Origin of the sequence: Actinomadura scrupuli, assembly GCF_050971785.1 — a bacterium.
Lineage (GTDB): Bacteria > Actinomycetota > Actinomycetes > Streptosporangiales > Streptosporangiaceae > Actinomadura_E > Actinomadura_E scrupuli.
This window is the reverse complement of record NZ_JBPCCU010000004.1, coordinates 509,017-564,295: the sequence shown is the minus strand read 5'-3', so window position 1 is coordinate 564,295 and position 55,279 is coordinate 509,017. Positions and strand designations below refer to the sequence as shown.

At 72.3% G+C, this 55,279-nt stretch carries 53 protein-coding genes (1 of these 53 cut by a window edge); 28 read left to right on the top strand and 25 right to left on the bottom strand.

Annotated elements, in window-relative coordinates:
* On the top strand, positions 1-233 hold the 3' portion of the coding sequence (locus tag ACRYCC_RS21880; protein WP_433814778.1) for a hypothetical protein. 211 nt of this gene lie to the left of the window's left edge; the window shows 233 of its 444 coding nt (coding positions 212-444); its start codon lies beyond the left edge, outside the window; its stop codon occupies positions 231-233.
* 291 nt (positions 234-524) lie between these two features.
* Complete coding sequence (locus ACRYCC_RS21875) at positions 525-1,520, top strand: alpha/beta hydrolase (RefSeq protein ID WP_433814776.1); 996 nt, start codon at positions 525-527, stop codon at positions 1,518-1,520.
* Positions 1,521-1,571: 51 nt separating this feature from the next.
* On the opposite strand, the gene ACRYCC_RS21870 is transcribed toward ACRYCC_RS21875, so the two are convergent.
* Entirely contained in the window at positions 1,572-2,204 is a 633-nt protein-coding gene (locus ACRYCC_RS21870; protein ID WP_433814774.1) for a Dps family protein, read from the bottom strand.
* Positions 2,205-2,440: 236 nt separating this feature from the next.
* On the opposite strand from ACRYCC_RS21870, the gene ACRYCC_RS21865 reads away from it, so the two are divergent.
* A complete protein-coding gene (locus ACRYCC_RS21865) occupies positions 2,441-3,370 on the top strand; it encodes a diacylglycerol/lipid kinase family protein (protein ID WP_433814772.1) in 930 nt (309 codons plus the stop codon).
* 174 nt (positions 3,371-3,544) lie between these two features.
* Positions 3,545-4,462 carry a DMT family protein gene (locus ACRYCC_RS21860; protein WP_433814771.1) on the top strand — a complete coding sequence of 306 codons (918 nt, stop codon included), beginning with the start codon at positions 3,545-3,547 and terminating at the stop codon, positions 4,460-4,462.
* A 112-nt stretch (positions 4,463-4,574) separates the two neighbouring features.
* Here the strand turns inward: ACRYCC_RS21860 and ACRYCC_RS21855 are convergent, their stop codons facing one another.
* The 8 genes from ACRYCC_RS21855 to ACRYCC_RS21820 all read right to left on the bottom strand — a co-directional run bounded on the left by ACRYCC_RS21855 (position 4,575) and on the right by ACRYCC_RS21820 (position 13,766).
* The gene (locus tag ACRYCC_RS21855; RefSeq protein WP_433814770.1) at positions 4,575-5,642 is read right to left on the bottom strand and encodes a LamG-like jellyroll fold domain-containing protein; all 1,068 of its coding nucleotides are present in this window, start codon (positions 5,640-5,642) and stop codon (positions 4,575-4,577) included.
* 81 nt (positions 5,643-5,723) lie between these two features.
* Positions 5,724-7,793: a PQQ-dependent sugar dehydrogenase gene (locus tag ACRYCC_RS21850; RefSeq protein ID WP_433814768.1), complete on the bottom strand. Its 2,070-nt coding sequence runs from the start codon at positions 7,791-7,793 to the stop codon at positions 5,724-5,726.
* Positions 7,794-7,892: 99 nt separating this feature from the next.
* The gene (locus tag ACRYCC_RS21845; RefSeq protein WP_433814766.1) at positions 7,893-8,708 is read right to left on the bottom strand and encodes a sugar phosphate isomerase/epimerase family protein; all 816 of its coding nucleotides are present in this window, start codon (positions 8,706-8,708) and stop codon (positions 7,893-7,895) included.
* Positions 8,705-9,847 (bottom strand): dihydrodipicolinate synthase family protein, encoded by a 1,143-nt coding sequence (locus tag ACRYCC_RS21840; RefSeq protein ID WP_433814764.1) that lies wholly within the window; start codon positions 9,845-9,847, stop codon positions 8,705-8,707. Before ACRYCC_RS21840 ends, ACRYCC_RS21845 begins: the two co-directional genes overlap by 4 nt.
* Positions 9,844-10,995, bottom strand: a complete 1,152-nt coding sequence (locus ACRYCC_RS21835) for a Gfo/Idh/MocA family protein (RefSeq protein WP_433814763.1) — start codon at positions 10,993-10,995, stop codon at positions 9,844-9,846. Before ACRYCC_RS21835 ends, ACRYCC_RS21840 begins: the two co-directional genes overlap by 4 nt.
* 72 nt (positions 10,996-11,067) lie before the next feature.
* The gene (locus tag ACRYCC_RS21830; protein ID WP_433814761.1) at positions 11,068-11,880 is read right to left on the bottom strand and encodes an ABC transporter ATP-binding protein; all 813 of its coding nucleotides are present in this window, start codon (positions 11,878-11,880) and stop codon (positions 11,068-11,070) included.
* Positions 11,881-11,918: 38 nt separating this feature from the next.
* Positions 11,919-12,935 carry an ABC transporter substrate-binding protein gene (locus ACRYCC_RS21825; RefSeq protein WP_433814759.1) on the bottom strand — a complete coding sequence of 339 codons (1,017 nt, stop codon included), beginning with the start codon at positions 12,933-12,935 and terminating at the stop codon, positions 11,919-11,921.
* 12 nt (positions 12,936-12,947) lie between these two features.
* Entirely contained in the window at positions 12,948-13,766 is an 819-nt protein-coding gene (locus ACRYCC_RS21820; protein ID WP_433814757.1) for an ABC transporter permease, read from the bottom strand.
* Positions 13,767-13,965: 199 nt separating this feature from the next.
* Between ACRYCC_RS21820 and ACRYCC_RS21815 the strand changes: the two genes are divergently transcribed.
* Positions 13,966-15,084 (top strand): LacI family DNA-binding transcriptional regulator, encoded by a 1,119-nt coding sequence (locus ACRYCC_RS21815; RefSeq protein ID WP_433814755.1) that lies wholly within the window; start codon positions 13,966-13,968, stop codon positions 15,082-15,084.
* Positions 15,081-16,235: a mandelate racemase/muconate lactonizing enzyme family protein gene (locus ACRYCC_RS21810; RefSeq protein WP_433814753.1), complete on the top strand. Its 1,155-nt coding sequence runs from the start codon at positions 15,081-15,083 to the stop codon at positions 16,233-16,235. Before ACRYCC_RS21815 ends, ACRYCC_RS21810 begins: the two co-directional genes overlap by 4 nt.
* Positions 16,236-16,306: 71 nt before the next feature.
* On the opposite strand, the gene ACRYCC_RS21805 is transcribed toward ACRYCC_RS21810, so the two are convergent.
* Positions 16,307-17,239, bottom strand: coding sequence for an NADP-dependent oxidoreductase (locus tag ACRYCC_RS21805; RefSeq protein ID WP_433814752.1), 933 nt, complete (start codon positions 17,237-17,239; stop codon positions 16,307-16,309).
* Positions 17,240-17,315: 76 nt separating this feature from the next.
* Here ACRYCC_RS21805 and ACRYCC_RS21800 point away from each other — a divergent pair, with 76 nt between their 5' ends.
* Together ACRYCC_RS21800 and ctaD are read left to right on the top strand one after the other, a co-directional pair.
* Positions 17,316-17,714 (top strand): winged helix-turn-helix transcriptional regulator, encoded by a 399-nt coding sequence (locus ACRYCC_RS21800; protein WP_433814751.1) that lies wholly within the window; start codon positions 17,316-17,318, stop codon positions 17,712-17,714.
* Positions 17,715-17,939: 225 nt separating this feature from the next.
* Positions 17,940-19,625 (top strand): aa3-type cytochrome oxidase subunit I, encoded by a 1,686-nt coding sequence (gene ctaD, locus ACRYCC_RS21795; protein ID WP_433814749.1) that lies wholly within the window; start codon positions 17,940-17,942, stop codon positions 19,623-19,625.
* Between the two features lie 26 nt (positions 19,626-19,651).
* Here the strand turns inward: ctaD and ACRYCC_RS21790 are convergent, their stop codons facing one another.
* Positions 19,652-20,716: a hypothetical protein gene (locus ACRYCC_RS21790; RefSeq protein WP_433814747.1), complete on the bottom strand. Its 1,065-nt coding sequence runs from the start codon at positions 20,714-20,716 to the stop codon at positions 19,652-19,654.
* Positions 20,717-20,788: 72 nt separating this feature from the next.
* Here ACRYCC_RS21790 and araD point away from each other — a divergent pair, with 72 nt between their 5' ends.
* Together araD and ACRYCC_RS21780 are read left to right on the top strand one after the other, a co-directional pair.
* Positions 20,789-22,516 carry an L-arabinonate dehydratase gene (gene araD / locus ACRYCC_RS21785; RefSeq protein WP_433814745.1) on the top strand — a complete coding sequence of 576 codons (1,728 nt, stop codon included), beginning with the start codon at positions 20,789-20,791 and terminating at the stop codon, positions 22,514-22,516.
* Between the two features lie 21 nt (positions 22,517-22,537).
* Positions 22,538-23,215 (top strand): GntR family transcriptional regulator, encoded by a 678-nt coding sequence (locus ACRYCC_RS21780; RefSeq protein WP_433814743.1) that lies wholly within the window; start codon positions 22,538-22,540, stop codon positions 23,213-23,215.
* A 70-nt stretch (positions 23,216-23,285) separates the two neighbouring features.
* On the opposite strand, the gene ACRYCC_RS21775 is transcribed toward ACRYCC_RS21780, so the two are convergent.
* Both ACRYCC_RS21775 and ACRYCC_RS21770 read right to left on the bottom strand, forming a co-directional pair.
* Complete coding sequence (locus ACRYCC_RS21775) at positions 23,286-24,044, bottom strand: ribonuclease activity regulator RraA (RefSeq protein WP_433814742.1); 759 nt, start codon at positions 24,042-24,044, stop codon at positions 23,286-23,288.
* On the bottom strand, positions 24,041-24,952 hold the full coding sequence (locus tag ACRYCC_RS21770; RefSeq protein ID WP_433814740.1) for a dihydrodipicolinate synthase family protein: 912 nt from the start codon (positions 24,950-24,952) through the stop codon (positions 24,041-24,043). The genes ACRYCC_RS21775 and ACRYCC_RS21770 overlap by 4 nt, the downstream gene beginning before the upstream one ends.
* 113 nt (positions 24,953-25,065) lie before the next feature.
* Here ACRYCC_RS21770 and ACRYCC_RS21765 point away from each other — a divergent pair, with 113 nt between their 5' ends.
* The 8 genes from ACRYCC_RS21765 to ACRYCC_RS21730 all read left to right on the top strand — a co-directional run bounded on the left by ACRYCC_RS21765 (position 25,066) and on the right by ACRYCC_RS21730 (position 32,708).
* Positions 25,066-26,079, top strand: coding sequence for a LacI family DNA-binding transcriptional regulator (locus ACRYCC_RS21765; protein WP_433814738.1), 1,014 nt, complete (start codon positions 25,066-25,068; stop codon positions 26,077-26,079).
* 30 nt (positions 26,080-26,109) lie between these two features.
* Entirely contained in the window at positions 26,110-27,333 is a 1,224-nt protein-coding gene (locus tag ACRYCC_RS21760) for an extracellular solute-binding protein (protein ID WP_433814736.1), read from the top strand.
* Entirely contained in the window at positions 27,330-28,439 is a 1,110-nt protein-coding gene (locus ACRYCC_RS21755) for an ABC transporter ATP-binding protein (RefSeq protein ID WP_433814734.1), read from the top strand. Before ACRYCC_RS21760 ends, ACRYCC_RS21755 begins: the two co-directional genes overlap by 4 nt.
* On the top strand, positions 28,439-29,353 hold the full coding sequence (locus ACRYCC_RS21750) for an ABC transporter permease (protein WP_433814733.1): 915 nt from the start codon (positions 28,439-28,441) through the stop codon (positions 29,351-29,353). Before ACRYCC_RS21755 ends, ACRYCC_RS21750 begins: the two co-directional genes overlap by 1 nt.
* The gene (locus tag ACRYCC_RS21745) at positions 29,353-30,240 is read left to right on the top strand and encodes an ABC transporter permease (RefSeq protein WP_433814731.1); all 888 of its coding nucleotides are present in this window, start codon (positions 29,353-29,355) and stop codon (positions 30,238-30,240) included. Before ACRYCC_RS21750 ends, ACRYCC_RS21745 begins: the two co-directional genes overlap by 1 nt.
* Complete coding sequence (locus tag ACRYCC_RS21740) at positions 30,240-30,992, top strand: SDR family NAD(P)-dependent oxidoreductase (RefSeq protein ID WP_433814730.1); 753 nt, start codon at positions 30,240-30,242, stop codon at positions 30,990-30,992. The genes ACRYCC_RS21745 and ACRYCC_RS21740 overlap by 1 nt, the downstream gene beginning before the upstream one ends.
* A complete protein-coding gene (locus tag ACRYCC_RS21735; RefSeq protein WP_433814729.1) occupies positions 30,989-32,380 on the top strand; it encodes an aldehyde dehydrogenase family protein in 1,392 nt (463 codons plus the stop codon). The genes ACRYCC_RS21740 and ACRYCC_RS21735 overlap by 4 nt, the downstream gene beginning before the upstream one ends.
* A 121-nt stretch (positions 32,381-32,501) precedes the next feature.
* Positions 32,502-32,708, top strand: a complete 207-nt coding sequence (locus ACRYCC_RS21730; protein WP_433814728.1) for a hypothetical protein — start codon at positions 32,502-32,504, stop codon at positions 32,706-32,708.
* Positions 32,709-32,818: 110 nt separating this feature from the next.
* Here the strand turns inward: ACRYCC_RS21730 and ACRYCC_RS21725 are convergent, their stop codons facing one another.
* Both ACRYCC_RS21725 and ACRYCC_RS21720 read right to left on the bottom strand, forming a co-directional pair.
* A complete protein-coding gene (locus ACRYCC_RS21725; protein ID WP_433814727.1) occupies positions 32,819-33,628 on the bottom strand; it encodes an ABC transporter permease in 810 nt (269 codons plus the stop codon).
* Positions 33,625-34,539: an ABC transporter ATP-binding protein gene (locus ACRYCC_RS21720; RefSeq protein ID WP_433814725.1), complete on the bottom strand. Its 915-nt coding sequence runs from the start codon at positions 34,537-34,539 to the stop codon at positions 33,625-33,627. The genes ACRYCC_RS21725 and ACRYCC_RS21720 overlap by 4 nt, the downstream gene beginning before the upstream one ends.
* Positions 34,540-34,723: 184 nt before the next feature.
* On the opposite strand from ACRYCC_RS21720, the gene ACRYCC_RS21715 reads away from it, so the two are divergent.
* The 3 genes from ACRYCC_RS21715 to ACRYCC_RS21705 all read left to right on the top strand — a co-directional run bounded on the left by ACRYCC_RS21715 (position 34,724) and on the right by ACRYCC_RS21705 (position 37,902).
* Positions 34,724-35,941 carry a sensor histidine kinase gene (locus ACRYCC_RS21715; RefSeq protein ID WP_433814723.1) on the top strand — a complete coding sequence of 406 codons (1,218 nt, stop codon included), beginning with the start codon at positions 34,724-34,726 and terminating at the stop codon, positions 35,939-35,941.
* Positions 35,938-36,609 (top strand): response regulator, encoded by a 672-nt coding sequence (locus tag ACRYCC_RS21710; RefSeq protein WP_433814722.1) that lies wholly within the window; start codon positions 35,938-35,940, stop codon positions 36,607-36,609. The genes ACRYCC_RS21715 and ACRYCC_RS21710 overlap by 4 nt, the downstream gene beginning before the upstream one ends.
* A 150-nt stretch (positions 36,610-36,759) precedes the next feature.
* Positions 36,760-37,902: a N(5)-(carboxyethyl)ornithine synthase gene (locus ACRYCC_RS21705; RefSeq protein WP_433814720.1), complete on the top strand. Its 1,143-nt coding sequence runs from the start codon at positions 36,760-36,762 to the stop codon at positions 37,900-37,902.
* 153 nt (positions 37,903-38,055) lie between these two features.
* On the opposite strand, the gene ACRYCC_RS21700 is transcribed toward ACRYCC_RS21705, so the two are convergent.
* Together ACRYCC_RS21700 and ACRYCC_RS21695 are read right to left on the bottom strand one after the other, a co-directional pair.
* Positions 38,056-38,604: a hemerythrin domain-containing protein gene (locus ACRYCC_RS21700; protein ID WP_433814718.1), complete on the bottom strand. Its 549-nt coding sequence runs from the start codon at positions 38,602-38,604 to the stop codon at positions 38,056-38,058.
* A 280-nt stretch (positions 38,605-38,884) separates the two neighbouring features.
* On the bottom strand, positions 38,885-39,754 hold the full coding sequence (locus ACRYCC_RS21695) for a hypothetical protein (protein WP_433814716.1): 870 nt from the start codon (positions 39,752-39,754) through the stop codon (positions 38,885-38,887).
* A 535-nt stretch (positions 39,755-40,289) separates the two neighbouring features.
* Here ACRYCC_RS21695 and ACRYCC_RS21690 point away from each other — a divergent pair.
* On the top strand, positions 40,290-40,667 hold the full coding sequence (locus tag ACRYCC_RS21690) for an STAS domain-containing protein (protein WP_433814714.1): 378 nt from the start codon (positions 40,290-40,292) through the stop codon (positions 40,665-40,667).
* 63 nt (positions 40,668-40,730) lie between these two features.
* On the opposite strand, the gene ACRYCC_RS21685 is transcribed toward ACRYCC_RS21690, so the two are convergent.
* From ACRYCC_RS21685 to ACRYCC_RS21675, 3 genes are all read right to left on the bottom strand, one after another.
* Positions 40,731-41,504, bottom strand: a complete 774-nt coding sequence (locus tag ACRYCC_RS21685) for an SAM-dependent methyltransferase (protein WP_433814712.1) — start codon at positions 41,502-41,504, stop codon at positions 40,731-40,733.
* A gap of 286 nt (positions 41,505-41,790) precedes the next feature.
* Positions 41,791-42,744 carry an LLM class F420-dependent oxidoreductase gene (locus tag ACRYCC_RS21680; protein WP_433814711.1) on the bottom strand — a complete coding sequence of 318 codons (954 nt, stop codon included), beginning with the start codon at positions 42,742-42,744 and terminating at the stop codon, positions 41,791-41,793.
* Between the two features lie 105 nt (positions 42,745-42,849).
* A complete protein-coding gene (locus ACRYCC_RS21675; RefSeq protein ID WP_433814709.1) occupies positions 42,850-43,017 on the bottom strand; it encodes a hydrophobic protein in 168 nt (55 codons plus the stop codon).
* Positions 43,018-43,225: 208 nt separating this feature from the next.
* Here ACRYCC_RS21675 and ACRYCC_RS21670 point away from each other — a divergent pair, with 208 nt between their 5' ends.
* From ACRYCC_RS21670 to ACRYCC_RS21660, 3 genes are all read left to right on the top strand, one after another.
* Complete coding sequence (locus ACRYCC_RS21670; RefSeq protein ID WP_433814708.1) at positions 43,226-45,022, top strand: thiamine pyrophosphate-requiring protein; 1,797 nt, start codon at positions 43,226-43,228, stop codon at positions 45,020-45,022.
* Positions 45,023-45,121: 99 nt separating this feature from the next.
* Entirely contained in the window at positions 45,122-45,727 is a 606-nt protein-coding gene (locus ACRYCC_RS21665) for a flavodoxin family protein (RefSeq protein ID WP_433814706.1), read from the top strand.
* A gap of 51 nt (positions 45,728-45,778) precedes the next feature.
* The gene (locus ACRYCC_RS21660; protein ID WP_433814704.1) at positions 45,779-46,090 is read left to right on the top strand and encodes a 4a-hydroxytetrahydrobiopterin dehydratase; all 312 of its coding nucleotides are present in this window, start codon (positions 45,779-45,781) and stop codon (positions 46,088-46,090) included.
* Between the two features lie 126 nt (positions 46,091-46,216).
* On the opposite strand, the gene ACRYCC_RS21655 is transcribed toward ACRYCC_RS21660, so the two are convergent.
* Entirely contained in the window at positions 46,217-47,443 is a 1,227-nt protein-coding gene (locus ACRYCC_RS21655; protein WP_433814702.1) for a PucR family transcriptional regulator, read from the bottom strand.
* A 234-nt stretch (positions 47,444-47,677) separates the two neighbouring features.
* Here ACRYCC_RS21655 and ACRYCC_RS21650 point away from each other — a divergent pair, with 234 nt between their 5' ends.
* A complete protein-coding gene (locus tag ACRYCC_RS21650; protein ID WP_433814701.1) occupies positions 47,678-48,913 on the top strand; it encodes a PucR family transcriptional regulator in 1,236 nt (411 codons plus the stop codon).
* Positions 48,914-48,995: 82 nt separating this feature from the next.
* On the opposite strand, the gene ACRYCC_RS21645 is transcribed toward ACRYCC_RS21650, so the two are convergent.
* Entirely contained in the window at positions 48,996-49,658 is a 663-nt protein-coding gene (locus tag ACRYCC_RS21645) for a cutinase family protein (protein ID WP_433814699.1), read from the bottom strand.
* A gap of 502 nt (positions 49,659-50,160) precedes the next feature.
* Between ACRYCC_RS21645 and ACRYCC_RS21640 the strand changes: the two genes are divergently transcribed.
* Positions 50,161-50,790: a hypothetical protein gene (locus ACRYCC_RS21640; RefSeq protein WP_433814697.1), complete on the top strand. Its 630-nt coding sequence runs from the start codon at positions 50,161-50,163 to the stop codon at positions 50,788-50,790.
* A gap of 49 nt (positions 50,791-50,839) precedes the next feature.
* Entirely contained in the window at positions 50,840-51,535 is a 696-nt protein-coding gene (locus ACRYCC_RS21635; RefSeq protein ID WP_433814695.1) for a YoaK family protein, read from the top strand.
* 65 nt (positions 51,536-51,600) lie between these two features.
* Here the strand turns inward: ACRYCC_RS21635 and glpK are convergent, their stop codons facing one another.
* The 3 genes from glpK to ACRYCC_RS21620 form a co-directional block, all read right to left on the bottom strand.
* Positions 51,601-53,118, bottom strand: coding sequence for a glycerol kinase GlpK (glpK, locus tag ACRYCC_RS21630; protein ID WP_433814693.1), 1,518 nt, complete (start codon positions 53,116-53,118; stop codon positions 51,601-51,603).
* A 46-nt stretch (positions 53,119-53,164) separates the two neighbouring features.
* Positions 53,165-54,013: an MIP/aquaporin family protein gene (locus tag ACRYCC_RS21625; protein ID WP_433814691.1), complete on the bottom strand. Its 849-nt coding sequence runs from the start codon at positions 54,011-54,013 to the stop codon at positions 53,165-53,167.
* Positions 54,014-54,259: 246 nt separating this feature from the next.
* Entirely contained in the window at positions 54,260-55,159 is a 900-nt protein-coding gene (locus ACRYCC_RS21620; protein WP_433815042.1) for a Sco1979 family transcriptional regulator, read from the bottom strand.
* Between the last annotated feature and the right edge of the window lie 120 nt (positions 55,160-55,279).

Below are 55,279 nucleotides of genomic sequence, written 5' to 3'. Positions count from 1 at the left end.
ACTTCGCCCTCGAGCACATCGCCCTGGGCAGAGCCGAAGGCAAGGCGGAGGGCAAGGCCGAAGGCAAGGCCGAGGGTGAGGCCCGATCGCTCCTGCTGTTCCTGGCCGCCCGTGACATCACGGTCCCCGCCGATATACGCGAACGGATCACCTCCTGCACCGACCTCGGCCGACTCGACGCCTGGGTACAGCGGGCGGCCACCATCGACACCGCCGAGCAGCTCTTCGACTGACACGTTCCGTCGCCGGCGAGGCCGGCGGAGCAGGGGCTGCCCGCGCGGCCGGAGCACTCGTCCTGTCGCCATCCCGCTGCCGGGTGCCGCCCGGACGCGCAGTCCCCGGCCACCCCGGGGTTCGCCGGGCCGGCCAAACGGGGATGACTCTGAGTGATTGCCCGCCTGGTTCAGGGTGACAGGCGGGCTCGGGCCGAGCCGGTGGCCCGTATCCGCTCCGCCAGGGCATGGGGACGCGCCTGATCAGGCCGCGTGGGGCCGCTGCCGTGGCCGCCGATTCGAGGAGAGATCATGACTGCCGACAGCGCGAAGGACCCGGCCGCCGACGGCCCGGTCATCGAACCGCACACCCAGGCGTGGTTGGACGATCTCGCCGCGGCCTCGGCCGGCAGCCCGCCGCTGTACGAGCTCTCGCCGCAGGACGCCCGCCAGGTCCTGCGGGACCTCCAGGCCGGCGCGCCGGTGGACCTGGTGCCCGCGGACATCGAGGACCGGGTGATCGAAGGCGGTCCGACCGGCGAGGTCCGCCTCCGCATCGTGCGGCCGGGGGACGCCACCGGTGACCTGCCCATCCTCCTGCACTTCCACGGCGGCGGCTGGATCCTCGGGGACAAGGACACCCACGACCGGCTGACGCGCGAGCTCGCCACCGCGGCGCGGGCCGTCGTCGTCTTCGTCGACTACACCCCGGCCCCCGACGCCCAGTTCCCGGTACAGAACGAGCAGGCCTACGCCGCGCTGCAGTGGGTCGCCCGGCACGGGGCCGAGCTGGGCGCCGACCCGACCCGGATCGCGGTGTTCGGAGACAGCGTCGGCGGCAACATGTCCGCGGTCCTCACCATGACGGCCAAGAGTCGCGGCGGCCCCTCCCTCGCCGCCCAGGTGCTGTTCTACCCGGTCACCGACGCCGATTTCGACACCGCCTCCTACCAGCGGTACGCCGACGGGCCGTGGCTCACCCGCGCGGCGATGAAGTGGTTCTGGGACGCCTACCTGCCCGACGAGAGCCGCCGTTCGGAACCGGCGGCGTCACCCCTGCGGGCCTCGGACACCGAGCTGGAGGGTCTTCCCCCGGCCCTGATCGTCAACGGCGAGAACGACGTGCTGCGCGACGAGGGCGAGGCGTACGCGCGCCGGCTCCTGAGAGCGGGCGTCCCCGTGACGCACGCCCGCTACCTGGGCACCATCCACGACTTCGTGCTCCTCAACCCGATCACCGCGACTCCCGCACCCCGGGCGGCGATCGCGCAGGCCGGCGAGTTCCTCCGCCGCCATCTGTACTCCTGACCGGGCCCGCGCTCCTGAGCGGGGAGCCGGCCCGGTGGCGGCGGCCCCGGTTCAGGCGTGGATCAGGGGCGTGTCGACGAGGTGCTCCGCCAGGAACCAGGCCTGCAGCTCTCCGGTGCGGATCACCTGGGAGACCAGCAGGTCGTTGGTCCCGTCGTCGCCCATCTCGTCGGCGCGCCCGGCGGCGTCGTGCGCGGCGACGAGGATCGTCTCGTGCGCCTCCAGCAGCCTCGACAGCATCGCCGGCACCTCCTCCACGCCGTCCGGCGGCCGCGGGATCACGGTGATCTCGGCGACGTGCCGCGGGTCGCCGATCGCGACGCCGCCGAGGGTCTGGACCCGTTCGGCGAGGGCGTCGATCAGCTCGGACTGCTCGCCGGCGTGCTTGTCCATCAGCAGATGCAGCTGGTAGAACGTCACGCCCCGCATGAGCCAGTGATGCTTCTTGTAGAGCCCGTAGAGAATCTGGGTGTCGGCCAGGACCTGGTTGAGCCGCTGACAGGAGTACATGCGCGCGTCCTTGGACAGCGCGACGGGAAGCTGACGCACCGTCCCGAACTTCTGGATCTCCACACCCTTCTGGTGCAGCCAGGGCTGACTCCCGGCGGAGGACCTGGTCGTCTTGCCGTTCGTGGAGGATTTGGTGGCCACGGTTGTGTCTCCCCTCGATCCGGACCGCACCATTCGGCGGCACCGTACGTCGGTCGGCGAGGTCCACCGACATCCACCAGACTGCCCGCCACCAGGGCACCCGATTACCTAACAAAAGCCTCACTACGGCAAGTAATATGTCAAGTCCGGCGAATCACCACGAACTTGGGCGATGGGGTGGTGAACTCGTCCGCGCCCTCCCACGGCGTGCGGAGAGGCGGCCGTCCCGGCAGGGCAGGCGGCCGATCCGCGGGTACCCTCTACCACCTATGCGCAGCAAGGCCGAGCTCGACGCCGCGATCAGCACCGGACGTTCGCCGGTGCTGGTGGTCAACACCCGGGCGCGCCGGGGACGGGCGCTGGCCGACGCGGCCCCCCGCCTGCTGGCCGACCACGGGTTCAGGGCGCGGCGGGTGATCCGGGTGGACGAGCCGGCTCGGCTGGACGCGGCGCTGGCAGAAGCCCTGGCGATGGCTCCGGATCTGCTGGTCGTCGGCGGGGGCGACGGGACGGTCAGCTCGGCGGTGACGCACCTGGCCCACCGCGACGTCGCGCTGGGCGTGCTGCCACTGGGCACGACCAACAATCTCGCCCGCAGCCTCGGCGTCCCCCTCGGGCTGGCCGCGGCCACCGCCGTCCTGACCGGCGGGAAGGTCGCCGACGTCGACCTCGGGCGGGCCGGCGACCGGCTGTTCGCCAACATGGTCAGCATCGGCGTGTCGGTGCAGGTGGCCGGCCGGGTTCCGCACGGGCTCAAGCGCGTCGTCGGCCGGGCCGCGTACCCGCTCACGGCGCTGCGTGCCCTGCCCCGCCACCGGCCGTTCCGGGCGCGGGTCACCGCCCAGGGCGCCGCCCAGGAGTTCTGGACGCATCAGCTCAACATCGCCAACGGCGGTTTCCACGCGGGCCGGCCGCTGGCGCGTGACGCCGGCATCGACGACCGGCTGCTGGTGGCCTACCGGCTGGGCGCCGCCCGCCGGGCCCACCTGGTCGGCTCCATGCTCAGGCACGCCGCGACCGGGCCGCGGCTGCGGCTGGCCGACGACCGATTCCTCGCCGTCGGCGAGCTGACCGTGGAGACCGATCCCGTCCTGGCGCTCGACGTGGACGGCGAGGTGGTGGACACCACCCCCGTCACGATCGCCGTCGTGCCCAACGCGCTGCGCGTCATGGTGCCCCAGGACTTCGTCGACACCTGATCCTCGGGCGCTTCCCGCCGCAGTGGTCCGCGCTCGGCCGGCACGGAACTTCTCCCCCACATCAGGCGTCCGAACTAACGAGGAAGGCCACCCGACCGCTCCTGAGGCGGCACGAAGCACGTCGGCGGCGGTCCAGGTCGATCCCGCGCCGACGGTACGCGAACGGAGCAATGGATGATCATCGGCCTCGTGGCCGCCGTCTCGGCATCGGTCTGCTACGGCACCGGCTCGGTGCTGCAGGCCGTGGGATCCCGCAAATCCGCCCGCCGGGAGACGGCCGCCTCGTCCGCGACCGCCCTCACCCAGCATGGCGGCCCCAGCCTCTCGTCGACCGCCAAGGCCGCCGTGACGTGGGAGTTCCTGGTCGGCACCGTGCTGGACTTCGTCGGTTTCGGGCTCGGCGCGCTGGCCGCCCGGTTGCTGCCGCTGTTCCTGTCGCAGACCGTGATCAGCGCCAACCTGGTGATCACGGCGGTGCTGGGCATCCGGCTGCTGGGCATCCGGCTGAACCGGCCGGAGTGGGTCTCCATCGCCGTGGTCTGCTCGTCGCTGGTGCTGCTGGCCGGCGCGGCGGGTCACGAGGGCGACGTCCACACCCCGATCTCCACCCACTGGTGGCTGCTGGCGGCCTCGGTGCTGCTGATCGGGGGCGGCTTCCTGGCGGTGCGCTGGCTGGGACCGCGCGCCGCGATCCTGGCGGGACTGCTGTCCGGCCTCGGCTTCGGCGCGGTCGGCGTCGGCGTACGGGTACTGAACGGCGCGGACCCGTTCGACCTCACCGCGCTGCTGACCGACCCGGCCCTCTACGCCGTCCTGGTCGCCGGGCTCGGCGGCATGTACCTGCACACGGTCGCCCTGCAGATCGGCTCGGTGAACGGGGCGACGGCGGCCCTGGTCGTGGGCGAGACGGTGGTCCCCGGCGTGCTCGGGGTGCTCTGGCTCGGCGACGCCTCGCGTCCCGGCTACTCCTGGCTGGCCATGGCCGGCTTCGTCCTGGCCGTGGCGGGCGCCGTCGCGGTCGCGAGGTTCGGTGCGGCGGCGGTGGTGGCGCCCGAGGCACGGCGGCCGGAGGAGGCCGTCGCCTCGGGCTGACGGAGCGTACCGGGATCGAGACCGGCGCGGTGCCCCGGGGTGAGGGAGCGCCGGCCGGCGGGCCGCAGGACCTCGGCCCGCCGGCCGGCGACCGGCCCGGCGGAGGCGGAGCTCAGTGCCGTCGCGTCATCGCCCGGCGGTACTGCTGCCCGACCTCCCACGGGGTCACGACCCGGTCGAGGAACATCAGGCCGTCGAACCTGCAGTTACACGGATTCTGCTCCCTGGTGTTCTGCGGGAAGCTGCCGCCGATCTTGATGCCTCTGGGATCGGTCGCGGAGGTGAGGTCCGGCTCCGGCGGGCCCGAGACGGCCCAGGGATCGCCGGGAAGCACGTAGGACCCGTCGAGCGGCCGCCCGTTCTTGTACAGCCGCATGGCGCCGCTGTCGAAGTCGAAGGTCGCCGTCAGGAACACCCAGGTGCCGAGCGGCAGCACGCTCTGCCAGTTCTCGGCCGCCGCGAAGGTCTGTGAACTGCTGCCGTCGACCCGTCTGCCGAGGGCGACGACGCGCAACTCTCCCGCCACGTTGATGACTTCGAGCAGGGCCCGGACGTCATGGCCCTGTGAGGTGCCGGTGAGCACACCCGCCAGCCCGACCGCGTTGTAGTAGTCGGCCGGATCCGGCGTGCCGGAGTTGGGGTTCGGGTTCGGGCCGGTCATCTTGAACCAGCCCATGATGGACGTGCCCTTCACCGCGTTGAAGGCGTGCAGGGTGGGCACGCCGGTCTCCGAGTAGACGCCGGCCTTCCAGTCGTCGTTGCCCGCCACGTCGGGACCGACCTGCCTGGTCTGGATCGCATAGGTGCTCCCCGGGTAGGCGCCGTCGCGTACGCGCATCGCGGCGCCACCGTTGACCAGGTCGATGGTCGTGCCCGAGAGCCCCCGGTCACGTTCCCGGGCCGGGTCTCCCGGCACCGGGTGCTCGAAGTCGTAGTACGCGACCAGGTTCCGCCGCAGGCTGGGAAGCACCGTGGAACCGGGCCGGTGGTGCGACGCGGCCGGCCGGCCCGTGACGGCGCGCGCCTGGGCCTGGCCGGGCGCGGCGGCCAGGCCCAGGCCCAGCAGCGCGGTCACGAGCACCGCCTGCACCCGGCGCGCCCGGCCGGTCCGGGGTGCGGGGACCGGCGGGGCGTAGCCCGTCACCGGACCGTGGCGGACGTCCCATCGGCGAGCTCTCATCGTCTCCTCCAGGTGTGTCGGGGGTCCCGGCGGTCACGGAGGCTCCGTGACCGCCGGGAGGCACTGCTCATCGCGAGGGGATCAGCCGTTCACGCCGGTCCCGGTGACCCTGAGGTCACGGAGCCGGCCGATGTTGTCGAAGGACCCGAAGCCGACCCGGCCGGAGGTGAAGGTCTTGTCGACGGCCGTCATCAGCGGCGTCTTCGAGTGATCGACGTACACCGCGATCTCACCTGTGCCGGTCTGGTGCACGACCTGCACGTGATGCCATTTCGTGTCGGTGATGGCGGGGGTGGCGCCACGCGAACGGACCGGGTCCCACTGGTCCTCGATCCGCACCCGGTCGGCGTCGTTCACCACGAAGACGCCGTTGTGCGGGTAGATCGTGTTGTCCTGCGACAGGTGGGCGTAATAGAACTGCGTGTCGGACCGGTAGCCGAACACGATGATCACGTCCCGGTTGCCGATGTCGGTGGGGGTGTCGATCCGGACGTCGGCGTCGATCCGTACCGAGCCGAACTGCGGGCCCTTGGTGAGCACCGCGTACTCGAACGGCCGGCGGGGCCCCGGACGTGACTCACCGGGCTCGGCGAGGATCACCTGATCTCCCTCGAACCGCCACTTCGCAGGAGTGATCGGCGCCCAGTTCTCCGGGCCCGCCGTGTGGGACACCCGGGTGTGGCCGACGTCGCCGGCGGCGAAGTGGCGCGTGCCGGTGACCTTCCAGATCTTGCCGTTCGCCTTGGCGATCAGGAAGATCTCGCCGCGGCCGTCGGTGCCGAAGCGCAGGTCGACCCGCTTGTCACCGGCCAGGTCCTGCATCGTCACCCGCTTGCCCGTCGTGTCGAAGAGCATGAGCTGGTGGATCGGGGCCCGCGGCCCCCCGCGGCGCATCTCGCGCTCATCGGTGTAGAGGACGCGACCGTCGACGAGGTCACCGAAGACGTACTTGCCGTACAGTTCGGGCAGCTTGTGGCCGCGATAGACGTAGCCGCCGGAGATCGCGCGCCCGATGTCCCCGCTGCACGGCCAGTCCGCCGGCGGGTCGTGGTCGTAGGCGGCCACCGGGTAGTCGTAGCCGTGGGCCGCGTCGTCCGCGGGCAGCGGGTAGAGGTTGCAGCGGTCGCTCTTGTTGAAGACGAACGGTCCCTCCCGGTCCGGCCACCCCAGGTTGTCGCCCGCCCGGATGTCGTAGACCGCCTCGATGGCGTGCTCGCCGATGTGCCCGAGGAACATCCGGTGCCGTCCGCCGGTGTCCCAGCTGAAGCGGTGCGGGTCGCGCATGCCGTAGGCGTAGATCTCTCCGAGGTCGCCCGGCTTCCCGACGAACGGGTTGGTGGCCGGAATCCCGTACTCGCCGTTGGCGCTGTCGCGGCCCCGCGGGTCGATGCGCAGGATCTTCCCGTGCGGGATCGCCAGATCCTGGGGATCGTCGTTGCCCGCCGCCTGACCCTGGCCTCCGTCACCCGCCGCGATGTACAGCAGCCCGTAGTCCTTGTCACCGGGCCTGGCGGTCGGGTTGAAGCCGATCTGCTGGATCCCGTGGATCTGGCCGGCGAACCCGAGCCGGAGGATCTCCCGGCGGGTTCCGTGGAAGGTGGCGGCGGACGGGTCGTCCGCGGTCCACTCGTTGATGATCCCGTGGAACAGCGTGTTGGGCTGGGGCGTCAGGTCGGGGGTCTTGGTGGCGAGCCCGGGCCCCGACTCGGTGTGGACGGTGTAGAACCGGCCGTTGTGCTTGAAGCCGGGATCGAAGGCCACATAGCCGAACCCCTGGCCGAGGCCGCGGCCGGAGAAGAAGTCAGGGGCGAACGTCGCGCCGACGTCGAGGTACACGTGCGGCGTCCCGTTCTCGACCAGGTACATCTTGCCGTTGAGGTCGGGTACGTACATGCGCCGCGAGCCGTCCGGGACCTCGCCGATGGCGTTGATCCGGGCCCAGCGCATCAGCCGCGGGTCGACCGGCGCGGGGGTGGGCTCCGACTTCGGGAACGAGGCGTACTCCTCGACGGTCAGCCCCAGACCCGAGGTGATCGGGCGTTCCGGGATCGGATCGGTGATCGGCTGGTCGGCGGCTCGGGCGGTGGTCTGCGGCAGCAGGGCCAGCAGAACAGCGGTGATCGTCAGGAGGCACCATCTGAGCTTCGTCATCCTGCACCTATGGGTCGTAGGCGAACAGAAAGCGCTTTCTGGAAGCGCTTTCCCGAAGGTAAAAGAGGTTCAGGAAAGCGTCAAGGACCAAAATCCGGATCAGGACACGTGCGCGGTGAACCGCTCCAGGCACAGGGCGAGGGCCTGCGCGCCGGGCATCGCCCAGAGCTCCTCGTTGAAGATCTCCACCTCGATGGGCCCGTCGTAGCCCGCCTCGTCGACCGCCACGGCGAACCGGCGCAGCTCCACGCTGCCGTCGCCGAGCATGCCGCGCCCGGTCAGCACCCCGGCGGGCAGAGGGGTCACCCAGTCGGCCACCTGGAAGAGCGCGATCCGGTGCTCCGCCCCGGCCCGGGCGATGCCCGCGTAGGCCTGCGGGTCCCACCACAGGTGGTAGGTGTCGATCACGACGCCGACCTGCTCGGCGGGGTGCGCCGCGGCGAGGTCGAGCGCCTGTCCCAGCGTCGAGACCACGCACCGGTCGGCGCAGTACATCGGATGCAGCGGCTCGATCGCCAGCCGCACCCCGTACCGCCCGGCGTACGGGGCCAGCGCGGCGAGCGCCTCGGCCACCCGCGCCCGGGCGCCGTCGAGGTCCCGCGAGCCCTCGGGCAGCCCTCCGCTGACCAGCACCAGGGCCGGCGCGCCGAGTTCGGCGGCCTCCTCGATCGCCCGGCGGTTGTCCGCGAAGGCGTCCGGGGCCTGGAAGAACCCGCCCCGGCACAGGGACGTGACCGTCAGCCCGGCCTCGCGGACCAGCTTCGCGGTGCGCGCGAGCCCGTACTCGGCGACCGGCTCCCGCCAGAGCCCGACGCCCGGGATCCCGGCGGCGGCGGAGCCCGCGACCATGTCCGGGATCGGCCAGTGCCGCGTCGTCCACTGATTGAGGCTGAACCGCGCATGCGCACCGGTCATGCCGTCACCCCCTGCACGACGAGCCAGGCACGCATGCGCGCCGCGGCCAGGTCCGGGTCGGGCAGCAGCCCGGCCTCGTCGGCGAGTTCGAACAGCCGGATCAGATGCGGGACCGGGCGGGCGTTCTCCAGCCGGCCGACCATCCGGAAGTGCCGCTGGTGCCCTGCCAGCCAGGCGAGGAACACCACGCCGGTCTTGTAGTAGTACGTGGGGGCGGCGAACAGGTGCCGGGCGAGCGGCACCGTGGGCGCGAGGATCTCCTGGTAGCCGGGGAGGTCGCCGGTGCCGAGGGCGCGCAGGGCCGCCGCGGCGGCGGGCGCGATCGGATCGAAGATGCCCAGGAGGGCGTCGCTGTGCCCGAGGTGGTCGCCGCGGATCAGCCGGGGGTAGTCGAAGTCGTCGCCGGTGTAGAGCCGTACGCCCGGCGGCAGCCGGCGGCGCAGCGCGATCTCGCGGTCCGCGTCGAGCAGCGACATCTTGATCCCGTCGACCGCGGGGGCATGGCGCGCGATGATGGCCAGCACGTTGTCCGCCGCCGCGTCCAGGTCGGGCGAGCCCCAGTAGCCCGTCAGCTCCGGGTCGAACATCGGCCCCAGCCAGTGCAGCACGGCCGGCCGCGTGAGCTGGGCCAGCAGCCGCCCGTACACCTCGGCGTAGTCGTCCGGCCCGGTGGCCGAGGCAGCGAGCTGCCGGCTCGCCATCAGCACCGGTGCCGCACCGGCCGCCTCGATCACGGCCAGCTGCTCCTCGTAGGCGGCGACGATGCGGCCGAGGGGCGCCGGGCCCGGCGGGAGCTGGTCGGTGCCCGCGCCGCAGACCATCCGCCCCCCGCAGGCCCGTGCCTCCGCCCCGCTGCGCGCGATGAGCTCGCGGGTCGCCGCCCAGTCCAGCCCCATCCCGCGCTGCGCGGTGTCCATCGCCTCCGCGACCCCGAGGCCGTACGACCACAGGTGACGGCGGAACGCCAGCGTCGCCTCCCAGTCGAGGGCGTCCGCCGCGCCGAGCGGATCGGCCACCACGTGCGCGGCGGCGTAGGCGACACGGGAGGTGATCGGGGTCGGCGGGGGCGGGTAGGCCCGCGGCTCGCCGAGGGTGTACGCCGTCAGTGACCCGTCCGGGCGGGGAAGGCTGATCTTCATCGGGTCAGCTCCGGTACCTCGAGGCGCCGGCCCTCCCGCCAGGAGCGCAGGCCGAGCTCGGCGAGCTGGACACCGCGGGCGCCCGCGTAGAAGTCCCACGGGAAGTCCGCGTCGTCGGCGACGTGCCGCAGGAACATCTCCCACTGGGTCTTGAAGCCGTTGTCGAACTCGGCGTTGTCGGGGACCTCCTGCCAGTGGGCGCGGAAGTCCTCGGTGGCGGGCAGGTCGGGGTTCCACACCGGCTTGGGCGTCGTCGACCGGTGCTGGACCCTGCAGCGGCGCAGCCCCGCCACCGCGCTGCCCTCGGTGCCGTCCACCTGGAACTCCACCAGCTCGTCGCGGAAGACCCGGGTCGTCCAGGAGGAGTTGATCTGCGCGATGACGCCGCCGTCGAGCTCGAAAAGCCCGTACGCCGCGTCGTCGGCGGTGCAGGCGTACGGCTTGCCGTCCTCGTCCACCCGCTCGGGGATGTGCGTGACGCCGACCGCCTGGACCGACCGCACCGGGGCGATGATGTCGTCGAGCACGTAACGCCAGTGGCAGAACATGTCGGCGATGATCCCGCCGCCGTCCTCGGCCCGGTAGTTCCAGCTCGGCCGCTGCGCCTCCTGCCAGTCCCCTTCGAAGACCCAGTATCCGAACTCGCCGCGGACCGACAGGATGCGCCCGAAGAAGCCGCCCTCGACCAGCCGCCTGAGCTTGCGCAGGCCGGGCAGGAAGAGCTTGTCCTGCACGACGCCGTGCTTGATCTCCGCGCCGTCCGCGAGCCGGGCGAGCTCCACCGCCGCGGCCAGTCCGCCGGCGAGCGGCTTCTCGGTGTACACGTGCTTGCCCGCCGCGATCGCCGCGCGGATGGCGGGCTCGCGGGCACCGGTGATCTGGGCGTCGAAGTAGATCTCGGTGCCGGGCCGGGCCAGGGCCTCGCCGAGATCGGTCGACCACTCGGTGAGCCCGTGCCGGTCCGCGATGGCCCGCAGCCTGGCCTCGCTGCGGCCCACCAGGACGGGCTCCGGCCACAGCACCGTGCCGTCGGCCGCGGGCAGGCCGCCCTGTTCGCGGATCGCCAGAATCGATCGGAGGAGGTGCTGGCGGTACCCCATCCGGCCGGTCACGCCGTTCATGACGATCCCGATGGACCTGCGTGCCATGCCCATGTGTTCCTCTCTGTCGTCGGGCGGCCGCCGGCGGCGGCCGCCCCCCGGGCCTTCAGGTCCGGACCCTCAGTCGGCGGCCGGGACGGCGCCGAGCAGTTCGCGGATACGGGCGGTGGCGCGGGCGAACTCGGGCCGGGCCATGGTCGTCGCGTAGTCCCGGTCGTCGGGCAGCCCGACGTCGATGACCTCGGCCACGGTGCCCGGCCGCTCGGTCATGACCACGATCCGGTTGGCGAGGTACGCCGCCTCGGCGATGGAGTGGGTCACCAGCAGCACGGTCGTACGGGTCTCCCTCCAGATGCGGTTGAGCTCGACGTTCATCTGCTCCCGGGTGAGCGCGTCGAGGGCGCCGAACGGCTCGTCCATCAGCAGGACCGGGGGTTCGTGCAGCAGCGCCCGGCACAGCGCCACCCGCTGCTGCATGCCGCCCGACAGTTCGTGCGGGTAGGCGTCCTCGAACCCGGTGAGGCCGGTCATCTCGATCAGCTGCGCGGTCCGCGCCCGGGCTCGCGCGGCGGGCATCCGGCGCATCTCGCCCTGCAGCAGGATGTTGCGCCGGGCGCTGCGCCACTCCAGCAGCGCGGCCCGCTGGAACACGTACCCGATGTCGCGGCGCGGGCCGGTGACCGCCTCACCGCGCAGCCGCACGCCGCCGGAGGACGGTTTCAGCAGCCCGGCCACCAGCTTCAGCAGCGTCGACTTCCCGCAGCCCGACGGTCCCACGATCGCCACGAACTCGCCGTCCGCCACGTCGAGCGAGACCTGCCGCAGCGCCGTGACGTCCTTCCTCCTGGTCCGGAAGCGCACGGCCACGTCGTCCAGCTCGACGGTGCCGCCGCGGCTCTCCCGCGGCGGGCCGCCTCCTGGTCGATCGGTCACTCGTCCTCCCTCCCGTACGGCCCCGCCGCCCATCGTCGTCAGCCCTGCGGAGCGAGCGCCGGGTCCCAGTAGGTCGTCGGCGGCTCCGCCTTGCCGATCACACCGGTCTGGGTGAACACCTCGATGGTCTGCCGCCAGTCGGCCTCGGTGTTGACGCCGGGCGCCTTGCCCTGGGTGGCGCTGGTGTGCAGCAGCGTCAGCGTCGTCTTGAACTGCTCGGCGAGGACCCCGGCCGGCGGGAGCTGCTGGGAGGCGCCCTGCATGGCCGCGACCGCGCCCGCCGGATCCCGCTCCGCCGCCGTCCAGGCCTCGCTGGTGGCCGCGGCCATCCGCTTGACCAGGTCGGACCGGCTCTTCAGCGTCCGCTCGCCGACGAGCAGGCCGTTGGAGTAGAAGTTCAGGCCGAAGTCGGAGAAGCGCAGGTAGGACACCGCTTTGCCGGACTTGTTGTGCATCGTCGGGCCCTGGTCGCTGGCATAGCCGAGCAGCCCGTCGGTCTGGCCGGACATCACGGCGGCGATCTTGCCCGCCGGGTCGGTGTTCTGGACCCGTACGTCCGAGTCCTTCAGGCCGTTCTTCTTGAGGAACGCCGGGAACGTCCTCGACAGCGCGTCACCGGCCGTACCCGCGATGCGCCTGCCCTTGAGATCGGCCGGCTTCCTGATGCCCTTGTCGGTGAAGGACTGCACGGACGCCGGCGTCGTCTGGAGGAACACGCCGATGCTCTTGACCGGCAGGCCGGTGCTCACCCCGGCCAGCAGCGCCGGGGTGTCCGCCCAGCCGAAGTCGGTCCGGCCCGCACCGGTCGCCTGCACGGTCTTCTGCGAGCCCTGGCCCGCGCTGATCTGGAGGTCGAGGCCGTGCTTCTCGAAGATCCGCTGCTTCTTGCCGTAGTAGAACGGCGCGTGCTCGCCGTAGGGGTACCAGTTGAGCGTCAGCGTGACCTTGTCCAGCTTCTTGCCCGAGGCGCCCGTGGTCGTGCCCTCACCCCCGCCGCACGCGGCGGTGATCGCCAGGATCGGGACGAGAACGAGGACGAGTGCGCGAGGTTTCATGTCCGGTCTCCATCAGTAGGGGGTGGTCACCGCGTCGCCCCGGTGGCTGGCGTGCCAGGGGAGCAACAGCTTCTCGGCGAGTTCGACGAGGACGAAGAGGACGACACCGATCACCGACATGACGAGCAGCCCGGCGAAGAGCATCGGGGTGTCGAGGTTTCCGTTGGCCTGCAGGATCACGTATCCCAGGCCCTGGTTGGCCCCGACGAACTCGCCGACGACCGCCCCGGTGACGGCGAGCGTCACCGCCACCTTCAGCCCCGCGAACAGGTGGGGCAGCGAGGCCGGGAAACGGATCTTGGCGAAGGTCTGCACCGGCCCGGCGCCCATGGTGGCCGAGAGCTGGATCATCTCGGGATCCACCGCCTTCAGCCCGGTGACCATGGAGATGACCACCGGGAAGAACGCGATGAGCACCGCGATCACGATCTTGGGGGCGATGCCGAAGCCCAGCCACACGACGAAGAGCGGGGCGATGGCGATCTTCGGTACGACCTGGGCGAACAGCAGGATCGGGTACAGGGTCCGCTCGACGGCGGTCGAGTAGACCATGATCACAGCGGCGAGCACGCCGACGATCACCGCGATCGCGAAGCCCAGCAGCGTCTCGTACGTGGTCACCCAGCCGTGATGCCAGATGTAGGACCACTTGCCGGTCATCACCCGCAGGGTCGTCCCGGGCGACGGGACCAGGTAGGCCTCGACGAGCCGCGCGGCGGTGATCCCCCACCAGGCGGCGAAACAGGCGACGAGCAGGACCACCGGCCGCCACGACCTGCTCAGCGCGTCACGGGCGCGCTCGCCCGGCCCGGGCCGGTCGCGCTCCGCCACCCCCGCTACTGGCACACTGGATGTGGTGCTCTGACTCACCATGTGTCCTCCGTGCTCAGGCTCGGGGGCCGATTCAGAAAGCGCTTTCTGAATGCGCTTTCTGTTGTACGGTAAGGACGGCGCACCGCGCGGTCAAGAGGGCGGCGATCCCGGCGTGAGCAAGGGCTCACGGCATGACCGGGACCGAGGAGGACACGCATTGGCGGACGAACGGCCCACCCGGCCCGGGAAACCCGCCCGGGCGGGCTCGTCACGGGCGGACCGCGACGACCCGGGCGAGCACACTCACGTGACCCTGCAGGACGTGGCGCGCCAGGCGGAGGTCTCGCTCGCCACCGCCTCCCGCGTGCTGAACGGCACCACACAGGTCCGCGCGGGTCTGCGGGAACGCGTGCTGGCCGCCGCCGCCGAGCTCGCCTACGCGCCGAACGCGCACGCGCAGGCCCTGGCCCGTGCGTCCAGCCAGTCCGTCGGCCTGATCTGCCACGACGTCAGCGACCCGTACTTCGCCACGATCGCCCGGGGCGTCACGCGGGCCGCCGCCGAGCACGGGCTGCTGGTCATGCTGGCCAGCACCTTCCGCGATCCGGCCCGCGAGGTCGAGTACATCGCGATGCTCCGCGGCCAGCGGGCCCGCGCCATCCTGCTGATCGGGTCCGGCTTCGAGGACCGCGACTGGGAACGCGCGATGAGCGCCGAGCTGGAGCCGTACATCCGCGCCGGCGGGCGGGTCGCGGTCGTCAGCAGGCACCGCAGCCTGCGGGTGGACACCGTGCAGCCGGAGAACCGGGAGGGGGCCGCCGCGCTCGCCCGCACGCTGCTCGGCCTCGGGCATCGCGACTTCGCGGTGCTGACCGGGCCGCCCTCCCTCACCACCGTGGCCGACCGGCTCGCGGGCTTCCGCGACGCCCTGGCCGAGGGCGGTGTGCGGCTCGACGCCGACCAGGTGATCGAGGGGGCGTTCACCCGCGACGGAGGCTACGCGGCCGCCGCCGAGCTGCTGCGCCGCGGGCTGCGCGCGTCCTGCGTGTTCGCCGTCACAGACGTCATGGCGATCGGCGCGCTGTCGCTCTTCCGCGATCAGGGCATCGACGTGCCCGGCCGCATCTCCCTGGCCGGCTTCGACGACATACCGATCGTCCGGGACCTGGTGCCGCCGCTGACCACCGTCGCGCTCCCCCTCGACGAGATGGGCGAGCGCGTCATCAACCTCGTCCTGCGCGAGCCGCGCGGCAGCCGGAGCCGCGTCGAGCGGATCACCGGGGAGGTCATCGTGCGCGCCAGCACCACCGCGTACTCGCCCGGCACCCCCGCATGAACCTCGCCGGCCTGACCGTCGAGCGCGTCGAGACGTTCGCCGTCGCGCTGCCCACCCGGCGCTCGTTCGGCGTGGCGGGCGGGGCGGTGACCGTCGCGGGCCGTCCCAGCCTGCGGATTCTGGTCAAGGTGAGCGCGGACGGGGTCAGCGGGTGGGGCGAGGCCACCCCGATCCCCGCCTGGACGTACGAGACCGCCGAGTCGATCGTCACCACGATCGACCGCTATCTGGCGCCCGCGATCGCCGGCCGGCCCGCGTGGGACCTGGACGGTGTCACCTCGGCGTTCGATCGCGCGATCAACCGCGGGTTCAGCATCGGCGCGCCGCTGGCCAAGAGCGCGGTCGACGTCGCGCTGCACGACCTGCTCGGCCGGGCCGCGGGCGTGCCCTTGGGCGTGCTGTGGGGGCAGCGCCGCGCCGACCGGATCGAGCTCGGCTGGATCGTGTCCGGCCGGTCGCCCGCCGAGGCGGCCGACAGCGTCGCCGAGGGCAGGGACCTCGGCCACCGCGCGTTCAAGGTCAAGATCGGGCTGTACGACGTGGAGACCGACCTGGCCGTGGTCGGCGCCGTCCGCGAGCACGCCCCCGGTGCCGCCTTGTGGGTGGACGCCAACCAGGCCTACACCGTGCCGGCCGCGCTGGCCGTGGCGCGGCGGCTCGACGGGCTCGGGGTGACCGCGTTCGAACAGCCGCTGCCGGCCAACGACATCGCCGGGCTCCGCCGGCTACGCGACGCCAGCCCTATCCCGGTGGCACTCGACGAGAGCCTGCGTCACCCGGCCGACCTGGCGACCTTCGTCCGCCTGGAGGCGGTCGACGTCGCCATCGCCAAGGTCCAGCGCAGCGGCGGCCTCACCCTGTCGCGGCGGCTGTGCTCGCTCGCGGAGGACAACGGCGTGCGGCTCATGGGCTCCGGCCTCACCGACTCCGACGTGGGCCTGGCCGCTTCCCTCCACCTGTTCGCCGCCTACGGCATCGACACGCCCGTGGACCTCAACGGCCGGCAGTTCATCGAGTCCCCGTACGCCGGCCCGACCGTGCGGGTCGAGGCCGGCACCGCGCACGTGCCCGACGGCCCCGGTCTCGGCGTCGAGGTGGACGAGGCCGTCGTCCGGGAACTGGCCGTCGACGTCCTGGAGACCCGAACCTGACACCCCCTCCCCGGACGCCCCCATCCCGGACGATCCCGCGGGGGACGCGGCCGGGCTCGGGGCAGCAGGGGTCAGGGCAGCAGGACGACGCGGCCGCGCAGTCCGCCGTGCTCGAGCAGGGTGTGCGCGGCTGCCGCCTCCTCCAGCGGCAGCGTCCGCGCGACGCGCAGGGTGAGCAGCCCGGCGTGGGCCAGCGCCGCGAGCTCGGTGAGCCGGGCGCCGTCGGCGACGACCTCCTGGACGACGACGCGCGTGCCGCGGATCGGTGGCGGGGCGAACGGCGCGACGAGGGCGACGAACGTGCCGCCGCCGCGCAGGGCGTCGTGGGCCCGGATGCCCAGGACGGCGGCGTCGATCACCGCGTCGGCGCCGCCCGGGACCAGGTCGCGGACCTCGGCGCCCAGGTGCTCCGCGGAGGTCACCACCTCGGCGGCGCCCAGCTCCCGGACCAGGTCCTCGTCACCCGGCCGGGCCAGCGCGATCGTCCGCAGGCCGCGGATCGCGGCGAGCTCCAGGACGAAACCGCCGACGCCTCCCGCGGCACCGGTGACCAGCAGGATCTGCCCGCGGCGCAGGCCGGCCAGCGCCAGGGCGCGGTCGGCGGTGAGCCCGTTGAGCGGCAGGGTCGCGGCCTGCGCGAGCGGGACCGACGTGGGCGCGGGCGCCACCGCGGCCTCGTCCAGGACGACCTGTTCGGCGTGCGCGCCGGGCGCGGAGAGCAGGTCGCGCAGGCCCACGACGGCGTCGCCCGCGGCGAACCGGCGGACCCCGGGCCCGACGGCGTCGACCCGGCCGGCGACGTCCCAGCCCAGGCCTAACCGCGGTGCCGGCGCCATCAGCCCGGCCTCGGTCAGCCGTCCCGCGCGGGCGGACAGGTCGATGGGGTTGACCGACGACGCCGCGACGCGGATCCGCAGCTGCCCGCGGGCGGGTTCCGGTACGGGGACGTCGGCGACGTCGATGACCTCTGGACCGCCGAACCGGCGGACAATGATGGAACGCATGCGCCTGACGGTAGGTGCGTGCCGGAGGGCACGGGAAGAAGGCACTTGCGGGTGCGTACGGCACCCAGGAGGACCGATGGCAACGAGGACGGCGGCCGAGCGCCGGGACGCCGCACGCCGCGAGTACAACGCCGGCCTGGCGGAGTGCCCGGGTCACGAGCTGCTCGCCGTGCTGAGCGACAAGTGGGTCACCCTCGTGCTCGGCGCGCTGTGCGACGGGCCGTTGCGCTCCGCCGACCTGGCCCGGAGCGTCGCGGGCGCCAGCCAGAAGATGCTCACCCAGACCCTGCGCAGGCTCGAGCGCGACGGCCTGCTGTCCCGGACGGTCACGGCGTCGGTGCCGGCCCGCGTGGACTACGAGCTCACGCCGCTGGGCGAGAGCCTCCTGCCCGTGCAGCGCGCGATCAAGGCGTGGGCGGAGACGCACATCGAGGAAGTCCAGCAGGCCCGGGCCCGTTACGACGGCGGGCGGTGACCCCGCCGATCCCGCCGCCGGACCGCCGTCCACCAGGCACGACAGCGGTCCAAGACCGCGTCAAGAGGGGTTTTGGGCCCGCCGGTTCTGGAAAACCTCCACAACGTCCGGTGCGGCGACAGCGCGTTGGGCGACGCGCACGCTGATCGGGTACGAGGGGCTCCGCCCGGTCGCCGAGCCGATGTCACCACGCCCAGCGATGCCTCATCGAACCGGGGGTTCCTCGTGGCCGAGACCAGTGATGCGCCGGTCGGCGTGCTGCCGCCGGCGGGCGAGCGGACCAAGAAGGGCCGGCTCATCATCTCGTGGCTGACGTCCACGGACCACAAGGTGATCGGCTACCTGTACCTGACCACGTCGTTCGGCTTCTTCCTGTTCGGCGGCCTGCTCGCGATGATCATGCGTGCGGAGCTGTTACGGCCCGGCCGGGACGTCGTCAGCAACTTCCAGTACAACCAGTTGTTCACCATCCACGGCGCGGTCATGCTGCTGCTGTTCGCCACGCCGCTGTTCGCCGGCTTCACCAACGTGATCATGCCGTTGCAGATCGGCTCGCCCGACGTGGCGTTCCCCCGGATGAACATGCTGGCGTACTGGCTGTACCTGTTCGGCGCCCTGATCACCGTCAGCGCGTTCCTCACTCCCGGTGGCGCGGCCGCCTTCGGCTGGTTCGCCTACACGCCGCTGTCGGACGACACGTTCTCCCCCGAGGTCGGCGGGGACCTGTGGATCATGGGTCTGACCATCTCGGGTCTGGGCACCATCCTCGGTGCCGTCAACTTCATCACCACGATCATGTGCATGCGCGCGCCCGGCATGACGATGTTCCGGATGCCGATCTTCACGTGGAACGTCCTGCTGACGTCGGTTCTCGTCATCATCGCGTTCCCCGTCCTGGCCGCCGCGTTGCTCGCGCTGGAGGCGGACCGGAAGCTGCAGGCGCACGTCTTCGAGACCACCACCGGGGGCGCCCTGCTGTGGCAGCACCTGTTCTGGTTCTTCGGCCATCCCGAGGTCTACATCATCGCGCTGCCGTTCTTCGGCATCGTGACCGAGATCCTGCCGGTCTTCAGCCGCAAGCCGGTCTTCGGCTATGTCGGACTGGTGGCCGCGACCATCTCCATCGCGGGGCTGTCCGCCACGGTCTGGGCGCACCACATGTTCGTGACCGGCAAGGTGCTGCTGCCGTTCTTCTCGTTCATGTCGTTCCTGATCGCGGTGCCGACCGGGGTGAAGTTCTTCAACTGGGTCGGCACCATGTGGCGAGGGCAACTGACGTTCGAGTCGCCGATGCTGTGGTCGGTCGGGTTCCTGGTCACCTTCCTGCTGGGCGGTCTCACCGGGGTCATCCTGGCGTCACCGCCGCTGGACTTCCAGCTCAGCGACACGTACTTCGTGGTGGCGCACTTCCACTACGTGGTGTTCGGCACGGTGGTGTTCGCGATGTTCGCGGGCTTCTACTTCTGGTGGCCGAAGATGACCGGCAAGATGCTCAACGACCGGCTCGGGAAGATCCAGTTCTGGTTGCTCTTCCTCGGCTTCCACGGCACCTTCCTGGTCCAGCACTGGCTGGGCGCCGACGGCATGCCGCGTCGGTACGCCGACTACGCGAGCGAGTTCACCGGTCTCAACGCCTTCTCGTCCATCTCGTCCTTCGTGCTGGGCGCCTCGACGCTGGTGTTCCTCTACAACGTCTACATCACCACGAAGAAGGGCAAGAAGGTCGAGGTGGACGATCCGTGGGGCTATGGCGGCTCGCTGGAATGGGCGACGTCCTGCCCGCCCCCGCGGCACAACTTCACCTTCATCCCGCGGATCCGCTCCGAGCGGCCCGCCTTCGACCTGCACCATCCACATGCCGCCGGCCGGGTCGAGCTACGGGACGGGCAGGCCACCACGGGCGAGGTGTGACCGGGCCCGGCCCGGGCCGGTGCGGTTCAGCGAAGCGCCTCGCGGAGTGCGTCGAGGCGGGACGGCGCGGCGAGCCCCGCATGGTAGTGGCGCAGGCCGTCCGCACCGGCCCGGCGTAGCCGCCGGAACCGGCCCGCGAGCCCGCCCGGGTCATCGCCGCCGGGCTCCAGGACGTTGACATTGGCCAGCACCCGGACGTCCGTGCGGGTCCGGGCCGCCGCGAGGCCCGCGGCCGCCTCGTCCTCGGTGCCCCAGCACTTGAGCAGGTACGCCTCCACCAGCGGCCCGGTCGCGGCCAGGTCCACCCCGACGTCGGGTCCGGTGTGGTCCAGGCCGTCGGTCGCCATCAGCGTGATCGGCAGCCCGCCCGCGACGGAGCGGATGTCCCGCAGCAGTTCCCCGATCACCGCGGCCCGGTGCGCGCGCAGCAACGGGCGGCGGTCCGGGCGCAGCAGCGCCGCGGCGTCCGCGGTCCCCAGGGCCCGGGCGCAGGTCTCGCACACGCAGACCGACAGCAGCTCGCGCTGACCGGGGGTCAGGCCCTGGGTCTTGTCGTGGTGGGCGCCGTGCTCGACCCCGAGCCAGCCGCAGGCCTCCAGCACCAGGCCGGACAGGTCGTACAGCTCCGTCACCTCGGCGACGAGCGTGCGGAGGTACTCGCGTACCTCCGCATGGGCCGGGCAGAGCGCGTACGGATAGCGGTCGCCGAAGGTGTTGCGGACCGACAGGTCCGGGTGTGCCAGGCCCAGCCTGGTGTTGTGCGTGAGCACGATCCAGGCCTCGACGGCGAGCCCGGCCGCGCGCAGGGCCGCGGCCGCCGTCCCGAAGGGGTCGGGGTCGGCCACCCCCCAGGACGGCGCCGTCGGCCGCAACCGCCGGTCGCGCCAGGCGTGCGCCCGGACCGGAAAGTACGCGGCCGCGTGGTGCGCCTGCACCACGCGGTGGGCGGGATGGTACGGCGTGATCGCGCGTACGGAGTGGTAGGCCGCCGCGAGCGTGATGGTGCCGACGCCGAGCCCGGCCATCCGCCCGGCCGCGGCGGGATCTCCGACGACGTCCCAGGGGTAGCAGAACGCTCCGTGGTCGGCCAATCGGATCAGCTCCCTCGCATGGTGCCGAATCTTGGTATATCAATACATCATCTGCAACGTGGGAGACAGCCCGTGAGCGAACGCAGGACGCCCGACCGGCTGCGGAGCCATCGGTGGTACGGCACGGGCGGGCTGCGGTCCTTCGGGCACCGTTCGCGCACGCGCCAGATGGGCATCGGCGCCCAGGAGCACATGGGCAAGCCGGTCATCGGGATCATCAACACGTGGAGCGAGCTCAACCCCTGCCACACCCATCTGCGGGAACGGGCGGCGGAGGTCAAGCGCGGTGTCTGGCAGGTCGGCGGCTATCCGGTGGAGCTGCCGGCGATGACGCTGGCCGAGACCTTCCAGAAGCCGACGACGATGCTCTACCGCAACTTCCTGGCGATGGAGACCGAGGAGCTGCTGCGCTCCTATCCGATCGACGGCGCGGTGCTGATGGGCGGGTGCGACAAGACGACGCCGGCCCTGCTCATGGGCGCGGCCAGCATGGACCTGCCCGCCGTCTTCGTGCCCGCGGGCCCCATGCTCCGCGGCAACTGGCGCGGGCAGGTCCTGGGCAGCGGCAGTGACGTCTGGCGGTTCTGGGACGACAAGCGGGCCGGTCTCATCGGTGACGCCGAGTGGGCCGAGATCGAGGAGGGCATCGCGCGCTCGCCCGGGCACTGCATGACGATGGGGACGGCGTCCACCATGACGTCGGTGGCCGAGGTGCTCGGCATGACGCTGCCGGGCGCCGCCTCGATCCCGGCCGTCGACTCGGGGCACGGCAGGATGGCGGCGGCCAGCGGCCGCCGGATCGTGGACATGGTCTGGGAGGATCTGCGGCCCTCGGCGATCCTCGACGAGCGCGCCTACGCCGATGCGATCACGACCGTGCTCGCGCTCGGCGGCTCCACCAACGCCGTCATCCACCTGATCGCGATGGCCCGGCGCAGTGGCGTGCCGCTCGGCCTCGACGACTTCGACGCCGCCTCGCGCCGCGTCCCGGTCCTGGCCGACCTGCGGCCCACCGGCACCTACCTGATGGAGGACTTCTTCTACGCGGGCGGCCTCCCGGCGCTGCTGACCAGGGTCCGCGACCTGCTGCACCTCGACCGGCCGACCATCAGCGGGCACACCCTGGGCGAGACGCTGTCCGGGGCGCGGGTGCACGACGACACGGTCATCCGCCCCCGGGAGCGGCCGGTGTGGCAGGAGGGCGGCCTGGCCGTGCTGCGCGGCAACCTCGCTCCGGACGGTGCCGTGATCAAGCACTCGGCGGCCGAGCCGAGGTTCCTGCGGCACACCGGGCGTGCGGTCGTCTTCGACGGCTACCGCGACCTGATGGGCCGGATCAACGACGAGTCGCTGGACATCACGGCCGACTCGGTCCTCGTCCTGCGCGGCGCGGGTCCGCTGGGCGGGCCCGGCATGCCCGAGGCGGGGATGCTGCCCATCCCCGACCGGCTGCTCAAGCAGGGCGTCCGCGACATGCTGAGGATCTCCGACGCCCGGATGAGCGGCACCAGCTACGGCGCCTGCGTACTGCACGTCGCGCCGGAGTCGCACGTCGGAGGGCCGCTGGCGCTGGTCCGTGACGGCGATCGGATCACGCTCGACGTGGCCGCGCGGCTGCTGTCCCTGGAGGTGCCGGACGACGAGCTGGCGCGCCGCCGTACCCGGTGGTCGCCGCCGCCCCCGGTCTACCGGCGCGGCTACGGCGCGATCTTCGGGACGCACATCCTGCAGGCCGACCAGGGATGTGACTTCGACTTCCTCACCGGCTCCCTCGGCGCCCCGGAGCCGGAGGCCGGCTGACCGCCTGGTATACCGATATACGTGAACGATGAGGCCGTCCTGCGACCGGTGGCGCGGTCGACGACACGAACCGACCTGGTCGCGGGCTCGCTCCGCGCGGCGATCCTGTCCGGGCAGATCAAGCCGGGTGAGACGCTCGTGGAGCGCCGGCTGGCCGAGCAGCTGGGGGTGTCCAAGACCCCCGTCCGGGAGGCCCTGATCGGGCTCGCCGCCACCGGGCTGGTCGTCATCAGCCCCAATCGCGGCGTGACCGTGCGCGTGCTCGGCCCCGCCGACCTGCGCAAGGCCTACGAGGTCAGGCTGCTGCTCGAGCCGTGGGCCGTGGGCCGCACGGCGCGGCTCGGTGACCCCGAGGTGATCGAGGCCGCGGAGCAGGCGCTGCGGACGGCCAAGTCGCTGCTGTCCGGTGACGACCGCACCGCCCTGAGCCTGGCGAACCGGGCGTTCCACCGTGCGCTCTACGCCGCCTGCGGCAACGAGCTGGTGACCACGCAGCTCGACACCGTGCAGGATCTCGCCGCGCTGGGCGCGATCAGCGTCCTGTGGGAGCGCTGGCCGACCTGGCGCGAGGAGTACGTCGAGCACGAGGAGATCCTCAGGGCGGTGGAGTCCGGCGACACGGCGGCCGCCGAACGCCTGACCCGCAAGCACATCCGGCTCTCGGTGACGCACCTGCGGACCGCGGAAGATCCCGGCTGACCCCCGGTCCGCGGCGGTGGCCGGGTCCCATGACGCCCGCGGCGGCGGTACGGCGGACCGGCGCGCGGGGTCAGGGCGGCCCGGCCGGCGGCGGATGCGTCCGGGCCCAGGCGCGGTAGCGCTCGCGGGTGGCCGGATCGGGCGGGTAGACGCCGCGCAGGGGCCTGCCCGCGTCGATCTCGGTGAGGATGAACGCCTCCAGGTGCTCCTGCTCGAGCGCCGCGCGGGCCACCTCTGCGGCCAGCCGGCGCGGGACGCACACGACCCCCTCGGCGTCCCCGACGATCACGTCTCCGGGGTACACCGCCACCTCGGCGCAGCCGATGGGCACCTGGAGGTCGACGGCATGGTGCTGGATCAGGTTGGTCGACGCCGAGACGCCCGCCGCGAAGGCGGGGAACGGCAGCTCCGCGAACGCCGGCGAGTCGCGTACGGCGCCGTCGGTCACCAGGCCGGCCGCCCCGCGGCGCAGCAGCCGGGTCGCCAGGATCCCGCCCAGCGAGGCCGCCCGTGTCCTGCCCCGGCAGTCCATGACCAGGACCTGGCCGGGACCGACGGACTCGACCGCGCGCCGCTGCGGATGGTCGTAGTCCTGGAAGACCGCCAGGACGTCGAGGTCCTCCCGCGCGGGGATGTACCGCAGGGTGAAGGCCTCACCGGCCATGCGGGCGTGACCGGGGTTGAGCGGCGCGAGCCCGGCGAGGAAGGTGTTGCGCAGCCCGCGGGACAGGAGCTGGGTGGTGAGGGTGGCCGTCGAGACCTGCCGCAGCGCCTCGAACACCCCCTCAGGCAGTTCCGGCGCGTCCGCGGGCCGGGCGGTGCCGCTCACGAGGTCCCGGCCGGGACTCGCAGCGACCGCAGGATCTCGGCGACCTCGGCCCGCTCGTTCGCGGGCAGCTCGGAGATCGGCGGCCGGACCGACCGGCCGCAGAGCCCGAGCTGGGCGAGCGCCTCCTTGACCGCCGAGACGTTGTTGGCGTTGTCGCGGCGGGCGCGCAGGTCCTCGATCGGCTTGAGCCGCCGCCACAGGTCCATAGCACCGGCGATATCCCCCCGGCGCAGCCGGGCGAGCAGCTCGAGTGACAGCTCGGGGGCGATGGCCACCAGCCCGGAGGTGAATCCCTCCGCCCCGCCGAGCCAGAAGAACGGCGCCCAGGTCTCGGCCAGACCGCACACCCAGGTGAGCCGGCCGGCCGCCGCGGCGAGGTCGGCGAACCCGACGGGATCGGGCACGGCGTACTTGACCCCGATCACGTTGGGGCAGGCGTCCGCGAGGGTCGTCAGCGTGGCGGCGGTGACCATCGGCGAGCGCACGTAACAGACGACGGCGAGGCCGGGGACGGCCTCCGCGACGGCCCGGTGGTAGCCGAGCCAGCCCTCCGGCGACTGGTAGGGATGGACGGGCTGGTGCACCATGACCGCCTGGGCGCCGGCGGCCCGCGCGTCGCGTGCCAGCGCCACCGCCCGGTCCCGGTCGTGGCCGACGCCCGCGATCACCGTCGCGGCGCCGTCCGCGACCTCTACGGTGATCGCGACGGTGCGGGCCAGCTCGGTGGGCGTGAGGGAGTAGAACTCACCGGTGTTGCCGTTCGGGGTCAGCGCGGTGACCCCGGCGTTCACCAGCCGGGTGACGATCGCGGCGTACGCGGGCTCGTCGAACCCTCCCGTGTCGTCGAACGGTGTCACCGGGATGGCGACCACCGAGCGGAGGGCCTCCCGCACGTCATCGATCATCATGGCTCCCTACGGCCGCACCGGACCTCGGAGCCCGGCATCGCATCTTGATATATCAGTACATCAGCATCCTGACCTATTGACATATGTCACAAACGTTTTCATTCTTGGGCGCTATGTACGGACCGCAGGAGGGCACCCCCACCCGCTCCGTGGTGACGATCCGGGCCGTGGCGGCACAGGCCGGGGTCTCGCCGTCGACGGTCTCCCGCACGCTGAACGCTCCGGAGCTCGTGAACGCCGTGACCCGGCGGCGCGTGCTCGACTGCGCGCAGCGGCTCGGCTACCACCCGAACCGCTCGGCGCGTTCCCTCGTCCTCGGGCGGACCACGGCACTCGGGCTGATCGTCCCCGACATCGCCAACCCGTTCTTCGCCCCCTTCATCAAGGCGGTCCAGGCCCGGCTGCGCGACTCCGACCACGCGCTGTTCCTCGCCGACACCGATGAGGACCCGCAGGCCGAGGTCGCCCTCGCACAGGCGATGTCCGCGCAGGTCGACGGCCTGATCCTCTGCTCACCGCGCATGTCGGGCCCGCGGCTGCGCTCGCTGGCCGGGCGGGTGCCGCTCGTGGTGGCCAACCGGCTGACCCGGACCGTCCCGTCGATCTCGATGGACTTCGTCCCCGGCATCGACCAGGCCGTCGGCCACGTCCACGCGCTCGGCCACCGCCGGTGCGCCTACCTCGCGGGGCCGGGCGGTTCCTGGTCCAACCGGCGGCGGCAGAGCGTCTTCCTGCACGCCTGTGCCGCCCGCGGCATCCGGCTCACCGTGCTCGGCCCGTACGAGCCGCGGTTCGCGGGCGGCTATCGCGGTGCGGACGAGGCCCTCGCCGCCGGTGTCACCGCGGTCTTCGCCTACAACGATCTCATCGCCCTCGGGGTCCTCTCGCGGCTCGCCGCACGGGGTGTCCGCGTACCCGGTGAGATGAGCGTCGTCGGCTTCGACGACGTACCCATGGCCTCGATGACGTCCCCACCCCTCACCACGGTGGCGGTGCCCATCGCCACCGTGGCCCAGGCCTCCGCCGCCATGCTCCTGTCCCTGCTCGGCGCGGCCGCACCGCGCCGTCCGGCGGCGCGGGAGCTGGCGACGCGCCTCGTCATCCGGAGCACGACCACGCCGACGTGACCGACGGCGTGTCCAAGGAGGAGCGAACCCATGAGACCCTCACGCACCACCTCCGCAGGCCTCGCCGCCGCCTGCCTGCTCACGGCGCTCGTCGCCTGCGGCGCACCGGACAACGGGGGCAGGACGGCCGCGGAACCGGCTGCCGCCGACGTCAGGCTGCCGGGCAAGCCCGTCACGCTGAACGTCGTCGACGTCGCCGGCGATCTCCAGCTGACCCAGCAGATCTTCGAGAACTACAAGGCCGGGCATCCGAAACTGGTCAACAAGATCACCTACACCAAGGTCACCGCCCCGGAGCTGGCGGGCAAGGTCAAGGCGCAGCAGGACGCCGGGCGGCTCGACATCGACCTGGTGCTCACCGGCACCGACGGGCTGGCCGCCGGGATCGAGCAGAACCTCTGGGTGGACCTGCTGGGCAAGTACGCCGGCAGGCTGCCGGACCTGAAATCGCTCTACCTGGAGCCCGCCGCGAAGATGCAGGAGCTGGCCCGGGGCAAGGGCGTCGTGGTGACCTACTACCCGTCGGGCCCGCTCATCGAGTACAACCCCAAGACCGTCCCGAGCCCGCCGAAGACCGCCCAGGAGCTCCTGGACTGGGCCAGGGCGCACCCGAAGAAGCTGGAGTACGCGCGGCCCGCCAACTCCGGCCCCGGGCGGACCTGGCTGATGGGGCTGCCCTACATCCTGGGCGACTCCGACCCCCGGGACCCGGCCGCCGGCTGGACGAAGACCTGGGCCTACCTCAAGGAGCTGGGCAAGTACGTCGAGTACTACCCGACCGGCACGGCGCAGACGATGAAGGAGCTGGGCGAGGGCACCCGCGACATCATCCTGACCACCACCGGGTGGGACATCAATCCCCGCGCGCTCGGCCAGGTGCCCAAGGACTTCAAGACCCGGTCGCTGGCGAAGTTCACCTGGGTGACGGACGCGCACTACATGGTCGTGCCCAGGAAGATCTCCGGCGAGAAGCTCGCCGTCCTGGCCGACTTCATGAAGTTCGCGCTCACCCCGCAGCAGCAGGCGATCACCTACGACAAGGGCTACTTCTACCCGGGCCCGGCGGTCAAGGGCGTGACCCCCGCCATGGCGCCGGCCGCCAGCCAGAAGGTCATCCAGGAGTACGGCAGGCCTGAGTACGACCAGCTGATCGCGTCCACTCCCAAGGTCTCGCCGCTGGAGGCGCAGCAGCTCGTCGCCGCGTTCGACCGGTGGGACCGGGAGGTCGGGGGCGCGAAGGTCAAGAAGACATGACCTCCGAGGCCGTACTCCCGGGCAGGCTGCGCAGCACCTTCCGGCAGCTGCGGATGGAGGGCGTCTCCCGCCGGTTCGGCTCGACGGTGGCGCTTCGCGAGCTGGACCTGAGAATCCAGGGGGGCGAGTTCCTCGCCCTCCTGGGCCCCTCGGGCTGCGGCAAGTCGACCGCGCTGAACTGCCTCGCCGGGCTGCTGCCGCTGTCGGAGGGCGCGATCTGGCTGGACGACGAGCGCATCGACGGCGTGCCCCCGGAACAGCGCGGATTCGGCATGGTCTTCCAGAACTACGCGCTGTTCCCGCACCTGTCGGTGCGCCGCAACGTCGCCTTCGGGCTCGCCGTCCGGCGGGTCGCCAAGGCCGAGATCGCCGAGCGCGTGCGGGCGGCCCTCGAGCTCGTCGAGCTCACCGAGCACGCCGACAAGCTGCCCGGGCAGCTCTCGGGCGGCCAGCAGCAACGGGTCGCCATCGCCCGCGCGACCGTCATCAGGCCGCGGCTGGTGCTCATGGACGAGCCGCTGTCCAACCTCGACGCCAAGCTGCGCCTGCAGATGCGCACCGAGATCAGGAAGATGCACCAGTCGCTGGGCCTCACCACCGTGTACGTCACCCACGACCAGGAGGAGGCGCTCGCGCTCGCCGACCGGATCGTGGTCCTGCGCGACGGCAGGGTCGAGCAGGTCGGCGCTCCCGAGGAGGTCTACGCCTACCCGGCCAGCGCCTACATCGCCGGTTTCATGGGCTACCGCAACCTGCTCGAACTGCCCGTGCTGTCCCGTACCGGCGGAACGGCCGTCCTCGAGGACGCCGGGCTGCGGCTGACCGGCACCGCCCGGGACGACGTCACCGGCCCGGTGGCCCTCGCGGGGATCCGGCCGGAGGACTTCCGCCTCGCCGGGGCCGGCCCGGAGGAGAACGTGCTCTCCGTGCGGGTGGAGGTCGCGGAGTTCCACGGCCGCGAGACGGCCGCGGAGGGCGTCACCGAGTCGGGCCGCGTCGTCCATTTCCTGGTACGCGACCGGGTCGGGCCGGGCGACCGGGTCCGGCTGACCGTACCGGCCGAGCGGGTGCTGGTCTTCGGCGGCCGGGCACCGGAGGAGGACTGATGGCGATCCGGGCGCTCCCCCGGCCCCCCGCGCGCCGTTCCGTGCTGCGGCACCGGCTCGCCGAGCGCGGTGTCGACCGGGTACTGCTGCTGCTGGTCCCCGCCGTGGCCGTGCTGGCCGGGCTCTTCCTCTACCCGATGCTCTACGGAGTGGGGCTGTCGCTGCGGCCCCAGACCGGCGGGGGCCCGCTGCACAACTACACCGGGTTCTTCCGCGACGCCTACCAGCGCGGCACGGTGTGGAAGACCCTGCGGCTCGCGCTGCCCGCCGCCCTGTTCAACGTCGGGGCCTCCGTGCCGATCGCCTACCGGCTGCGCGGCCGGTTCCGCGGCAAACGGCTCATCACGGCCGTCCTCGTGCTGCCCGTGACGCTCGGCACGGTCCTGGTCGCCGACGGGCTGCTGCGCTACCTCGGGCCGAAGGGCTGGTTCAACCGGGTGCTGCTGGACCTCGGTCTCGTCGACCGGCCGGTACGGCTGATCTACGACTACTGGGGCGTCCTGTTCTCACTGATCATCACAGGGTTCCCCTTCGCCTTCCTGCTCGTGCTGTCGTACATGTCGGGGATCGATCCGACGCTGGAGCGGGCGGCGGCCACCCTGGGGGCGAACGGCCGGCAGCGGGTGCGCCGGATCGTGCTCCCGCTGCTGGCTCCCGGGCTGGCCACGACGTTCGTGCTGGCGTTCGTCCTGGCCTTCTCGGTCTTCCCGTCGGCCAACCTCGTGGGCGAGCCGGCCGACCAGACCCGGGTGATGGCCATCGCCGCCTACCAGGCGGCGTTCGAGAAGTACGACTACTCGATGGCGTCGGCGATCGCCGTGCTGATGGGCGTCTTCGAACTGCTGGTGATCGCCGTCGCCCTGGGGTGGCGGCGCCGTCTCTACACGGGGCCGTCGATGGGAGGCAAGGGCTGATGACCGAGATCGCGGGCGCCGGGCACCGGCGCCGCCGGGCGGCCCGCGCGATCGCGCCCGGCCGCGGGGGCCGCCTCCAGTCCTGGCTCGTCTGGGGCGCGGTCGCGTTCTTCCTGGTCAACCTGGCCGCGCTGATCCTGTCCGTGGTGGTCAACTCCTTCGGCCGGACCTGGTTCGGCGGCTGGCTGCCGCGCGGGTTCACCACGGCGTGGTACGCGGACGCGTGGCGGGAGTTCGATCTCGGTTCGGTGCTGCAGGTCACCCTGGAGGTGGCGCTGTCGGTGGTCGTGATCGCCCTGCTGCTCGGCGTGCCGGCCGCGTACGCCCTGGCCCGCCGCGACTTCCCGGGCAAGCGCGTGGTCATGCTGCTGATGTTCCTGCCGGTGCTGCTGCCACCGATCACCTACGGCATCCCGCTCGCGACCGTGCTGTACAAGTTCCACCTCGCGGGCACGCTCACCGGGGTCGTCGCGGCCAACCTGGTGCCCGCGCTCCCGTTCGTGATCCTGGTGATGACGCCGTTCGTCGAGCAGATCGACACCAACGTCGAGTCGGCGGCGCGGATGTGCGGGGCCCGCACCCGCCAGGTCTTCGCCCGGGTCCTGGTGCCGCTGCTGCTGCCCGGCATCCTGGCGGCGGCGATCCTGGTGCTCGTCCGCACCGTCGCGATGTTCGAGCTCACCTTCCTGGTGTCCGACGCCGACAGCCAGACGCTGGTCGTGGCGCTCTACAGCGCGGCGTTCACCCCGGGCATCCGGGCGCTGCAGGCGATCGACGCCATGGCCGTGATCTACACCGCGCTGTCGTCGGTGCTGCTGCTCATCGCGCTGGCGTTCGTCAACCCCACCCAGATCGTCGCGCAGGTCAAGGAGGCGACCACCGAGTGATGAACGTGCATTTCGACTGCCGGGGCGAGCGGGTCCTGGTGACCGGCGCGGCGGGGCTGATCGGGCGTACCCTCGTCTCCCGGTTCGCCGCGGCGGGCGCCGAGGTGTTCGCCGTGGACCGGAACGCGGCGGGCCTCGGCGTCTTCGGCGGGTCGCCGGGGGTCACCGTGGTGGCAGGGGACCTCGCCCGGGAGGAGGTGGCCGACGACGTGTTCGCGCGCCTGGACCGGGCCGGCGGCCTGGACGTCCTCGTCAACAACGCCGCGATCACCGGGTACCGGGTGCCGTTCATCGACCTCGGCGCGGCCGTCTGGGACGAGGTCGTCGCGGCGAACCTGCGCACCGCGTACCTGCTGTCCGCCCGTGCCGCGCGGCACTGGCGGAGCGCCGGCCGGGGCGGATCGATCATCAGCCTGTCCTCGCCCGGCGCCTCCCGGGCGCACGAGGACCAGAGCGTCTACGACGTCACGAAGGCGGGAATCGAGGCCTTGAGCCGGGCCATCGCCGTCGAGCTGGGCGGGGCGGGCATCCGGGCCAACTGCATCGCCCCGGCCAGCGTCGTCGGGGAGCCGCGGCCCGCCGCCGACCTGCCGTCCGGGCGGACGACCAGCCCGGACGAGGTCGCCGACGCCGCGCTGTTCCTGGCCTCGCCCGCGTCGGCGCAGCTCAACGGGCACACGTTGCACGTGGACGGCGGGCTGCTCTCCCGGCTGCGCACCGACCCCACCCAGGAAGAGACAAGGACGCCATGACCTCCGGAAGACGTCAGGACACCCTCGACAGCCGCTCCCCGCAGGATCCCGCCGACGTGGTCGTCACCGTGCCGGCCTCGTCGCCGGAGCAGGTGGCCGGGTGCGTCGAACGTGCGCGCTCGGCGGCCGGCGCCTGGCGGCGGTCGCCGGCGGCCGAGCGCGGGGACGCGCTGACCAGGCTCGCCGCCGGGGTGGACGCGGCGGCGGGCGAACTGGCCGGCCTGATCGTGCGGGAGGTCGGCAAACCGGCGGCGGAGGCGGCCGCCGAGGTCGGCCGGGCCGCCGCCATCCTGCGCTACTACGCCGGGCAGGCGCTCGGCGCGGAGGGCGACGTGCTGCCCGCACCGGACGGCAGGTCCCTGCTCCACACCCGGCGCCGCCCGCACGGGGTCGCCGGGCTCGTCACGCCGTGGAACTTCCCGCTGGCCATCCCGGTCTGGAAGCTGGCACCCGCGCTGGCGTTCGGCAACACCGTCGTGCTCAAGCCGGCGGAGGAGTCACCCGCCGTCGCGCTGCGCCTGGCCGAGCTGGCCCGGGAGGTGCTGCCCGAGGACGTCCTGCGGGTCGTCACCGGGGACGCGACCACGGGCGCGGCCCTGGTGGACCTGGCCGACGTCGTCTCCTTCACCGGCTCCGTCCGGGCCGGTCGTGCGGTGCGGGAGGCCGCGGCGCGCCGGGGCGTCCCGGTCCAGTGCGAGATGGGCGGCCAGAACCCCTCCCTCGTGCTGCCGGACGCCGACCTCGGCGCCGCGGCCCGTACCATCGCGGCCGCCGCCATGGGCTACGCCGGGCAGAAGTGCACCGCCACCAGCCGGGTGATCGTCGTCGGCGACGCGGAGGGGTTCGCCGAACGGCTCGCGGCCGCCGTCGGCGACCTCGCCGTGGGAGACCCCGCCGATCCCGCCGTCGCGGTCGGGCCGGTCATCGACCAGGGTGCCCGTGACCGCGTCGTCGGGGCCGTCGAGTCCGCGCGCGCCGCGGGCGCCCGCGTCGTCACCGGCGGCTCCCCGCTGGAGTCACCCGGCTGGTTCGTCGGCCCGGCGGTGCTCACCGGGCTCCCCCCGGGCCACGAGCTGAGCCGGGAGGAGGTCTTCGGGCCGGTGTGCGCGGTGATCCCCGCCGCCGACGCCGGCGAGGCCGTCCGCATCGCCAACGACGTGCGGTACGGGCTGGTGGCCGCCGTCTTCACCCGGGACCTGGGCGCGGCCCTGGACGCCGTGGACCTCCTCGACGCCGGGATGATCCGGATCAACGCCGCCACCACCGGGGTCGACTACCACGCGCCGTTCGGCGGGTCCAAGGAGTCCGGCTCCGGGCCGCGCGAGCAGGGCACCGCCGCCCGCCTGTTCTACACCGAGAGCCGGACGATCACCATCTCGCCTCCCTGACCGTTTCCTGACCGGCCCGCCACCGGCCCGTGACCCGCCCCGCGGCCGCCGGTGCCCCCGCGGGACGGTCCGTTGCCGTACCGGGAGGTTGGCTTGGGCCGCCTGCCGGTAGGTCCTGTGAATGGGCACGCACTGGGTCGGGCCGCACGGTATCGACGTCGAGGCGATCGTGCTCAACGATCGTGACCGCCTGCGGGTCCGCAAGCACCGGGCGGTGGTCGGCTACGCCCGCGACCTCGACCAGCTCACCCGGATGCTCGAGCTGTACGGCGTCGGGGTCGAGGAGCTGGAGGAGATCGAGGACACCGGCCGGAACGAACCCGGATAGCCGGAACGAGCCCGGATGGCCGGGAGCAGCGGACAGCCGGGAGTACACGGTTCCGGTCTCGACGCGGAGACGAGTTCGCGGGCGCGGCATCAGGCATCAGGCGCCGGGCGTCAGGCGTCGCGGCGGCGGACCACCAGGTAGCCGCCGGCGAGCGCGAGGGCCACCCAGGTCACCATGATGGCGAGCGCGGCCCACGGGCCGTAGTCCCGGTATCCGATGGACCCCTCGGGCACCGGCACCACCTGCATCATGACGAACCCCGCCTGGTCCGGCAGGTACTGCGCGAAGGGCCGGATCCCCGGGAGGTTGCCGACCCCCTGCCCGCCGAGGAACAGCAACGGGATCATGATCCCGAGCGAGAGCGCCGTGCTGCGCAGCATCGCGGCCACGCCCATGGCGAACGCGCACATCAGCGTCAGGTAGAGGCACGCCCCGGCGGTCGCCCGGGCCACCCCGTCCGCGCCCAGGGACGTGCCGTGCGGGCCGAGCGCCCACTGGGCGACGAAGAACGTCGTGAGGACGATCACCACCGAGCTCACCAGGGCCACCAGCGTCCCGGCCAGCACCTTCGACCCGTAGAACAGGTGCCGGCGGGGCACCGCCGCCAGCGAGGCGCGGATCATGCCGCTGCCGTACTCCGCGCCGAACAGCAGCACCCCGAACACCACCAGGGAGAGCTGCCCCAGCGTCAGGCTGTAGAAGCCGATGAGCGCGGGGTCGAAGGCGTCACGGCGCTCCTGGTCCATGGCGGCGAAGCCGTTGCGCATGGAGAACCCGACGAGCAGGCTGATCCCGACGCTGACGAGGAGGGTGAGCAGCAGCGTCCAGACCGTCGACCGCACGGTGCGGATCTTGATCCATTCGGCCCGCAGAGCGGCCCGCAGCGCGGCCCGCCCGGCGGCCGGGGACGGCGCGGTCATCGGCCCGGCCCCTCGGCGCGGTGGTCCACGGCCGGTGCGGTGAGCCGCATGAAGGCCTCTTCCAGGGAGGCCGTCCGCACGCTGACCTCGTGCACCGTCAGCCCGTGGGCGGCGGCCAGCTCGCCGACCGTCGCGGCCTCGGCACCGGCCGCCTCCAGCGTGCCGTCCGCACCGGGCCGGACCTCGATCCCCCGGGCCGTCAGCACGTCGCGCATCCGCTCCGGCTCCGGCGTGCGGATCCGCACGAACGAGCGGGAGTTGCGTTCGATGAAGCCGGTCACCGTCGTGTCGGCGAGCAGCCGCCCGCGGCCGATGACGATGAGGTGCTCGGCGGTGAGGGCCATCTCGCTCATCAGATGGCTGGAGACGAAGACCGTACGGCCCTCCGCGGCGAGCCGCTTCATGAGGGTCCGGAACCACAGAATGCCCTCCGGATCGAGACCGTTGACCGGCTCGTCGAGGAGCAGGACCGCCGGGTCTCCGAGCAGGGCGGCGGCGATGCCCAGCCGCTGCGTCATGCCGAGCGAGAATCCCCTCACCCGCCGGTTCGCCACGCCCGCCAGCCCGGCCAGCTCGATGACCTCCCGTACCCGCGATGCCGGGATCCGGTTGCTGTGTGCCAGCCACAGCAGGTGGTCACGGGCGCTGCGGCCCCGGTGCACCGCCGTGGCCTCCAGCAGCGCCCCGACGTGCCGCAGCGGGTGGGGCAGTTCGGCATAGTGCCTGCCGTCGATGCGCACCCGGCCGCTCGTCGGCCGGTCCAGCCCGAGCATCGCCCGCATCGTGGTGGACTTGCCGGCGCCGTTGGGCCCGAGAAAGCCGGTGACCTGCCCGGGCCGCACGGCGAACGAGAGCCCGTCGACGGCGAGCGTCCTGCCGTACCTCTTGGTGAGGTCCTGTACCTCGATCACCTGTGATACCCCCGCACGAAATGCCTCCTCGTCCCTGCCGGTGCCGTGGTCCCGGTCCACGGTAGGAACCGGCGGCTGCCCGGGCAGTCCTCGAAAGTCGTCGGTCGCCGTCACCAAAGTCGGCAGGCCGCCGCCGTACCGGGCGCGGGTTGACCGCCGGGGCCGGGAGGGACAGCCTCAGCACATGGGCCGATTCCTCCTCGTCGTCATCGTGGTCCTCGCCGACACGGTGCTGCTGGTCCCCGAGCGGATGGCGGCTCTGCCGGTGTGGGTCATCCCGATCCACGCCCTCGCCATCGTGCTGGTGATGACGCTCGGTTCCCGCACCCCGGCGGCCGTCTTCGTCGCCGCGGTCGCCGTGGCCTGCCTGACCACGGGGTCCTACGGGCTGCTGCTGTGGGCCGCCTACCGGGCCGGCGACCAGGCCGCCTCCCGCAGGGGCGCCGCGGCCGTCGTCTGCGGTTCGCTCGCCTATGCCGCCGCGCGGCTCGCCGACACCGGGACCGGGCGCATCGCGCTGGCGAACCTGTTCGCCACGGGAGCGGTGTTCGTCGTGCTGCCGTACGTCATCGGCCGGTACCTCGCGCAGCACCGGCGGCTGGTGTCGGCGCTCCACCGGCACAACCGGCAACTGCGGCTGGAGCGGGAGCTGCTCACCGAGCGGGAGCGGCTGCGCGAGCGGCTGCGGATCGCCCGGGACATGCACGACTCGCTGGGCCACCGGCTCAGCCTGCTGTCGGTACAGGCCGCCGCCCTCGAGGTGTCGGACCTGCCCGCGGAGCAGGGACAGGCGGTGAGCCGGCTGGCCGGCTCGGCCCGCGCCGCGATCGACGAGCTGCACGACCTCGTCGGCGCCCTCCGGCGGCAGGACGAGCACGATCCGCTCTCCCCCGGCCTCGACGGGATCGACGAGGTGGTGGCCGGCTTCCGCGCGGCCGGCCTGCCGGTCACGCTGCTGCGCCGGGGACGGCCCGCACCACTGCGCGTGAGCGCCGGCCAGGCCGCGTACCGGGTGGTCGAGGAGGGGCTGACCAACGCGGCCAAGCACGCCTGCGGAGAACCGGTCACCGTGTCGCTGGAGTGGGAGCTCGACGCGCTGCTGGTCAACGTGTGCAATGACCTGCCGGGCGGAGCGGCCGCCGCGGCGGGTCTCGCCGACGGACACGGCCTGACCGGCCTGCGGGAGCGCGTACGGCTCGCGGGCGGGCTGCTGGAGGTCACGTGCTCCGCGGCCGGCTTCCGGCTCGCCGCGATGCTGCCCCTCGCCGGGGACGACGAGGACCTCTCCCCGGCCGGGCCCGGCGGCTCCCCTCCCGTCGAGCGCTTCCGTACGGCCGCGCTGGTGGCCGCCGCGATCGCCATGGTCCTGCTGCTGGTGCCGCTGGGGATGGGGAGAGCGTGACGAGGCCGATCCGGGTGCTGGTCGCCGACGACGAGCCACTGATCACCGCGGGCGTCCGCACCGTGCTGGAGTCCGCCCCCGGCATCGAGGTCGTCGCCGAGGCGGCCGACGGGCGTGCGGCCGTGGCGGCGGTGCTCCGGCACCGCGTCGACGTCCTGCTGATCGACATCAACATGCCGGTGCTCGACGGGCTGGCCGCGGCCGAGGACCTGCGCGGCCGTGCTCCGGACGTACGGGTCGTGGTGCTCACCGCCTTCGGTGAGGAGGCCAACGTGCTGCGGGCCCTGCAGAGCGGCGCGGCGGGCTTCGTGCTGAAGAACTGCACTCCCGACGAGCTGATCCGGGCCGTGCGCGCCGCCGACGCGGGCGAGGCCTACCTCTCCCCCGCCGTCACCCGGCTGGTGCTGGCCATGGTCAGCCCGGTCGAGGCCCGGCGCCGCCGGGAGGCGGCCCGGCGGCTGTCGGCGCTGACCGAGCGGGAGTCGCAGGTCCTGCACCTCGTCGCGGAAGGCCTGTCCAACGCCGACGTCGGCCGCCGGCTGCACATGAGCGAGACCACGATCAAGACCTACGTCAGCCGGATCCTGGCGAAGCTCGACTGCGCGAACCGGGTCCAGGCCGCCCTGCTCGTCCGCGACGCGGGCTCCCCGGGTGAACCGGCCCGGTGAGGGAAGGGCGTCCGGGTGACGGTGCGGGCGGGCTCGCGGGCATGGTCCCGGGTGGACGTGACCGCTGGTCCCGGACCCGCGGATGATCATCAGCGCGCGTGCCGGGGTGCCGGGCTGTGCTAGACATGAGCCCTATAACAGGGAGCGCGCGTGAATGAGCTCAGCCTCGGTGTCATGTCACGATCCCGCAAGGAGAACGAATGGCGGCTGCCGATCCATCCGCAGCACCTCGAGCGGATCGACCCGGATCTGCGGAGCCGTATCCACCTGGAGCAGGGGTACGGTGAGCGCTTCGGAGTCTCGGACGAGCAGCTGGCGCCGTACGTGGCCGGGCTGCATCCGCGCGAGCGGCTCCTCGCCGAATGCGGGGTCATCCTGCTCGCCAAGCCGCTCGCGGCCGACGTCGCGGAGCTCCGCCCGGGACAGGTGCTGTGGGGCTGGCCGCACTGCGTCCAGGACGAGCAGGTCACCCAGCTGGGCATCGACCGGCGGCTGACGATGATCGCCTTCGAGGCGATGAACCACTGGACCCCGGACGGCGCCTTCAACCTGCACGTGTTCCACAAGAACAACGAGCTGGCCGGTTACTGCTCCGTCCTGCAGGCCATGCAGCTGAGAGGGACCACCGGTGTGTACGGCCACCGGCTGCGGGCGGCCGTCATCAGCTTCGGGGCGACCGCCCGGGGCGCCGTGACGGCCCTCAAGGCGCACGGGGTCAACGACGTCGATGTCCTCACCCATCGCGGCATCAGCGCGGTCGCCTCGCCCATCCACTCGGCGCGCATGGTGCGTTTCGAGAACGACGCCGACGACCCGAGCCTCAGCCAGGTGCTCTCCCGCGGCGGCAGGGAACCCCTGGCCGCCTTTCTCGCCAGGTACGACATCATCGTCAACTGCGTGCTCCAGGATCCCGACGCGCCGCTGATGTTCCTCACCGAGAAGGACCTGGACGACTTCGCCCCGGGCACCCTGATCGTCGACGTCTCGTGCGACGAGGGGATGGGCTTCAGCTGGGCGCGCCCCACCACGTTCTCGGAGCCGATGTTCGAGGTGGGCGGGAAGATCCAGTACTACGCCGTTGACCACAGCCCGTCCTACCTGTGGAACTCCGCCACCTGGGAGATCAGCGAGGCGCTGCTGCCGTACCTGCGGCGGGTCCTCGGCGGCCCCGCGGCCTGGGACGCCGACCCGACGATCCGGCGCGCCATCGAGATCCGCGACGGCGTCGTCCAGAACCCGGGCATCCTGTCGTTCCAGCACCGTTCACCGGAGTACCCGCACCCACGCCGCTGAGCAAGCGGCCCAGCAAGTAACCCTCCGTGACCACTCCCTTCCGTGATCATGCAATCGTTCGTCGAACGATTGCATGATCACGGAATAGCGGGGGTCGGGTGAAGGTGCTCTGCCGGTCACGGTGGTCATCCGAGGTGGTCCCCCGGCCGGGGATCAGCCCATCGCCTTGCGGATGGCGTCCCGGGTACGGTCCACGACCGCGGCCATCGGGCCCAGGGCCAGGTTCATGGCGGGAGACTCCACACCCGGGTGCGGGTGGGTGGGGGCGATGGCCTCGGCGGCCTTGACCGCGGCGACCATGCCCTTGAGCTGCTCGGGGCTGCTCTTGGCGGCGAGCTCGGGGAACTCCTGCCGCTCCTCGTGCTCGGCGTGCGCCAGCACCGCCTTCTGGAACCGCATGAACAACGGAGTGAACTCCACCGAGTCGGTGCCGAGCCGCTCCAGCTCCTGCAGCGTGTGCTTGGCCTGGTTCTCCTCCTTGACGATGGACTCGGTCACCCGCGCGCCGTTGCTGATGGTGCGCCGGGCGTAGGGGTGCACGATCTCCTCCTCCGCCGTCTCGTGGACCGCCAGCAGGTGCCGCAGCCGGTCGAAGGCCTCGGCCCGCGGCTTGCCGGTGCTCTTCTCGACCTTGGTCAGCAGCCGGTTGATCTCCTGATGCTGGCGTAGCAGCAGGTCCACGACGGTGTCTCGCTTGGTCATCGATCCAGCCTCCTCAGGCGTACTCGCCTCGTTGTCCGAATTGTTGGCACTACCCCGCCGGCGGGCTTCAACCCGGCCCGGCGCCCCAGGCCCTGGAGACACCGGTCACACCCGCCCGGCCCCGCCACAGCGCCGGCGGCCCCCGGACGGGCGGCGCGTCGTCGCAGGTGGGCGCCCTGTCTCCTTATGCCCTCGGCTCCCGCGGTGAACCGAACCGGCGCCCCGCCGGCCGACCGGAAACGCCCCGGGACCGTTCGACGAAGCGGTTTCGCGGCCTCCGCTATGAGGCGGAGTCGCGGGCCTTCTCCAGCCGGCGCCTGGCCTCCTCGGCGCGACGACGGGCGTCGGCCGCCGACCGGGCCGCGCTGTCACCGGCCCGCCGCACCACCTGGAGCTGCCGTCCGGCCGCCTCCCGCCGCCGCCGGAGCGCGTCGAGCTCCGCGTGCAGCCGCCGCTCCTCCTCGCGCAGCCGCTCCTCGGCCTCGACGATGCCGTCCAGCTCCCGCTGGGCCGTGGCGAGCTGCCCGGCCCATTCGGCCTGGGTGTCCTGGAGGGTCGCCGCCTCCTGTTCCGCCTGCGCGGCCTCCACCTGGAGCCGCCGCAGCCGGATCCGCGGGTCCTCGGCCCGCTTGCGGCGCGGCGCGGGCCCGGGGGACGGTGCCGCCTCCCCGCCCGGCAGGCCGGGTGCCGCGAACCCGACGTGGCTACGGGCCCGGGTCAGCCGCCCCGCCCCGACCTCGCCGGCCACCTCCGGATCGGCCATCGCCGCCTGCAGGGTCTCCTCGACCTCCCGCCGTGCGGGCTCCCGCAACGCGTGGCCGGCCCGCTCGGCGAGCTCGTACACGGCGCGGACCGCCTCGGCCACGGCGGTGTTGCGCCGCCGCTCCCACTCCGTGAGCTCGGTGCCCGCCGACCAGGCCGCGCGCAGCCCGGCCCCGGCCTCCAGCAGCGGGGTGAGCCGTCCGGCCGCCTGCCGGGCCAGCTGATTCACCGCCCAGGCCGACACCGTGGGCCGGCGCAGCGCGGCGATCCGCCGCGCGAGCCCGGCGTCGCCGGCGGCCCGGGCCGCGGCGGCCAGGCGGTCCCGGGTCGCGACGAACTCCCCGGGCGAGACGCCGTACAGCTCGTCGGCGGCCTGATCGAAGTCCACCCACGATCCGTATCACGCCCGGCCGCGAACGCCTATGCGTGACCGTGGGTGAGTGGCCGGATTCGTAGGGAGAAGACTGGGTACGGCTACGTATGCCTGTTTCGGGCTGCGGCCCCGTGCCGCCCAGCTGGGCCACGCCGACGTCGATTCCGGAGCCGGTCACCCTGGACGAGCGGCAGGGCGCCGACCGGCTCGTGACCGTGCGGCGCGCCCGGGCGATCCCGGTCCGCCACGACGGCCACTCGGTGCGGAGGCCGTCGCTCCCGGCCTTCCAGCGCGAGGTGCGCCGGTGGCCCGCCGACCGGGTCCGGTACGTGCGGCCCGGCCGGAGCGCTCCCCTGCTCCGCCGGCGTACGCCCTCGCAGGCCGGCCGGCCCGCCGCCCCCGGCGGCCCGGGCGCCCCGGCCGGCCGGACGGGCGGGGATCCCGGCCGGCCGGCAGGGATACATCGCCGGGGGCGGGGTATGGGGGCGGCCTCGTCACCGGCGGTGACCATAGCGTCGCCGGGGGACCATATCGCTGAGGGGGGACCACCATGGACTTCGCCGTTGACCATCGCCTCCACGGACGGCTCACCATCGTCACCGTGAGCGGCGAACTCGACGTGTTCACCAGCCCGCGACTGCGCGAGACCCTCGTGGAGATCGTCGAAGCCGGTGCCCGGCACCTCATCGTGGACCTCAGCGGCGTCGAGTTCCTCGACTCCACCGGCCTGGGCGTCCTGGTCGGCATCCACCACCGCCTCCAGGCCCACGACGGCACCCTCAGCTTCGTCGGCCCCGGCGAACGCCTCCGCCGCGTCTTCCGCGTCACCCGGCTCGACAAGCTGTTCGAGATCCATCCCTCCCTGGACGAGGCGCTGCGGGCGGAGGCGGGGCCGTCGGCCGCACCGGACGGGCCGGGCCGGGACTAGGAGACCGTGAACCGTCAGGGTCTGGGGTCACGGCGGTGGCTGCTACTGCGCGGAGCCTGCTCGTCAGTTCTTCCTCGCTGTCACCATCGCGAAGGTGAGGAACTCGCCGGCGTCGGCGGCGAGTAGGTCGATCACCGCCTGGCGATTGTGTTGTGGGCCGGCCCAGTCGCCCGTGTGCTCGGCCACCGCCTGTGTCCATAGCAGCCAGTCCCGCCAGCCATCTTCCTGCAGTCGTGCCGATGTGACGGTCACGAGTTCGGTGACCTCCCACTGAAAGCGCCACCACTCGGCGGTGTGCCAGGCGATCGGCTCCCAGCCGAACAGTTCCTTGATGCGCTCCGGGATCGCCCCGAGTTCCCGGACCTCCTGCGTCATTCCCGGCGTCGCCACGCCGAGTTGGCCGCCAGGCCGCAGGAACCCCACGAGGTATGGCAGGTACCAGTCGGAGGTGCCGAAATACTCGAATGCGTCGATGCTTACGATGGCGTCGAAGCCGTCCTTCCCGAACGGCAGGTTGTGCGCCTCGGCCCGCACGGCGGTCACCTGGCCGGAAACGCCAGCGTCAGCGAACACGGCCGCCGCCTCATCCGGTGCGATCCACCAGTCGGCCGCCACGACCTGGACGCCGTACTCACGGGCCAGGAACACCGACGTCGCTCCCTTGCCGGAGCCCAGGTCCAGGACCTGCATTCCCGGACGCAGGTCAAGATCCCGGGCCAGGTCCTCCAGCAGCCACAACGGGTTCGGCCCCATGTCCAGGTCGAGCAGCCAGGCCGGGTCGTACCGGGACGAGCGCGGATACCGATCTGGGCAGGCAAGCTCATCGAAGATTGTCACGGGTACCGATCAAAGCTGGGCACACGCAGGCATGCAATCCCTTTGCGGTGCGATACGCCGACGGCGGCGGTCTGACCCAGGCCGGGCTCAGGAAGATGCAGTACGTCGACGGCCTCATCGACGGCGTCTTCAGAGCCACCGGACTCTCGTCACCATGATCTCCAGACCCTGACGGTTCAGAGTCTTTAGCGGCCGTCACGGATCCGGCGACCCCCGGCGCGAGCCACATGACCCGTGGCCACCTGCGCGACCCGGGCGGGAGTCGGCCGGACGGCGTACGGCACGCTCACGCCTCCCGCAGCCGGGGCAGGACCTGGTCGGCGTAGAACTGGAAGAAGCCCTCCTGCTCGGGCCCGATCTGCGAGATGTAGACCTCGTCGAAGCCCGCGTCGACGAAGGCCCGCACCGCCTCGACGTGCCTGGCCGGATCGGGGCCGCAGGGAGTCGTCATCATGTCCGGGGTGACCAGGTCGGCGAGCTGGCCGAAGTGCCTGGGCAACGGCAGCAGCTGCGCGGACTCCCCCGGGATGGACTCGGTCGGCCACAGCCGGTGCGCGGTCTTGCGCGCGTCGTCCTGATCGGTGCCCCAGCACACCTTCAGCCCGCCCTGCACGGCCTTGCCCTGCCCGCCGGACTCCCGGAAGAGCCGAACGTGCTCGGCCTCCGGCTGGACGCTGACGAAACCGTCCCCGATGCGCCCGGCCAGCTCGATCGACTTCTCCCCGAACCCGGAGACGAGGATCGGCGGCGGCTCGTCGGGCAGCGAGTACAACCGGGCGGTGTCGACGGTGTAGTGCCGGCCCCGATGGGTCACCAGCTCCCCGGTGAACAGCCGCCGGATGACGCCCACCGCCTCCTCCAGCATCTCCAGCCGCTCGTCCGCGTCCGGCCAGCGGCCTCCGGTGATGTGCTCGTTCAGCGCCTCACCGGAGCCGACCCCCAGCCGGAACCGCCCGCCGGTCAGGATCTGGCTGGTCGCCGCCGCCTGCGCGATGACCGCCGGATGGATCCGGACAGTCGGGCACGTCACGGCCGTGGTGATCGGAAGATCACAGACCTGCGAGATCGCCCCGATCACCGACCACACGAACCCGCTCTGTCCCTGGACGTCGAGCCACGGGTGGTAGTGATCGGAGATCCACAGGCCGTCGAAGCCCGCCTGCTCGGCCAGCCTGGCCTGCCGGACCAGCGCCGCCGGCGACTGCTCCTCGGATGACAGGAAGTACCCGAAACGCACCATCGACCTCTCCTCCGTGTCACATTCTGGACGACTCGCCTACCCGCCGGCGACGCGGCAAACGTCGCCGCCCGGCCGGCCCCGCGAGACGGCCGGGCGGGCTCCCGGCTACCAGCGGTACCAACGGCCCCGGCCGGCGCCCTCACCCAGGCGCAGCACGAATCCGAGCAGCCATACGACCAGGACGATGACGGCGACCCACCACAGGACATGGGCGGCGAAACCCAGCCCGCCCAGAAGGAGCGCCAGTAACAGGACCGCGAGGATGAGTGCCATGGCGACTCAGCCTCCTTTCCGCGATTGATGTAAGGACCTGAGCGTTATTCCCCTATGCGGCCGTTCATTCGCTCTGCGTGACCGACGACTTGCCCGGCTTTCGGTGCGGTTCCACCAGGACCTGCCCTCTTCATGGACGGCACGGGAGGTTTCGCCTCCGCGCAGGGGGAAGGCGCACTCAGGGGGCGTCTGGCGAGAGGAATGACCGATGGCCGCACCGACCGTTGCCGACCACCTGCTCCAGCGACTACGCGATTGGCGGGTCGAGAAGGTCTTCGCCTACCCGGGTGACGGGATCAACGGAATCCTCGCGGCCTGGGGGCGTGCCGGCGACCGGCCGGCGTTCGTCCAGTCCCGGCACGAGGAGATGAGCGCGTTCGAGGCGGTCGGGTACGCCAAGTTCACCGGCCGGGTCGGCGTGTGCATGGCCACCTCCGGGCCCGGCGCGATCCACCTCCTCAACGGGCTGTACGACGCCAAGCTCGACCACGTGCCGGTGGTGGCGATCGTCGGGCAGACGAACCGCAGCGCCATGGGCGGCTCGTACCAGCAGGAGGTCGATCTGCTCAGCCTGTACAAGGACGTGGCCAGTGACTACGTGCAGATGGTCACGGTGCCCGAGCAGCTGCCGAACGTGCTGGACCGGGCCGTGCGCGTCGCGATGGCCGAGCGTGCACCGACCGCGGTCATCATCCCCGCGGACGTACAGGAGCTGGAGTACTCGCCGCCGGGACACGCGTTCAAGATGGTGCCCTCCAGCCTCGGCGTCGACTGGCCCATGGTCGACCCCGACGACGCCGCGGTCCGGCGGGCCGCCGAGCTGCTCAACGCCGGCCGGAAGGTCGCCGTCCTCGTGGGCGCCGGTGCCCGCGGAGCCCGCCCGGAGCTCGAGCAGGTCGCCGACCTGCTCGGCGCGGGTGTCGCCAAGGCCCTGCTGGGCAAGGACGTGCTGCCCGACGACCTGCCCTATGTGACCGGCTCGATCGGCCTGCTGGGCACCCGCCCCAGCTACGACCTGATGCGGGGCTGCGACACGCTGCTGACCGTCGGGTCCAGCTTCCCCTACAGCCAGTTCCTGCCCGGGTACGACCAGGCGCGCGCCGTGCAGATCGACCTGGACCCCAAGCTGATCGGGATGCGCTACCCGTACGAGGTCAACCTGGTCGGTGACGCCGCCGCCACGCTGCGGGCCCTGATCCCGCATCTGCGCCGCAAGCAGGACCGCTCCTGGCGGGAGGGCATCGAAGCCGCGGTGGAGCGCTGGTGGCAGACCATGGAGATGGAGGCGATGGTCGACGCCGATCCGGTCAACCCGATGCGGTTGTTCTTCGAGCTGTCCTCCCGCCTTCCCGAAGACGCCATCGTCACCGCCGACTCCGGGTCGGCGGCCAACTGGTACGCGCGCCAGCTGCGGTTCCGCCCGGGCGTGCGCGGCTCCCTATCCGGCACGCTCGCCACCATGGGCAACGCGGTGCCGTACGGAATCGGCGCGAAGTTCGGCCACCCGGACCGGCCGGTCATCGCGTTCGCCGGCGACGGGGCCATGCAGATGAACGGGCTGGCCGAGCTGATCACGGTCCAGCGCTACTGGCGGGAGTGGGCCGATCCGCGGTTCGTCGTCGCGGTCCTGCACAACAACGACCTCAACCAGGTGACCTGGGAGATGCGGGCCCTGCAGGGCGCGCCCAAGTTCCCGCAGTCCCAGACGCTGCCCGACGTCGACTACGCGGCGTTCGCCGCGAGCGTGGGGTTTCAGGCGATCATCGTCGACAAGCCCGACCAGCTCGGCACGGCCTGGGATCGGGCCCTGAGCGCCGACCGCCCGGCCCTGCTCGACGTGCACTGCGACCCCGACATCCCGCCGATCCCTCCGCACGCGACCTTCGAGCAGGCCCGGGACGCCGCCGAAGCACTGATCCGCGGAGACGAGGATCGCTGGGGCGTGATCAAGGAGGGCATGAAGACCAAACTGCAGGAGTTCCTGCCGCACAAGGACACCGGCTGAACCCGCAGGCCACCGTACGGGCGCTCGGCGACCACGGGTTTCGGTCCGGTGAGCGGGGTAGGTGCGCTCGTGCGCAATGTCGAGGGAGGAGGGCATCGAATGCGAGCCGTGATCGTCAACTGCACCCTGAAGCGCTCACCAGAGCCGTCCAACACCGAGGCGCTGGCGGAGGTGGTGGCCGGCGAGCTGAGATCACGGGGCACCAAGGTCGATACCGTCCGGGCCGTCGATCTGGACATCCCGCCCGGAGTCGAGACCGACCTGGGGGAAGGTGGCGCGTGGCCCCGGGTCCACGACATGCTGCTGGACGCCGAGATCCTCATCGTCGCGTCGCCGACCTGGGTGGGCCGGCCCTCATCGGTCGCCCAGCGGGTCATCGAACGGATGGACGCGATGCTGTCCGAGACCGACGACGACGGGCGTCCGGTCGCCTACAACCGCGTGGCCGGGGTGGTCGTCACCGGCAACGAGGACGGCGCGCACCACGTCATCAGCGAGATCAGCGGGGCGCTCGCCGACATCGGCTACACCGTCCCCGGCCAGGCCTGGACGTACTGGCATCTGGGTCCCGGGCCGGGCCCCGACTACCTCGACAGCGAGCAGGGCCGGGACTGGGCGGCCAAGACCGGCCGTGCGATGGCGTCCAACCTGCACGCCGTGGCCACGGCGCTCGCCGCCACGCCCATCCCGGCGCCGCCCGGGTAGCCCTGCCCACGCAGGCCGCCCGACGACGCCGGACCACGAAAGGAGCACATCATGTCCCTTTACCGACCGCTCACCACCGAAGAGATCGACACCGCCCTCGCGAGCCTGGAGGGCTGGCGCCACGAGGACGACGCCCTGGTGCGCGGCGTCGAGGTACCCGCCGAGAGCCAGCCCGCGCTCCGCGAGGCGGTGGGCAACGAGGCCAAGGTGCTCGAGCACCAGGCGGAGATGCGGCAGGACGGGAAGGGCGTGGAGATCCGCCTTCAGACCCACGACGCCGGTGGCGTGACCGCCAAGGACGTCGAGCTCGCGGCCCGGATCGACCAGGTGCTCTCCGGGGCCGCGCGCGACCGCGCGAGCTGAGCCCGCTTCCGTGCCGGTAGCGCCCGGGCCGCCGGGGACCGGCGGTCCGGGCGTCCAGCGCACAGGTCTCGCCGAGCCGGGGCCCGGGGGATGGCAGGTCTCCGCAGAGCCCGCCGGGTCACCGGGTCAGCGGGATGAGCCGGTGACCCTTCTGGCCGGGGTGAACCGCAACATCGAGTTGAGCGCGATCATCATGTCCAGCCTGGTGTCCGGATCGCCCAGATCGCCGCCGTACAGCTCCTGCAGCCGGCGGATCCGGTAACGGACGGTCTGCTGGTGGACGTGCAGCCGCTCCCCCGTCGTGACGGCGTTGTCGCCGCACTGCAGGTAGACCAGCAGCGTCATGGCCAGCGGCCGGCGCCGGTGCGCCGGGAGCGCCAGGATCGGGGCCAGCAGGGTCGTGGTGGCCGCCTCGATCAGGTCCTCGCTCGTCGAGGCCATCAGCGTGGCGAGCTGCTCGACGCAGCGGACCGTGCCGGCCGGAAGGACGTCACGTTCCATGAGGGCCACCGCCCGCCGCGCCCAGCGCAGCGAGACCGCGCCTCTGGTGAGCGGGACGGTGGGCCCGAGGGCGCCGGGATGGTCGCGCATCAGCGAGGCGACGAGCCGTTCCTGACCGGGGCCGTCCGGATCGGGGACGACCAGGTACGGGGCCGCGCCGTCCCAGTCCGCGAGCACCACCGGCGGCACGAGCCGGGCGGTGGCCCGCACGGGACGGCGCAGCGCCACCACGCCGACGGTCCGCGGAAGCTCCCATCCCGCGGAGCGGGCCAGCTCGGTGATGGCCTCGCGGCTGGTGGGAGGGTCGATGACGAGGAGGTCGCGCAGCCTGCCGCGGTACCGCTCGCGCTCGCTGGCCAGTTCCCCCCGGGCAGCGGCGTAGCCCTGCGCGGCGGCGTCGGCGACGATGCCCAGCAGCAGGAACAGCGAGTCGGTGAGCAGGGCGAGCGTCTCGCGGGACCAGCCCAGCCGGTAGGCGTCCTTGATGAACCGCCGGCAGGCGACCTGGCTGCTCAGCCGCATCGCGGTCTGCATCCCCTCCAGGCCGTTGCCCCGGCGGGCCTCGTGCGCGCCCAGCCGCGTGTAGAGCTCGGTGAGGGAGTGCCAGCCCTCCTCCGGCCTGTCCAGGGAGCCGACGAAGTGCTCCACGGTCTCGGAGATCGTCTGCTGGATCCGCCGGCCGTACTCGCTCTCCGCCGGCTGGGCGTACTCCGGCACCTGCTCGCGGATCTGCTGGGCCATCTCGTGGGCCACGGACTCCAGGTGCGGGCGGAGCAGATCGGCCAGGTCGTCGTGCGGGGTCTCCCGCCGGTAGGGGCCGATGTGCTTTCGGGTGGCGAGATGGCGCGTCACGCAAGGACCTCCTGGTACACGAGGGCCCCCGCCGCTCATTGACCACGCCAGTCTTGCCCGTGTCGCCATGGAGTCAAGCAGCGCCCGCGATGTCGGTGCGGCCGCACAGCCGCGGTGGGCGACGGCACAGACGCCGCCCGGCGCACCGGCCGCGGAGCCCTTTCCACCCGGTTCCCTGGTGTGGAACGATGTGGCGCGCGAGGCCGCCCGGGAAGGTGAGCGCCGGAGATGCATGTGACAACGCCCCCGACCCCCGGGCCCCGCGACGAGCACACGGTCATCCAGACGGCGGTCCGCAGGTTGCTCGAGCGGCTGCCCGAGCTCACCGACCGGCTGGTCGCCGAGCTGAAGCGCCGCGAGGACCCCGCCGACTTCGGGCAGTTCGACGACGAGGCCTTCTGGCACACCACGCACGCCGGCCTGCGCGCCGTGCTGAAGGCGGTCGCCTCGCGCGGGCGGGAGCGCCCGGACATGTCCTACGCCCGCAGGCTGGGCCGCCGGTACGCGGAGCGGGACCTGCATCTGGAGACGGCGCTGCGGGCCTACCGGCTCGCGGGCTCGATCCTGTGGGAGGGCATGGTCGAGGTCGTCACCGAGGAGCACCCGGAGGACATCCCCGTGCTGCTGACCGGGGCGCGCCGCACGTTCCAGCTGACCGACCAGCTGTCGATGTCCTCCACCGAGGCGTACCACAAGGCCCAGCAGGAGCTGCGCCAGGCGAAGATCGGGCGTGCCTACGAGGTGCTCGACGACCTGCTGGACGGGCGCGGTGCCGACGAAGCCCTCCTGCGGTCGGCCGCGGTGGCGCTGGGCCTGCCCGAGCACGGGCCGTACGTCGTGGTCGCCGTCGCGGTCACCGGCCCGGCTCCGGTGGACACCCCGATGCCGGGCACGGCCGGGGAGCTGCGCCTGATCTGGCGGACGCGCTCCGGCGCTCTGTTCGGCATCGTGCCGACGGGCACGGCGGCCCTCGGCGCGGTCGCGGAGGCGCTGACCCCGCTGATCCCCGGCCGGGCCGGCATCGGTCTCCCGGTGCACCACCTGGCCGAGATCGGCAGGGCACGGTGGCTGGCCGAGACCGCGCTGGCGACCTGCACCGGGACGGGACCGGAGATCGCCCGCCTGGACCATCATCTGCCGGCGGCCCTGCTGGTCGCCCAGCCCGATCTCGCCGGTCATCTCAGGGAGGTCGTGCTGGGGCCGCTGCTGGCGCTCAACCAGGCGGAGCGCGAGATGCTGCTGGAGACGCTGACCGCCTGGCTGGACAGTGCCGGTTCGACGACCCGCGCCGCGGAGCGGCTGTTCTGCCACCGCAACACCGTGCTGGGCCGGATCCACCGGGTGGAGCATCTGACCGGCCGCAGGCTCGGCCGTCCGCGGGAGGCCGTGGAACTGCTGCTGGCCCTGGAGGCGGTACGGCTCGCCCCTCCCCCCGGCCTCGTCGCCGACCAGGAGGCCGACGGACCGTGAGACGGAGCCGGGGTGCGGCCACCAGTGCGGTGGCGGCCGCACCCCGGCCGGTGCGGGGCCTCGGCCGCGGCCGGGAGCCCGGTCAGAGCCGGGCGGCGGCGAACGTGGCGGCCTCGTTGGCGTCGCCGCCATAGGACAGGTGCGCCAGGACGTTGACCCCGTTGCCGCAGACCGGGTCACCCGAGGCGCACTTGTCCAGGGTGCGGCTCTTGTAGGTGCCGGTGATGCTCCGGAGCGGCCGGATCGGGTTGCCGAAGACCAGGACGGCCTTGACCCGGGGCTCGATCGAGGCCGGGATCGTTTCGGTGATCTTGCCTCCGACCAGGGCGCCCTCACTGCTGACGCCGACCGAGTTGTCGACGACGTTGGCGCCCTGGGAGTAGCCGACGAGGACGAACTTCTGGTTGGGGCAGGCGGCCGCCTGGCTCTTCAGGTGCTCGACGAGGTCGGTGTTGCCCTTGGAGGCCGAGCCGGCGCTGAGGTCGGCGGGGTAGTTCACGGGGTAGGCGCTGGACGAGCGGAGCCCGAGTTTGCCCTTCAGCGCGGAGTACACCGGGTCGCCGACGATGAGGCCGAGGGTGCCGGGCTCGCCGGTTCCCCGGGCCACCACGACGTCGACCTCGGCGCAGGCGGCCGCGGTGGCCGGGGCGGCGGACACGGCCACACCGCCACCGGCCAGGACGCAGGCGGCGAGGGCGAGCCGGGCGGTGGAGGGCCGCGGGAGGGCAGGCAGGAAGGAACGCATGGGGGGATTACCTCTCCGAGAGGGGTGGGAATGGCGACGGCCGCCGGAATGATCGGAGATATGCGGCAGCGGTCGAGTTCCGTTCACCGGCCGCCGAATTGCCGGAGCTCGTCGAGCCCCGGCGGCGCGCGAACGGGCGGGGTGGGGCGACGGCGCCGTGGGCGTCGTCAGAGCCTGGAACTGTGCGCCGCCAGGGGTCGGAGCTGCGACGATGTGACCGTCATGATCCTTCTGCCGGTGCGGGCGACGAACGGCTCCGATGGCGTTCGGCCCCGGAGGCGTCGTCGATTCCCTGAGATGATCGTGGACCGCTCGACGGCGAAATAGGGCTTTTCCAACAAAGAATCAGCCGGCGTCGACTCAGCCGGATGAGTCGGTATCGCCCATTGCGGAATGGCCCGGCGGGCACCATTCCGCCGCCGCCGCGAGCCGCCACCGCGAGCCGGCGCCGCGAACCGGCCCCGGGCCCCCGAGGCCGCCCGGCGGATGAGAACCTGAGGCCATGGAATCGGTGACCGGATCCGGCGACGGACGGCTCCGCACGCGGCCGGAGCTGATGGCGGCGTACGGCGTGGGGCTCAGCACGCTGGAGAAGTGGTACCGGGAGCGGGCCGCCAACGGGCACCCCGAGGCCGCCGGCACGGTCGGCAACCGGCTCGCCTGGGACGCCGTGGAGTGGGACCGGTGGTACTCCGCCCGGCGGTCCGCCCCCTCGGCGCCGCCCGGCCTCCGCACCCGCGACGAACTCGCCGCCGAGCACGGGCTGAGCCGCCACGCGCTGAAGAGCCTGTGGGCCGAGCGCGCGGTCAACGGCCATCCCGAGCCCGCCCGCCAGGTGGGCAGGGCGCTGTATTGGGACGGCGGCCAGTGGGCGGCCTGGTACGAGGGCCACCGGGCGTCGGCCGCCGGTGAGCCCGGCGAACTCGTCACCCTGGCCGAGGCGGCCCGCATTCTGGGGCTCGCCCAGAGCAGCGTGACGGTCTACGTCAAACGCCCGCCGGCGGGCTGGCCGGAGCCCGCCGAGGAGGAGCGCCTGGCCGGCGGGCGGGTCCGCCGCCGCTACCGCCGCAGCGACATCCTCGGCTACGCCCGGCGCCGCGAGCGGGCCGGTGAGAACCCGGCGGCCCGATGAGCGCGCCGCCCGTCTCGGGCCCCGCGCGCCCCCCGGCGGGTACGAACGCGTGAACCCGCTCGCCCGGCGTGACCCGCTGCTCCCGGCGCTCGTCTCGCTCACGGTGCTGAGCGGCTTCGTCGACGCGGTCAGCTACCTGGGCCTGGGCCACGTGTTCACCGCGAACATGACCGGCAACGTGGTCATCCTGGGCTTCGCCGCCGCCGGAGCCCCCGGCTTCTCCGTGACCGCGTCGTCCACCTCGCTCGGCGCCTTCGTCGTCGGCGCCGTCATCGGCGGCCGGTCGAACACCGCCGCGGTGTCCCGGCGGGCCCGGATCCTCACCGCGCTGGGCGCCGAGGCGGCGCTGCTCCTCGTGGCGGCGGTGACCGCCTCGGTCATGGACGTCGCCGAGCCCGCCGGCCGTCATCTGGTGATCGCGTTCGTCGCCCTGGCGATGGGGCTGCGCAACGCCACCGTCCGCAGCCTGGCGGTACCCGACCTGCCCACCACGGTCCTGACCCGGACCATCACCGGGCTGGCCGCGGACTCCACCCTGGCCGGCGGCACCAATCCCAGGGCCGCGCGCCGGGCCGCGGCCGTGCTGGGCATGGCGCTGGGCGCGTGCCTGGGGGCCCTGCTGCTGCGGCACCTGGGCACGGCGTGGCCGCTGCTGGTCACCGCCGTCTTCGTGGTGGTGACCGCGACCGCCTACGCGCTGCACCCCGGCTCCCGGGCGTACGGCGACGGCCGGGACACCGGCTGAGCGGCCGGGCACGCGTGCGTGAGCCCCCCGGCCGGCCGGGCTCAGGGGCTCCTCCACGTCCGCCGTCAGTCGACGTCGACCCAGTCGAGGGTGCGCTCGACGGCCTTCTTCCAGCCGCCGTAGCCCTTGGCCCGCTGCTCATCGTCCCATCGCGACTCCCAGCGCCGGTCCTCGTGCCAGTTCCGCTTGAGGTCCTCGGTGGACTTCCAGAAGCCGACGGCCAGGCCTGCGGCGTAGGCGGCGCCCAGCGCCGTGGTCTCGGCCACGACCGGCTTGGACACCGGGACCCCGAGGATGTCGGCCTGCATCTGCATGCACAGCTCGTTCGCCGTCACACCGCCGTCCACCCGCAGCACATCGAGAGTGACCCCCGAGTCCTGCCGCATCGCCTCCACCACGTCACGGGTCTGATAACAGATCGACTCCAAGGTCGCCCGAGCCAGGTGGGCATTGGTGTTGAACCGCGACAACCCGACGATCGCCCCCCGGGCGTCCGACCGCCAATAAGGCGCGAACAGACCGGAGAACGCGGGCACGAAATAGACCCCGCCGTTGTCCTCGACCTGACGCGCCAGCGACTCACTCTGCGCCGCCCCCGAAATGATCCCGAGCTGGTCACGCAACCACTGCACGGCCGACCCCGTGACCGCGATCGAACCCTCCAGCGCGTACACCGGCCGGGCACCGCCGAACTGGTAGCAGACGGTCGTGAGCAGCCCGTGCTTGGACCGCACGAGCTCCTCACCGGTGTTGAGCAGCAGGAAGTTGCCGGTGCCGTAGGTGTTCTTGGCCTCCCCCACCCCGAAGCACACCTGGCCCACGGTCGCGGCCTGCTGGTCGCCGAGGTCCCCCGCCAGCGGCACCTCGCCGCGGAGCGGCCCCGTCGCGCGGGTGAGCCCGTACAGCCGGGGGTCGGAGGACGGCCGGATCTCCGGCAGCATCTGCCGCGGGATACCGAAGAACGACAGCAGCTCCTCGTCCCAGCTCAACGTCTCCAGATCCATCAGCATCGTACGGCTCGCGTTGGTCGGATCCGTCACATGCACCCCGCCATCGGTGCCCCCGGTCAGATTCCACAGCAACCACGTGTCGGTATTACCGAACACCGCCTCCCCCGCCTCGGCCGCCTCCCGCACCCCCTCGACGTTCTCCAGAATCCACTGCACCTTCCCACCGGAGAAGTACGTCGCCGGAGGCAACCCCGCCCTGGCCCGGATGATGTCCCCCTTGCCGTCCCGGTCGAGCGCGGAGGCGATGCGGTCGGTACGGGTGTCCTGCCACACGATCGCGTTGTAGTACGGCCGCCCGGTGACCCGGTTCCAGACCACCGCCGTCTCGCGCTGGTTGGTGATGCCGAGCGCGGCGAGATCCGCGGCGCGCAGGTCGGCGCTCCTGAGACCCGTCTCGATGACGGCACGGGTCCGCTCCCAGATCTCGGTGGGGTCGTGCTCGACCCACCCCGGCCGCGGCATGATCTGCTCGTGCTCGAGCTGGTGCCGGGCCACCTCGTTGCCCCCGTGGTCGAAGACCATGAAGCGGGTGCTGGTGGTGCCCTGGTCGACCGCTCCGACGAAGTCAGCCATGACGGGAATCCCTTCTGTGTGGTCGAGCGTGTCAGACGATCCGGATCTAGGCCGTGGCCGGCGGCGGGGCCGCCTTCTCGGCCGCCGGGTCGGTCGGGACGGTTCCGGGCTCCTGTCCTTCCCCGCTCGGCAGGAATTTCCCGATCACCGCCTGGTACAACCCCGCGCCGAGGAGACCGCCCACGATCGGGCCGACGATCGGGACCCAGAAGTAGAGCTCACCGTACTGATCTCGCCAGGCGGTGTGGTAGCCGGTGAGGAACGAGGCCAGGCGCGGCCCGAAGTCACGTGCCGGGTTGATGGCGTAACCGGCGTTGGTGCCCCAGGCCATGCCGATCGCGACGACGATGAGCCCGATCACGAACGGGTCGAGGTTGGCGCCCGGTGCGGTGTTGCGCAGGTCGGTGATGGCCAGGATCAGGAACAGCAGGATCGCCGTGCCGATCACCTGGTCGCGCAGCGCTCCCCACTCGTGCACGGGCAGCGTCCCGTTGCCGGGCAGCGTCGAGAACACCCCCTGCGTCTTGACCGTGTGCCCGGGGTCGACCTTCGCCAGGACCTCGCTGTAGTTCCAGCGCACCAGCAGCGCGGCCACGAAGGCACCGGCGGTCTGGGCCAGGGAGTACGGCAGCACCTTGCGCCACGAGAAGCCCTTGAAGACGGCGAGGGCGAGGCTGACCGCGGGGTTGAGATGGGCGCCGCTCAGGCGCGCCGCCGTGTAGATGCCGAGCGTGACGCCCAGCCCCCACGCCCAGGCGATGCTGTCGTGGTCGCCGATCCCTCCCGCCACGACCTGCGCCACGACACCCGCCCCGAAGAGGATGAGGATCATCGTCCCCGCGAACTCGGCGGCCAGCTCGCCTGCCAGTATCGGAATCTTCACCCGTTTCGTCATGTCCCCTCCTCGACGGCGATGTACGGCCGGCGTCCGGGAGACACCCCCCGTGCGAGCAGTGTGTCACCGGACGATCACACCGCGACAGGAGCCTGTCGTTGGTCGAGGCGCCGCACGGCTGCCAATCACCCTAAAAGCTGACTAATCGGGCGTATATGTCTCGATCTGACACCCGCGGAAGCCCGAGTGCAAGGCGCGCTCACAAAGCCCCGGCCCCGGGGCACCGGGACCGCGGGCGGGCGGCCGTCAGAGGGCTGCGAGGGCGCGCCGGAGGAGGTCCGGGGTGGCGGCGGCGGGCTCGGCCTCCATGCACAGCCGCTCCATCACCGCCAGATAGGGATCGACCTCTTCGCGTTTGTCGAGGTACAGCGCGCTGGTGAGCTGCTCCAGGTAGACCACGTCGGGCAGCTCGGGCTCAGCGAACCGCAGGATGCTGAACGGGCCGCCGGCCGCCGCGTGGCCGCCCAGGCGGAAGGGCATGATGTGCAGGATGACGTTGGGCAGCGCGGTGACCTCGAGCAGGTGCTCGAGCTGCTCGCGCATCGTGTCGGCGCCGCCCAGCGGACGCTGGATCACCGCCTCGTCGATCACCGCCCACAGATGCGGGGCGTCCTCGCGGGTGAGCAGCCGCTGCCGGGTCATCCGCAGGGCCACCCGCCGCTCGATCTCCTCTTCCGGGGCGTCGGGATGCCCCAGCAGGGTCACGGCCCGGGCGTAGTTCTCGGTCTGCAGCAGGCCGGGCACGAACTGCACCTCGTAGGAGCGGATCCGCGACGCCGCCTCCTCCAGCCCGATGTAGACCTCGAACCAGCTCGGCAGGACGTTGGAGTACTTGTGCCACCACCCGGGCTCGTTGGCCTCATGGGCCAGCGACAGCAGCGCCGCGCGCTCGTCCTCGTCGGTCACGCCGTAGAGCGTCAGCAGGTCGGCGACATCGCGGTCCTTGAAACCCACCCGGCCCCGCTCCACCCGGCTGATCTTGGAGCCGGAGGCCCGGATGGCGTACCCTGCGTCGTCCCGGCTGATGTGCCGGGCCTCCCGGAGCCGCCGCAGCTGGGATCCGAGCAGGATCTTCAGCACCGTCGGGCCACCGTGCGGGACGGCGAACCTGGTGGGATGCGTGGAGTCCCCGTGCGGCTGGACCATGGCCATGATGAAAAACTCCTCGAACGGCTGAACCGTCAAGTATTCCACTGCCGCAGGTCACTGCATAGTTATCAGAAGACAGCGGTATTCCCACAGAGCCCATCACTCCTGGTCAGCCGC

What these genes read in the sequence shown, in the direction of transcription:
- ACRYCC_RS21805 (WP_433814752.1), bottom strand. Translation starts at nt 17,239, where the DNA reads ATGCGTTCCATCATTGTCCGCCGGTTCGGCGGTCCAGAGGTCATCGAC.
- ACRYCC_RS21660 (WP_433814704.1), top strand. Translation starts at nt 45,779, where the DNA reads ATGTCCCTTTACCGACCGCTCACCACCGAAGAGATCGACACCGCCCTC.
- ACRYCC_RS21750 (WP_433814733.1), top strand. Translation starts at nt 28,439, where the DNA reads ATGGCGATCCGGGCGCTCCCCCGGCCCCCCGCGCGCCGTTCCGTGCTG.
- ACRYCC_RS21620 (WP_433815042.1), bottom strand. Translation starts at nt 55,159, where the DNA reads ATGGTCCAGCCGCACGGGGACTCCACGCATCCCACCAGGTTCGCCGTC.
- ACRYCC_RS21865 (WP_433814772.1), top strand. Translation starts at nt 2,441, where the DNA reads ATGCGCAGCAAGGCCGAGCTCGACGCCGCGATCAGCACCGGACGTTCG.
- ACRYCC_RS21840 (WP_433814764.1), bottom strand. Translation starts at nt 9,847, where the DNA reads ATGAAGATCAGCCTTCCCCGCCCGGACGGGTCACTGACGGCGTACACC.
- ACRYCC_RS21755 (WP_433814734.1), top strand. Translation starts at nt 27,330, where the DNA reads ATGACCTCCGAGGCCGTACTCCCGGGCAGGCTGCGCAGCACCTTCCGG.
- ACRYCC_RS21725 (WP_433814727.1), bottom strand. Translation starts at nt 33,628, where the DNA reads ATGACCGCGCCGTCCCCGGCCGCCGGGCGGGCCGCGCTGCGGGCCGCT.
- ACRYCC_RS21735 (WP_433814729.1), top strand. Translation starts at nt 30,989, where the DNA reads ATGACCTCCGGAAGACGTCAGGACACCCTCGACAGCCGCTCCCCGCAG.
- ACRYCC_RS21810 (WP_433814753.1), top strand. Translation starts at nt 15,081, where the DNA reads ATGAACCTCGCCGGCCTGACCGTCGAGCGCGTCGAGACGTTCGCCGTC.
- ACRYCC_RS21645 (WP_433814699.1), bottom strand. Translation starts at nt 49,658, where the DNA reads ATGCGTTCCTTCCTGCCTGCCCTCCCGCGGCCCTCCACCGCCCGGCTC.
- glpK (WP_433814693.1), bottom strand. Translation starts at nt 53,118, where the DNA reads ATGGCTGACTTCGTCGGAGCGGTCGACCAGGGCACCACCAGCACCCGC.
- ACRYCC_RS21700 (WP_433814718.1), bottom strand. Translation starts at nt 38,604, where the DNA reads ATGACCAAGCGAGACACCGTCGTGGACCTGCTGCTACGCCAGCATCAG.
- ACRYCC_RS21640 (WP_433814697.1), top strand. Translation starts at nt 50,161, where the DNA reads ATGGAATCGGTGACCGGATCCGGCGACGGACGGCTCCGCACGCGGCCG.
- ACRYCC_RS21860 (WP_433814771.1), top strand. Translation starts at nt 3,545, where the DNA reads ATGATCATCGGCCTCGTGGCCGCCGTCTCGGCATCGGTCTGCTACGGC.
- ACRYCC_RS21680 (WP_433814711.1), bottom strand. Translation starts at nt 42,744, where the DNA reads ATGGTGCGTTTCGGGTACTTCCTGTCATCCGAGGAGCAGTCGCCGGCG.
- ACRYCC_RS21845 (WP_433814766.1), bottom strand. Translation starts at nt 8,708, where the DNA reads ATGACCGGTGCGCATGCGCGGTTCAGCCTCAATCAGTGGACGACGCGG.
- ACRYCC_RS21740 (WP_433814730.1), top strand. Translation starts at nt 30,240, where the DNA reads ATGAACGTGCATTTCGACTGCCGGGGCGAGCGGGTCCTGGTGACCGGC.
- ACRYCC_RS21835 (WP_433814763.1), bottom strand. Translation starts at nt 10,995, where the DNA reads ATGGCACGCAGGTCCATCGGGATCGTCATGAACGGCGTGACCGGCCGG.
- ACRYCC_RS21870 (WP_433814774.1), bottom strand. Translation starts at nt 2,204, where the DNA reads ATGGTGCGGTCCGGATCGAGGGGAGACACAACCGTGGCCACCAAATCC.
- ACRYCC_RS21745 (WP_433814731.1), top strand. Translation starts at nt 29,353, where the DNA reads ATGACCGAGATCGCGGGCGCCGGGCACCGGCGCCGCCGGGCGGCCCGC.
- ACRYCC_RS21675 (WP_433814709.1), bottom strand. Translation starts at nt 43,017, where the DNA reads ATGGCACTCATCCTCGCGGTCCTGTTACTGGCGCTCCTTCTGGGCGGG.
- ACRYCC_RS21730 (WP_433814728.1), top strand. Translation starts at nt 32,502, where the DNA reads ATGGGCACGCACTGGGTCGGGCCGCACGGTATCGACGTCGAGGCGATC.
- ACRYCC_RS21715 (WP_433814723.1), top strand. Translation starts at nt 34,724, where the DNA reads ATGGGCCGATTCCTCCTCGTCGTCATCGTGGTCCTCGCCGACACGGTG.
- ACRYCC_RS21800 (WP_433814751.1), top strand. Translation starts at nt 17,316, where the DNA reads ATGGCAACGAGGACGGCGGCCGAGCGCCGGGACGCCGCACGCCGCGAG.
- ACRYCC_RS21850 (WP_433814768.1), bottom strand. Translation starts at nt 7,793, where the DNA reads ATGACGAAGCTCAGATGGTGCCTCCTGACGATCACCGCTGTTCTGCTG.
- ACRYCC_RS21765 (WP_433814738.1), top strand. Translation starts at nt 25,066, where the DNA reads ATGTACGGACCGCAGGAGGGCACCCCCACCCGCTCCGTGGTGACGATC.
- ACRYCC_RS21760 (WP_433814736.1), top strand. Translation starts at nt 26,110, where the DNA reads ATGAGACCCTCACGCACCACCTCCGCAGGCCTCGCCGCCGCCTGCCTG.
- ACRYCC_RS21665 (WP_433814706.1), top strand. Translation starts at nt 45,122, where the DNA reads ATGCGAGCCGTGATCGTCAACTGCACCCTGAAGCGCTCACCAGAGCCG.
- ACRYCC_RS21855 (WP_433814770.1), bottom strand. Translation starts at nt 5,642, where the DNA reads ATGAGAGCTCGCCGATGGGACGTCCGCCACGGTCCGGTGACGGGCTAC.
- ACRYCC_RS21770 (WP_433814740.1), bottom strand. Translation starts at nt 24,952, where the DNA reads ATGATGATCGATGACGTGCGGGAGGCCCTCCGCTCGGTGGTCGCCATC.
- ACRYCC_RS21690 (WP_433814714.1), top strand. Translation starts at nt 40,290, where the DNA reads ATGGACTTCGCCGTTGACCATCGCCTCCACGGACGGCTCACCATCGTC.
- ACRYCC_RS21625 (WP_433814691.1), bottom strand. Translation starts at nt 54,013, where the DNA reads ATGACGAAACGGGTGAAGATTCCGATACTGGCAGGCGAGCTGGCCGCC.
- ACRYCC_RS21875 (WP_433814776.1), top strand. Translation starts at nt 525, where the DNA reads ATGACTGCCGACAGCGCGAAGGACCCGGCCGCCGACGGCCCGGTCATC.
- ACRYCC_RS21825 (WP_433814759.1), bottom strand. Translation starts at nt 12,935, where the DNA reads ATGAAACCTCGCGCACTCGTCCTCGTTCTCGTCCCGATCCTGGCGATC.
- ACRYCC_RS21670 (WP_433814708.1), top strand. Translation starts at nt 43,226, where the DNA reads ATGGCCGCACCGACCGTTGCCGACCACCTGCTCCAGCGACTACGCGAT.